This is a genomic window from Ferrimonas marina, assembly GCF_900129905.1.
GTDB classification, from domain to species: Bacteria; Pseudomonadota; Gammaproteobacteria; order Enterobacterales; family Shewanellaceae; genus Ferrimonas; species Ferrimonas marina.
Map to the genome: position 1 here is coordinate 111976 of NZ_FQXG01000009.1, position 55536 is coordinate 167511.

The window sequence follows — 55536 nt, forward strand, 5'->3', positions numbered from 1 at the left end:
CCAGCCGTTCGCCATTAGGAGATGATCACAACGTTATAACATAACGTTTGCGGATTGCCATTCACGCCCAGCAGCTCTTGACCGTGGAATTGCCGGCGCAATGACTGGGCCGGGAAGCGCAAGGTCAGGATATATCTATAGGGGAGGGAGGGTTTGCGAGCCGCCCAAGGGCGGGCTCGCATTGTGTCTTGTTAGCTTGAGACGGTTGTTAGCAGCGCTCTGGCTGCCTATTTCGCCGGGCTTCGGTAAAGATCGACGTAGGTAGGACAGTGATCCGCCAGCATCTCCTCGGCGGTCATGGTCTGTGGGGTCTTGCCGTAGTAATCAACGAAGCCGCTGCCAGGTACCACCATCTTGGCGCTGATGGGGTCGGCCAGCAGGTGGTCGATAGCACCCTCGTAGTAGGGGCTGCAGTAGCTGTTGTTCTCCACCGCCAGGGTCAGGCCATTGGGTTGGCCCTGGGTGTGGGATAGCGCCTGCCAGAGTTGGTTGCCCGGCTTATCCAGGTGATGGTTGAAGTCGCCAAGCAGCATGAAGGCGGCGTTGTCCTCCAAGCGTTGATCAATCCACTGTTGCAGCACCTCGGCTTGGCCGGCGAGTACCGGACAGGCCTTGTTGTCCTCAATCCGGAAATCTTCGACAAAGCAGCCACTTTTCAGGTGCAGGTTGAGCAAGGTGAGGTTGGGCTGGGCGTCGGTCAAGGTGATGACCAGGCCAAGGCGCGCGCCCGGGCTGTATTGCAGTTGAGGCAGGTTCTGGGCTGGGTCGTAGTCAAAAGCGATGCCCTTGCGGATGGCAAAGGCCACTTTCTGCTGGGTGCTTTCGCGCTCGCTGCCGCGGCAGGTATAGGTGTCGCTGTCCGCACGCGGTGAGATCACCACCTGCCAGTCGCTGCTGGGAAAGATCGCCTGCACCGCTTCCTCGCTGGCCACTTCCTGCAGAGCAACCACATCCAACGCCAGGGTGCTGGCGTATTGGCGTAAGGTGGCCAGCTCGGTTTCATCGCGGGGTTTGCAGCCGGCGCCGATCACCTCACTGAGGTGCTCTGCATTCCAGGTGCCGATGCGCAGCGCAGTGCCCGCTTTGAGCGGCGGTGTGGGGTCTTGCTTAGGGGATTGAGAGCTGCAACCGGCCAGTCCCAGGGTCATGGCCAGTGGCAGCAGCAGGCCAACTAACGTCTTGTGGCGCGTTTTCATCCGTGTCTCCGCAGAGGGCTGTTTCAGGGCAGACCATTCTACGCCAACTTATCCGACTCTGGGTGCTAACAAGTTAAATGGCTTAGCGTTTTTCTCTTTTTGGTGCTGCTAATCCTTTACACGCGCTCGGGTTACCTTGGCCATTGTGCTGCCTTAGAGGTGAGCGCCCGCTTACCCGGCTCGAACCCCCAAGCGGATATTCGCGGTCATGCCCTCGATGGAGCCTTCCGGTTCCAGTAGCAATCCTGTGCCGTTTCGATAGCGGCTGAGCAGCATGTCGGTACTGAGCGAGTGAGGGGAGGCGCCTCGGGCGGTATAGGCGGGGTGGGCCTGATAGATGTCGTTGACCAGGGGATCAGGGAAGTAGAGCTGGGTGGTGAGGTAGCTCTGGCCCTGGGCATGGACCTTGGCGTGAATGTGGGTGACGCGTGAGGTGTACCACCCCGGAAAGACGGTGACAAACTTAACCATGCCCTGTGTGTCGCTGATTTGGCCGCCACGCAGAAACGCGGCGCGCTCAGGCCCTTGTCTGTCGGCCTCGGTGTAGCCGCTGTACTGACCGTCGGCATCGCAATGCCAGATCTCCACCACCGCATCGGCCACCGGGGTGCATTGGTCAACGTCCACCACCTGGATGGTGAGGTTCAGTGGCAGGCCGGCTTTGCCCTCGCGGATGTCTTGTCGGTCTGGCGAACGGAAGTAGAAGGGGCCGGCGGACTGCTCGGGGGTGAGTACACACTCGGCAGTAGTCTGAATGGGGGCGGGGGTGATGGCCAGCCCCTGGTTTAGCACCCAGCTGGCGAGGCTGCTTTTTTGCCACCAAAGCCCACCAGCCCCTGCTGCGATGGCGCCCAAGGCCATGACGCTGCGTCGTTTCATCGCTTGCCCTCCTACCGTCCTCTTTAGTTCAGCCTACATCATTCAACGCAATCGCAAGCAGGGAAGATCCGCTTTGGTCAGGGGCAAGCTGGCAGGCCTGATGTGCACCGCCATTTTAGGCTTGCCCGTTCGTCTCGATTGGATAGCACTGGCTTTCAGAGGCTCGCTTTCATCGCACTGACATAACAAGCGCAGTCATGAGAGTGAGTCAGAAGTGACAATGTTTCTTCATTTACCAGTAACATTTGGTCAACAAAATCCCACTCGAAATCAATCACTTTCAATGGGAATAATCCATGGTTTTTAAGAAGAGCATGACCTCTCTGGCAGTGCTGCTGAGCTTGGCGCTGGTTGGCTGTGACGGCGATGACGGTCAGGATGGTGTGAACGGCGTTGATGGCGCCAATGGTGTCAACGGTCAAGACGGTGCCCCCGGCCCGGCGGCTGTCTCCGGCATCGCCCTGACCCCGGTCGGGCGCATTGTCCTCAACGCCGAGGGTGCGGCGGAGATCGTCCAGTACCACGCCGCAAGCCAGATGATCTATGCCATCAACAGCTCTGACGATACCGTGGAGATGATTGACGCCTCCGGCCTCACCTCTGAGGCGCTGGCTGCACCCATCAGCGAAACCAACCTGGTTTCCACTGCGCTGGCTCTGCCCACCGAGGTGGATGGCGTAGCTCTGGGCGGCGCCAACAGCATTGCCGTTAGTGGCGATCTGATGGCCGTGGCCATTGAGGCGGATAGCCAGGCCGACAAAGGCTTCATCGTGTTCTACAACGGCCTGAATGATGGCGCGCCGATGATGCTCAGCGCTGTTGAGGTGGGCAACCTGCCGGACATGGTGACCTTCACCCCGGATGGCAGCAAGGTGCTGGTGGCCAACGAGGGTGAGCCCAGCGGCGATTACAGCAACGATCCGGAAGGCTCCATCGCGGTGATCGCAGTGGCCGACGGCGTCCCGGCGGACACTGCCACCCTGATTGGCTTTACCGCCTACAACGGCATGCAGGCTGAGTTGGAAGCGATGGGCATGCATTTCCCCAACCCGGCGGGTCGCACCATCAACGGCAACCTGATTGAGACCACGGTAGCGCAGGATCTGGAGCCGGAGTACATCACTGCCACCAACGCCATGGCCTACGTTACCCTGCAGGAGAACAACGGCCTGGCCATCGTCGACTTGAGCGATAACAGCGTGCAGGTGATTGGTCTGGGCTTTAAGGACTGGGCCGGTTTGAACCTGGATGGCAACGAAGATGGCACCGTCAGCTTCGGTCAGTACGACGGCCTGTATGGCGTTTACATGCCGGATACCATCGCTTCCTTCAGCTGGAACGGCGCGCCGTTCCTGGTCACCGCCAACGAAGGGGATGCCCGTGAGTACTTCTTCGACGTGGCGGATGAGGCGGCCTGTGTGGCGGCCGGTGGTCAGGACTACGATGAAGACGACGGCTGCCTGGCCTTCACCGAAGAGGTGAAGCTGGAGGAGCTGCCGGCGGTAGCGGGCTCCAAGCTGGAAGCACTGCAGCTGGGCGGCGAGATTAGCGGTCTGCGTGTTTCCAATGCCCTGGGTGAGGTGGATGGCGAGTACGAGCATGCTTACGCCTACGGTGCCCGCTCCTTCACCATCTGGGATCAGAACGGCATGGTGGTGTTCGATTCCGGCGACGAAATCGAGCGTATCACCGCGGCGGTGCATGGCAACGCGTTCAACAACGGCGATGACGAGAACGAAGGCGACTCCCGCTCCGAGAACAAAGGGGCCGAGCCGGAAGCACTGACCGTGGGCGTGATGGATGATAAGACCTACGCCTTTGTTGGCCTGGAGCGGATGGGCGGCATCATGGTGTATGACGTCACCAACCCCTACAACAGCCGCTTTGAGACTTACGTGATCAACCGCGACCTGACCGAAGGGCTGACCGCTGAAGACGGCATCGGCGACCTGGCACCGGAAAGCCTGGTGTATGTGGCGGACACTGACAGCCCCACCGGTAACCCGCTGCTGCTGGTGGGTAACGAGGTGAGCGGTTCGCTGACCGTGTGGGAGATCACCGCTCAGTAAGCGGTGCACCCTAAGCAAAAAGGCAGCCTTAGGGCTGCCTTTTGCGTTTTCGCCTCAGGGGGTTGCTTACAATCTGGCCATCTGTATCCGTACAGCCGCATCGCCGCTTGCTCCGAAACAGGGCTGTTAGCTACACTGTATAAACGTACAGTTTGTTGTGGTGCTCTATGTCTGGCTATCCCGTCTTTGGCTTTCCGTCGCCCGCCAACGACTATGAAAACCCCGTGGCCCTGAGCCTGGATGCGCTGCTGATCAGCAAGCCTGCTGCCACCCAGTACCTGCGCGCCGCTAACGACAAACTCAAAAGCTTTGGGATCCGCCGGGGCGATCTGCTGGTGCTGGAGCGGGGACGCCAGCCCAAACACCGCGATCTGATAGCCGCGGTGATTGACGGTGAGTTCACCCTGGGTTTTCTTGACAGCGAGTCCGCCACACAGCCGGTGTTATGGACGCCAGAAGGCCGCCAATCCCTGCCGGAGATCGAGGGGGTGATCACCTCCAGTGTGCGGTTGTGGCAGCGCCCGGCGGAGCTTCCGGCACTGTGAAGGGGCTGACCTTTGCGCTGATCGACGTTAACAGCGCCTACGCCCAGTATTACGCCCTTACCGAGACCCAGATCCGCCACCGGCCCATCGTGGTGCTCAGCGCCCAGGATGGCATCATCATCGCCGCCAATGATCAGGCCCGCGCGCTGGGGCTGCGTAAGTTTGAGCCCTGGTTTCAACAGCGCAAGACCCTGCCCAAAGCCCAGCTTGACCAGGTGGCGGTGCGTTCCAGCACCTTTGAGCACATCTCCGAGGCCAGCCGCCGCTTCCACCACACCCTGGGCCAACTGGCGCCGGAGGTGTGGCCCTACTCGGTGGACGAATGCTTTGCGCTTTATGGCCGGGCCCAGTGTGACTGGCTAGCGGAGGGGCAGGGCATCAAGCAGCGTCTGTGGTCTGAGCTGCGCTATCCGGTGGGGGTGGGCTTTGGCTCCACCATGACCCTGAGCAAGGTGGCCAGCCACGTGGCCAAGCGCTTCCCGGAGTTCTCTAAGCAGCAGATCGCCGAGGTGCGTGAGCAGGACCGCCACATCCTTGACCGGGTGGGTGTCGAGGAGCTGTGGGGTGTGGGCAAACGCACCGCGCCCAAGCTGTTGGAGCGGGGTATCGAGACGGCGCTGGACTTAGCCCAGGCCCCCCGTGGCGAGCTACGCCGGGTGTTTGGGGTCAACATGGAGCGGACCCATATGGAGCTCAACGGCATCGCCTGCCTGGAGCCGGGTTATTCGGATCACAGCCAGACCATCTGCTCGATGCGCTCGCTGTCTCCGTCCCAGCAGTTTTGCTGCGAGGAGCAGCTGGCACGGGGACTGGCCGACCGTCTCGCCTGCGCTCACGAGAAGCTGCTGGCTCAGCAGGTGACGGTCTCCAAGCTCAGCGTCTACGCCGCGACCCCGGCCTTTAACCAGCGGGTGACCCCGTTCAACCATAGCGTGACAGTACCCCTGGGCCTGCACACCCAGGATTTGTTGACCCTGTCCCGGGCGGTGCGGGAGGGGGCGGCGAAGCTGCATAAAAACGGGGTGCTGTACGGCAAGATAGGGGTGACGTTGCTCGACCCCACGCCGCTCAGTCATCGCCAGGGCGATCTGTTCAGCCGCAGCGACAGCGAAAAATCCGACGCGCTGTCTGAGGTGTTGGGGCAGCTGCACGGTCGGTTTGGCCGGGATGCCGTCACCCTGGGGCGCTGCAGCTTGGGGGCAGGGCAGGAGGTGTACGGCTCCTGCCACACGCCGCGGGCACTGACCCGCTGGGATGAACTGGCGCTGGCCTACTAGCTGCCCTCGCCGCCGTACTCGATGGGGTAGCTCAGGGTGCGCTGCTCGGCCCAGCGCAGGAAGGTATCGGCCACCGGGGTCAGTGGCTTGCCCTTGTGGTGAGCCATGGACCAGCGCGAGGAGATCGGCAGCCCCTCCACCGGCAGGATAGCCAGGCCGGCGTCACCACCAAAGGCCAGGGTGTGCTGTGACAGGATAGAGACCCCCAACCCAGACATCACCGAGTGGCGGATCGCCTCGTTACTCTCCACCGTCATACGCACATTGAGCTTGAGCCGTTGCTTCTTGAGAAAGCGCTCCAGCGCGTAGCGGGTGCCGGAACCCTTCTCCCGGATCAGAAACGGCTCGGTGGCGAACTCCGCCAGCGAGATGCTCTTGCGTTTGGCCCAGGGGTGGGTGTCGGCGGCAATGGCCACCAGTGGATTGTCGAGGAAGGGGTGCAGGGTCAGGGGCGCGTCCTCCGGCGGGTGACTGAACACGTAGAGATCGTCCCGACCCTCGGATAGACGGTCGATCACCTGCTGGCGGTTACCCACCTTGAAGTCGATCTCGATCTGCGGATAACGTTCGCAAAAATCCCCCAGCAGGTGCGGGATAAAGTACTTGGCGGTGGTCACTACCCCGAGGCGCAGGGTGCCCTGCTTCAGCCCCTGCAGATCCGCCAGATCCATCTGCAACCGATCCAGATTCTCCAGCACCTCCCGCGCGGTGGCCACGGTCCGCTTGCCCGCATCGCTGAACTGCAGACGACGGCCGATCTGGTGATACAGCGGCATGCCCACCATGTCAGTGAGCTTCTTCAACTGCATCGACACCGTGGGCTGGGTCAGGTGTAGACGCTCGGCGGCGGCGCTGACCGAGCCACTCTCCTTCAGCGCCAGCAGCACCTCCAGCTGACGTAGTGTGGGTTTGATCCGCATGCTGCTCTGCTTAGCCTCCCGGTCTGGTTGGAGTATTGATTGTTTTGGCTTAGTCCCGCTGGCAAAGGGTCTGGCATAGCGCCTGGTTTGGCCTCATGGCGGTTTGATCCAACCCTGGCAACGCCTTAGCTCTGAGTCTGCGGCAGGGCCTGATGGCTCAATGTATAGATTTTTATCTATACAAAATTATCAAAGAATCAATTTAACTCTATCTCAACCTCAGGGCAAACTGCCGTCAATATTTTACGAGGGCGGAAGTATGAACACTCCCAGAGGGATTTTTGAGTTGGTTGTGGCACTGACGGTGCTGATCTTGGGCTCGGCCCTAGCACTGGCCGGGCTGGCCAGCTGGGGTCTGGCCACCACCGGTGGCTTGCTATTAACGGCGACGCTGGTGTTGCGGCCCCAGTGGGGCACCCAGGCGCTGGAGAAGAGGTAAGGCATGGGACTGGATATCGTCGTTGCCTTCTTCATTCTGGGGGCCGCTGCGCAACTGCTGCGTTCACCCCTGTCCATCCCGGAAGGCCTGTACCAGAGCCTGGTGATCCTGCTGCTGTTGGCCATTGGCCTGAAGGGCGGCATCGCCCTGTCAGAGCACCTGACCACCACCTTGCTGCTGCAATGCTTAGGCATCCTGGCCATGGGTGTGGTGCTGCCGCTGCTGGCGTTCCCCATCCTGGCGCAGATCGGCCAGATGCCCCGGATCTCCGCTGCCACCATCGCCGCCCACTATGGCTCGGTGAGCGTGGCGACCTACGCTGTTGGCGTGGCCTTCCTGGAGAGCCGTAACATCCCCTACGAACCCTACTTTCCGCTGTTTGTCGCAGTGCTGGAAGCCCCGGCCATCGCGGTGGGGTTGTGGTTGGCGCGGGAGAACCGCAAGGCCAAGCAATCCGGTCGCGGTGAACTGGTGCGTGAGGTGATGCTCAACCAGGGCATGGTGCTGCTGCTCGGCGGTCTGCTGATCGGTTGGCTGGCCAGCGACCAGACCGAGCGGATCATGCCGCTGTTTGGTGGCTTGTTCCATGGTGTATTGGCGTTGTTCCTGCTGGCCATGGGTCAGAAAGCCGCCCAGCGCTGGCGCGAGATGGGTCGGGATGCCTCCTTCCTGGCCAGTTTTGGTGTCGCCATGCCGCTGATGGGCGCGTTGCTGGCCACCGCGGTGGCCTTGCCCATGGGCCTGTCTGCCGGTGGCGCCATCCTGCTGGCAGTTCTGGGCGCCAGTGCCTCCTACATTGCCGTGCCCGCTGCCTTCTCGGTGGCGATGCCCAAGGCGGACCTAGGCCCCGCCATCACCGCCTCACTGGGGGTGACCTTTCCCTTTAACGTGCTGGTGGGGATCCCCCTCTACAGCGCGCTCATTCTGAATTTTTTTCCGGTTGCTTAAGGAGTAGTTATGTCTCAGGTTCACGTCAGCATCATCATGGGTTCGCAATCGGACTGGCCCACCATGGAAGGGGCCCTCACGCCGCTGGACGCCTTGGGGGTGAACTACGAAACCAAGGTGGTGTCCGCACACCGCACCCCGGACCGCCTCTACCAATACTGCCAGCAGGCACATGAGCGTGGCATCAAGGTGATCATCGCTGGAGCCGGAGGCTCCGCCCACCTGGCCGGTATGGTCGCCGCCATGACTCACCTGCCGGTGATCGCCGTTCCGGTGAGCAGCCGAGATCTCAAGGGGATGGACAGCCTGATGTCCATGGTGCAGATGCCCAAAGGCGTGGCGGTGGCCTGCCAGGGGATCGGCAATGCCTTTAACGCCGGCTTGATGGCCAGCCAGATTTTGGCTTTGGGCGATCCGGCTTTGACTCAACGATTGATTGACTGGCGCCAGTCGCAAACCGACTCGGTGGCCGAGGAGGTGGTGCGATGAAGGTTGGCATAATCGGTTGCGGCCAGCTGGCCCGAATGCTGGCCCTGGCGGGCTTGCCCTGGGGGCTGCGCTTTAGCTTCCTGGCACTGCCGGGAGAGGACGCCTCGCCGGTAGAAGGTTTGGGTACCCTGGTTACCATGAGCGAGGGCGATAGCGCTGATGCCCTCTACCTGGCCATGGGCAAGCCGGATGTCCTGACCCCGGAGCGGGAGCAGCTGCCGCTGTCTTTGCTGCGGGCGCTGCATCGGTTGGAGCCGATGCACCCCTCCCCGGATGCGGTGGCCATCTGCCAGCATCGCAAGCGCGAGAAGGCGTTCCTCAATGGTTTGGGGCTGGCCACGGCGCCCTGGCAGTCGGTGGACGCCAAGATGGATTGGCAGCAATTGGGTAACCAGCTGGGCTGGCCGCTGTTCATCAAAAGCTGTGAAGAGGGCTACGACGGTAAGAACCAGTGGCGCTTGAAGCTGGGGGACACCGAATCGCCGCAACTGCAGTCGGGGCAGGAGTACCTGGCCGAAGGCGGTGTGGCGTTTGAGCGTGAGTTGTCGCTGATTGCCGTGCGCTCCAGCTTCGGCCGAATGGCGTTCTACCCGCTGACTGAAAACCACCATCACCAGGGGATCCTGCGTTGCTCCCTGGCCCCGGCGGCCAATCTGCCTCGTGGCATGCAGCAGCAGGCCCAACAGATGGCGGCCAAGGTGATGGAGGCGATGGGCTACGTGGGCGTGCTGACCCTGGAGCTGTTCCAGCTTGAGGGCAAGCTGGTGATCAACGAACTGGCCCCGCGGGTGCACAACAGCGGCCACTGGACCCAGAGTGGCAGCGCCACCTGCCAGTTTGAAAATCACCTGCGGGCGATCACCGACCGGCCGCTGGCATCGACCCAGGCCCATAGCCACAGCGCCATGGTGAACCTGTTGGGGGTACAGCCGCCGAGGCCGGAGTTGTGTCCGGATGCCAAGGTGCACTGGTACAACAAGGCACTGCGGGCCGGGCGCAAGCAGGGGCATCTCAACCTCAGCGGTAACGACAGCAGTGCCGTGCACGGCCAAGCCCAGAAACTGGTGGAAACTCTGTACTCCTAAGTCTCGTTTTCCCAGGCAGCCCGTGGTGATTCGTTGCTGCGGGCTTTTTTTTGTCTTAGGGCCGCTCCAGTGACGTCAGTGCCGTCACTCGCGGCACAAAGCAAAGATGTCCTGACTTGGCGAGTAAGCTTCTGTGGCCACGTCCATCAGCCCCAGCAGCGAATCGAACAGGTTATCGTGGGAGAAGGCGTCCTCACTGCCCCGTTGGCGTAAACAGTCCAGGTCCAGCCCTTTCTGCCCGGCAAAGCCTGGTGAGGCCCAAAACAGCATGGGCACCTGGGTTTGCTCCTTCGGTGCCAGGGCGTAGGGCATGCCATGCAGATAGACACCGTTCTCTCCCAAGGATTCGCCGTGATCGGAGATGTACAGCAGCGCGACGTGATATTGGTCTTGAAGTGCTTTGAGCTGCCGGATGGCTTCAGCAAGAAAAAAGTCAGTAAATAGGATGGTGTTATCGTAGCTGTTGACCAACTCCTCGTGGGTACAGTTTTCGATGTCTGAGCGGGGGCAGTCCGGTGTAAAGGCCCGATGGGCCTTGGGATAGCGCTTGTAGTAGGTGGGGCCATGAGAGCCAGAGATGTGGTAGAACAGCACGCTGTCCTGGGTCAGGTTTGTCGTGTCGTCGGCAAAATCCTCCAGCATGGCCGTGTCGTAACATTTCTGTTGGTTACACAGGTGGTCGGCATCGTGGGGTACCAGCGTTTTCTCCCGGATGGTATGAGCGACCCCCTTATCGCCACCATCGTGTTCACGCCATAGAGCCTGGATCCCGGCCCGAGCCATGATGTCGACCACATTGTCCTGGTTGTAGGCTCGGCTTTTGCTGTATTCGGGTCGGTTCATGTTGGAGAACATGCAGGGAACCGACACCGCCGTCGCGGTTCCGCAGGATTGAACGTCAGCAAAGAAAATCGGGTCATAGGGCCGAGTGTGGACGTTGGTATCACGTTCGTAGCCATAGTAGGCGTAGTTGAACACCCGCGCGGTTTCGCCCAGCACAAACACCAGAAGGGTGGGCTTGCTGGCGTCCTTCGCCTCCGGCTTCAGCCTGGCATCCAAGCCGATCTGTTGGTACGGCACAGGGCTTTTCAGGTAGGTGTTGTTCAGGTATTTGGTTGTCGAGATCAGGTACTCAGTGGGGATGATCATCTTCTTCAGGTGGGGCGAATTTCTTACCACCGAGACGTAGTCCTGGTAGTAGAGCACGGCGATGACGGCAGCCAGCAGTACCGAGCCTAATATACCGGCCAGCTTAGCAAGCAGAAATTTACGCCAGGTAGTTTTGGTGAGCCGGGTTAGGAACAGCAGCAACGCAGGAATGAAGCCCATCATCCCCACCCAGATGATGGAGCGCAGGCTGAGATAGCTGGCGGCTTCCTCCTGGTTGGTTTCGAACAGGTTCTCAATCATGCCGTAGTCGACATAGACGCCGTAGCTGAGCATGGCGTAGCTGACCATGCTGGAGCTGATCAGCAGAAATGCAATGATTGGCTTGGCTACCTTCGGCCAGTTGAGCAGCTGAAAAATCAACTGAAAGGCGGCGAACAGGAACAGCGGAATCGAGATAACAAAGCCGATCTTTACTGCTTCCAGTCCGGTCAGGATACGGAAGAGTTCCTGGGCGATGGGAAGGTTGATGACCACAAGGAAATACAGCGCAATTATCGGCGGCAGCAGATTAGGAGAGATCTGAAGGCTATTGGGCTTCACAGCGGCTCCGCGCGACGAGATGTGGCTTTGTAACAATAGCTGCTAGCGGTGTCGGCGCAGAGATGGTTCCTTGGCGCTCATCGCGGCGAATCGGTCTTTTCGGTTGAAAGGTTGGCCAGAGAAGATGGTTCTTTTGAGGAGCTTAGGCGTTCGGGTTTCGACTACGGCATCCAGGTTGAAGACCTGCTTGGGGAGGAAGCACAAAAAAACCGGCTCACTTTCGTGAACCGGTTTTTTCTTAAAATGGTCGGCCAGAGAGGATTTGAACCTCCGACCCCCGACACCCCATGACGGTGCGCTACCAAGCTGCGCTACTGGCCGACAACGGAGGTCATCATACTTTGCTTCGGGCCAATTGCAAGGCTGCAGCGGCTTAACCGCTGCATCTTTGCGCAGCTTAGGTCTTAGTGGCTAAGAAAGCGCCGTCCCTCTTCCATCATATTGATCAGCGTCGGAACATCGAGGCTGGCGCCGCGTTGGCGACGGTACTCGTTGTTGTAGACCCGGTACTCACCGTGGTGGTTGATCACCGTGGTGCCCTTGCTGCTTTTGATGGCAAAGTTGCGGTCGTTGCCCATCACCAGATAGGGCAGGGCCTGGGGCTGGTAAAGACTCTCGCCGACACTGTAATCCCGGATCGGGTTGTCACACTGCAGCAGGTTGGTCATCAGCGCCGGCACCAGCCCATAGTGGCTGCTGGCGTGGGTGATGGTTCGAGGCTTCTGGCCGGGCATGCGCACCAGCATGGGCACCTGTACCGCCGGATCGGAGAAGTTGCCGCGCATGTTGGCGTTGCCGTCGGTAGTGAACAGGTTGCCGTGGCTGCCTGTGAGGATCACCAGGGTGTTATCGTCCACCGCGTCCAGTAAGCGGCCCAGTTCGCCATCGATAAAGGAGAGCGACTGACGGTACTGGTTGAACAGTACCCGCTGGGCGTGGTTCATCTTCTGCTCTGGCCGCACCGTGGGGATGCCGACAAACCCCACCGGGGTGCTGTAGTAGGCCGGGGCGTTCAGGGTGGCCAAAGCAAACTCCGGCCCCTGGGCGCTGCCGAGGTGTTCAATCAACTGGCTGACGGTGGCCTGGTCCTGTTCCGCCGGCTCCCAAACGCTGGGCTGGGGCACCTGCTTAAAATCGCTAAGCAGCGCCACCATGGAGCGCGACTCCGACAGCTCCTCGGAGCCGAAGATCGCCAGCTTGTAACCGGCGGCCTTGAGCTGCTCGGTTACTACCGGCGGCTTTTTATCGGCGATCAGTGAGGCCTCGTAGGCGGGCAGCATGCTGTAGAGCAGGCTGTAGATACCGTTGCCGTATTCGTTGCTGCCGGAGCGGTGCTGGGTAAACCAGTGCGATTGCTCGGCAAAGGCCATCAGGTTGGGCATGGTTTGCTGATCGACCAAGTCCGCACGCCAGGCCTCCACTATCACCATCAGCACATTGGGCTGCTCGTCGATGCTGCACTGCATCGGCGCCAGCGGGTAGTTGAGCTGGTGGGTGGGGGTGGCTTCCCGAACCCGCTCGGTCAGGGTTTGATCGTCCATCAGGCCCTGACGCGCCATAAACCCTTTGGCGGTGAAGGGGTAGTGCAGCGGGAACATGTCGTCCTGGTAGGTGATGGGGCGATACACCGCGGCATCGGCCCAGATGTGCACCAGGTGGGAGGCAACAAAGCAGGAGACCAGCACTGTGGTCACCCGGCTGCCGATACGGCGACGACGGATGCGATGGATCCGCTTCCATATCGCGTTGGCGATCACCAGCTGCAGCGCCATCAGGCCCACCGGCAGCAACAGCAGCACCGGCGATTTGAGCAGGGCGTTGAGATCCGAGCTGGCCAGGTCCAGTACGAAGGGGCTGAGGTGGAGGCGGTAGTAGGTGAAGATCTGGGTGTCGAACACCAGCGCCGACAGCGCCACCGTGGCCACCACCGCGGCGTAGCCCCTCAATATCCTCGAGTTGGGTAGCAGCAGGGTGACCGGGAACAGGGCGATGAGGTAGACCACAAAGCCGAGGAAGGAGAAGTGACCAATCAGGTTGGCCACCAAGTACACCTGGCCCAGCAGGGTGCTGGGCCAGCCCTCGGCGAGCACATAGCGGCTGGCGATCAGGATCGCCAGCAGGATGTTGGCAAAGGTGAACCAGTGTCCCCACAGAACCAGGGGGGACACCTTATCGCGATTTGGATCAGCGGTTTGCATTGGTTGGCTTCAACGCCCCATGGGTTGCTCTATCGTACGGCGATTAATGCGACGATACCAGCGCGATAATTCAATTGGTTAGGCGTCAGCGCGATCGTCAACAGAGGCCACCAGGGCCTGGGCAAACTGCTGAGCGATGGCTTCACGGCTGGCGGGGGCAATCTTGTCGTTGATGATCACGGTGGCGGCATTGCCCAAGGTCATCAGTGCCAGATCGGTGGGGGCGCGGTGCTTTTCCAGTACGGCCAGCAGCTCACCCAGTAACGCTTCAACCTGTTGATTGCTGTATTTGGAAACGATTGCCATCTGCAAATCCTGTGTTGTTAGAAAAAAGGCGAGATATAATACCGGCTTTTCCAGCCGACCACTATTCCCAACGCATGAGTATTAAAATAGATCAAGCCATCCTCCACGCGGTAAACCAGGGCGCTGACGGCCAACTGGAATGCCGACTGCGTCCCCAGCCGCTGGCCCAATCCCTGGCACTGGACGACCTGGTGGGGGAGCTGCACCGGCTCTATACCGCCAAGGCGGGCAAGGGCTACGGTCACTTCGGCGTGCCGCTGAACGACGACGGTGAGCCGGATGGCGAGGCCAACGAGGCGTTCCTCGAGGCGATGACCGCCTGGCATAGCGGACAGCAGGGCTTTGTTGAGTTCTCCGCCAAGGCCGGTCAGCTGCTGGGCCAGGAGCTGGCCAAGTACGATTTCGCCACCGGCGGCTACCTGCTGCTGGCGGCCTACAGCCACATCGCTTCCAACTACCTGTTTGTAGCACTGCTGTCGCCTAAGGCCTCGGTCAGTGTGTCTGACGAGATGGACGTGCAGGGCAGCGAGTACCTTGACCTGTCCAACATGCAGCTGGCGGCGCGCATCGACCTGACCGAATGGCAGGCGGATCCCACCTCCAAGAAGTACCTCTCCTTTGTGAAGGGCCGCGCCGGTCGCAAGGTGGCGGATTTCTTCCTCGACTTTATGGGCTGCGTCGAAGGCGTCGACGCCAAGGTGCAGAACAAGCAGCTGATGAAAGCGGTGGAAGACTTCGTTGGCCAGGAGGAGCTGGACAAGGACGAGGCCCAGAGTGCCCGGGATGCGGTGTTCGACTACTGCAAGACCCAGATCACCACCGGCGACACCATCGCCATGAAGGATGTCTCCGATGAGTTGGCGGACAAGGGCCTGGAGGCCTTCTACCAGTTCACCAGCGACGGCGATTACGGCCTGGAGGAGGAGTTCCCGGCGGACCAATCCACCCTGCGCCAGCTGAAGAAGTTCAGCGGCACCGGCGGTGGTGTGTCAGTCAGCTTCGATGCTGGCCACCTGGGCGAGCGGGTGAAGTGGGATCCGATCCGCGACACCCTCACCATCCAGGGCGTGCCGCCCAACCTGTTGGACCAACTGCAGCGTCGCAGCGGCAAGGGTGAATAAGGCCGCACCCATGCAGGGGCGACTGGACTGAATAACTAGTCAATTTGCCTGATTGGGTATGTGTGACCAGGGTCGCGCACTTGTACAGGACAGGATCTGGCCATTTGCCTGAGGGATCGGTAGACTCTGCGTCAGCCTAAAAACTGGCGTGAATATTCATTCACACTGAGCGAAAGACGCCCCCATTTTCACCACTAAAAACAAGAGGGTGATGCTGTGAGCAGCGAGAAAACCGTGGATATGCTAGAGAAACCATCCCTCAGGGACAGCCTGATGTTCCTGATCCCTTCCCTGATCGGGATCTTCCTGTTTATGACTCCCGTCTCTTATGGCGGCGACGTCACCATTCCGATCGCCATCCTGGCCAAGGGCAGCCTGGCGCAGCTGGACTCCCTGGCCGTGCCGCTGGTGACCTTCCTGGTGGTGGCTTCTGCGGTGCTGACCCTGGCGACCAAGCTGTTCAAGCCCAAAGCGGTACTGAGCAGCCCCTTCCTGCATGGCCTGCTCAACCCCTCTACCTTGTGGTCGGTAACCCGGGTGCTGGGTGCGGTGTTCATCCTGATGGCGTTCTTCCAGGTAGGTCCGGGTCTGGTGCACTCCGAGGACACCGGTGGTTTGGTACTGAATGACCTGCTGCCGACCCTGCTGTGCGTGTTCTTCTTTGCCGGTTTGCTGCTGCCGCTGCTGATCAACTTCGGCCTGCTGGAGCTGATCGGCTGCCTGATGACCAAGCTGATGCGTCCGCTGTTCAACCTGCCGGGTCGCTCCGCGGTAACCAGCTTTGCCTCCTGGCTGGGCGATGGCTCCGTCGGCGTACTGATGACCTCCAAGCAGTACGAGCAGGGGATCTTCACCGAGCGGGAAGCGGCGGTGATCGGCACCACCTTTACCGCAGTGTCCATCACCTTCTCGCTGGTGGTGATCAGTACCGTGGGTCTGGAAGCCTACTTCCTGCCGTTCTACGGCACCGTCTGTCTGGCTGGTCTGGTGGCCGCGGTGATTGTCCCGCGCCTGCCGCCGCTGTCGCGCAAGCGTGACGTGTTCATTGACGGTACCCCCCGTGAGAAAGACGACGAGCTGGTACCGGCGGGCGAAAGCTCCCTCTCCTTTGGTTACAAGCAGGCGATCGGCCGTGCCAAGCAGGTGAAGAGCCTGGGCAGTGTCGCCCGTGAAGGGGTGCACAACGCCGCGGACATGATCCTGGGCGTGCTACCGGTGGTGATGGCGGTGGGTACCGTGGCCCTGGTGATTGCCGAGACCACGCCGCTGTTTAACTGGCTGGGTGCGCCGTTCGTGCCGCTGCTTGAGCTGCTGCAGATCCCTGAAGCGGTGCAGGCCAGCACCACGGTAATGGTGGGCTTTGCCGACATGTTCCTGCCGGCCATCATGGCCGCGAGCATCGAGAGCGACCTGACCCGCTTCGTGATTGCCGCGCTGTCCGTCAGCCAGCTGATCTTCCTGTCCGAGACCGGCTCGTTGATGCTGGGCTCCAAGGTCCCGGTGAAGCTGTGGGAGCTGTTCGTGATCTTCGTGCTACGGACCCTGGTGGTGCTGCCGGTGATCGCGCTGATGGCGCACCTGATCTTCTAAGCGGCTCGACCGCTGCCAATAAAAAAGCCGGGCTTGATGCCCGGCTTTTTGCGTTTGCTGCTTCAGTGATTGGCTTAGAAGCTGTAGGCCAGGTTCACGTAGTAGAAGCGACCGATGTTGTCATAGCTGGCGCTGTCCTGACCGGTACCAGTGGTGAGACCCGGCAGGTCACGGTCAAACAGGTTGTCGATACCCAGGCCCACGTCCAGACCGAAGTCGAACTTGTACTCCACGAAGGCATCAGATACGGCGTAGCTGCCGTAGCTCATGAAGTTGGAGTAGGGCTTGTCGAAGTTGTCTTCAAACTGCGGGGTGTACAGGTTGACGTCGCTCAGGTAGCGGGTCTTCCAGCTCACACGCCAGTGCTCCAGGGTGTAATCCAGACGGAAGATCCCCTGCCACTCGGCTTCACCTGTGGTGCCGGCGAACTCTTCGAAGTTAGAGAGGTCGTCCTGGAACGGGTACTCGTTACGCTCAATGAGGTAGGTACCCAGCAGGTTGGCGTTCAGATCGCCGCCCAACAGCGGGAAGGCGTAGTTGAACTCGAAGTCGACACCGGAGGCTTCCTGCTTGGCCACGTTCTGGATGGTGTTGGTGATCTTGGTGATCTCGTAATTATCCGGATCACGCTCGATCAGCGCACAGTACTGGTTGTCGACGCCGGTGGGGGAGTCGATACAGCGGTCGATGATGTTCTGGCCACCAATGCCGGAGATGGCATCGGTGATCTCGATGTCCCAGTAATCCACGGTGGCGGAGAAGCCTTCGAGGAAGCCCGGGGTGAACACCAGACCGACGGTGAAGGAGTCGGACTCTTCCGGCTCCAGCTCCTGGTTACCACCGTTTACTCCCGGCAGGGTGGCGCTGTCGTAATCAGAGTCGAAGTCCGCCGGGATACCCAGGGCAGCACAGTTGGCTTCACGGATAGCACGTTGTTCACCGCTCAGCTCAGCCAGGCGGCTGGCACGACAGTTATCGTCGACGTTGAAGAAGTTCTGTGACTCAGCACCGTAGTACTCACCGATGTTCGGCGCCCGCAGCGCGGTGGCCACGGAGGAGCGCAGACGCAGGTCAGAGTAGAACTGCCAGTCCAGACGAACGGTCCAGCTGGTGGCGTTGCCCACGGTGGAGTAGTCGGCGAAACGCACCGCACCGTCCAGCTTCAGCTCGTCAATCAGCGGCAGATCGGTCAGCAGCGGCAGCGAGGCCTCTGCAAACACTTCGCTCACGTCAAAGTCACCGGTTTCGTTTTGGAAGGCGTTGAAGAAGGTGTTGCCTTCAGAGGCAAAGGGATCCTCCTCGGTGGCGCTCTTCTCTTTGCGGTACTCCACACCGAAGGCGGTACCCAGATCACCAGCCCATAGCTCAACCAGGGAGGGGTTGGCGATGGAGGCGCCGGCCACATATTGCTCAATCTTGGCAGTGCCCACACTGGTGGTGCTGAAGTAGTCCGCAGCCTCGGCGTTTACTGCACCGTCGCCGAACAGGGAGGTGGGCACACAGCCGTTGGCCTGGGCTTCGGCATCGCGACAGACGATGTTGCCGTTGCCGTCGTCCACAGCGTCGATGGAGTAGAAGAAGTTGTCGTAGATCAGGTTGTTCAGGTTGGAACGGGTCAGCTTGGTCTGGCCATACAGGGCGTAGGCGTCCAGATCCCAGTCTTCAAACACCACGCCTTCCAAGCCCAGAACGTAACGCTGGGTATCCCGCTCATCTTCCTCGATCCGCGGACCGAGATCGGACATAAAGCGGGACATCACCATATAGGGCGCACCGGCGTCGTCCATCAACTGGCCCAGATCATCGCCGATGTACGCGTTGTCGCGACCCAGCACGATGCTGCCGAAGAAGAATGCCGGCTGGCCTTCTGTGGTGGCATTGGTCTCAGACCACTTGGCCTGGAAGTAGCTGTTGAGGTCGTCGGTCAGACGGTAGTTGACCTTGAAGTTGGCGGTGGTGCGATCAAACTCCGGCTGCAGCTCTTCCCACTGACGCAGGTTGATGTAGTCACAGGGGCCTTCACACTTCAGACCGTTGGGGTTGGCACCCAGGTCCACTGGACGGACGCTGCCGTCGGCGTTAAAGGTTTGCGGGCCAAAGGCACCAACCGGGTCCCATACGCCGATCACACCGGCGTTGGTGATGCCCCAGTAGCCGGCGTTTGGCACCATGCTGATGATGGTGTCGTCGTCCGGACCGTTGTTGAAGGAGGTCCAGGATACGGCGGTTTGCTCACGCTCAAGCATCTTCAGGTCAGACTGACGGGCGTGTTCGACAGAGATCGCCGCGTTACCGCGATCGCCAGCGAAGTCGGCACCGTAAGAAAGGCTGAAGCGCTGGTTGTTGTAGCCACCTTCTTCGGACCAGCCGGCGGTGGCGTTGGCATTAAAGCCGGTGATGCGCTTCTTCAGACGGAAGTTGACCACACCGGTTACCGCGTCGGCACCATAGACTGCGGAGGCACCGCCGGTGATGATCTCAACGCTCTCAACCCACTCGGTGGGAATGGTGTTGATGTCGACCGAGGCGGAGCCTGGGCTGGATGAAACGTGGCGTTTGCCATCTACCAGCACCAGGGTCCGGGAGGTCCCCATGTTACGCAGGTCCAAGATGTTCAGACCGGCGGTACCGATGAAGTTGCCGGAGTTGGCCAGTGAGAAGGTGTTGGCCAGGGCGGGCAGCTCATTAAGTGCTTCACCGATGTTGATGGCACCGGTGCTCAGCAGCGCTTCGGCGCTGATCACGGTGACCGGCGTTGAAGCCATTGCCCCTTCGCTGGCGATACGGCTTCCGGTGACGGTAACGCGCTCAATCGGCTCGTCGCCCTCTTCTTCTGCCCAAGTGGGGGTCGCCAGAGTGGTGGCCCCCGCTACCAGTGCGAACTGCATCGCAAGGTAGAGTTTGTTTTTATTGAACATGATTCCTCCATGACCTCAAGCCCTTCAGCCTCGAGCTGGACCCTTAACCACAAGAGCTTGAGATAGTTTTTAGTTTTTAGTTTTTAGGCACTTCCGATGCCTGGTACTCAAACTACCACCGGGTTTTATATTTGTTAAGTGAATGTGTCAGCTTGTTTCAATGTGTTAATGCTATGGGTGGGGTTGACAACATTTCAGTAGTGTGACAGGAGCAACAGCCTGTTTTTACTCGGGCTTTTTGATAGGCTGACGTAAACGCTTTAAGAGGAAAGACACCATGAAAGCAGACGTGCTGCTCACTAATATCGAGACCATTCCCGGCAAGACCATTACCCAGCACCTGGGGCTGGTGCAGGGCAACACGGTGCGGGCCAAGCACGTGGGTCGTGACTTGATGGCCGGGCTGAAGAACATCGTTGGGGGTGAGCTTAAGGGTTACACCGAATTGCTGCAGGAGGCTCGGGAGGAGTCGGTGGCACGGATGGTGGAGCAGGCCCAGGCGATCGGCGCCAATGCGGTGATCAATGTGCGCTTCTCCACCTCTTCGGTGACGTCCGGGGCGGCGGAGCTGTTCGCCTATGGCACCGCGGTGGTAGTGGAGTAGGGCGATGGTAGCACTACTTATAACCCTGGCCCTGCTGGTGATCGGCTACCTGTTTGGCCAGCACGCCGAGCAGAGCCACTTCCGCCGCCTGCGGGCCGCGGAGGCGGAGCTGCAGTCCTTGCTGCTGTTCTCGGAGAAACGGATCCCGGAGCAGTTTCAGCCCTGTGAGGTACGACTGGTGGGCGGCAATACGGTGATCGCGGTGGACTACTTTAAGGTGATGGCTGCCTTTTTGAAGAACCTGTTCGGTGGTCGCCTGGTGGCGTACGAATCGCTGGTGGAGCGGGCCCGTCGTGAGTCCATTATCCGGATGAAGCGTGAAGCCAAGGCCCTGGGAGCCCAGGCCGTGTTCAATGTGCGTCTGGAGACTTCCTCTATCAGCAAAGGTGCCAACGATCAGAAGGTGTCGGTGGAGGTCTACGCCTACGGCACTGCGGTGATCCCAAGCCATGAGCGAGTATGAGAACCGCCCGGTTCCTGAGAATAACGTTAGCCATCAACGGCCGCTGAGCGAGTTTGCTGCGCTGCTGGTGGCCGCGGCTGCGGGGTTGGCGGTATTGGTGCTGGCCCTGGGGCTGGGGGCGCAGCGCCTCGGCAGCCAGGTGCCGGTGGCCTGGGAAGAGGGGCTCTCGCCGAAGTGGTCCACCAGCTTACGACAGGAGAGCCCGGCTCAGTTGGCCCTGGATGAATTGCTTGATGATCTACTGGCGGCAGATCCCCTGCCAGACGGGCTGAAGGCCCGAGCTACCCTGACTGACTCCAACGAGGTGAATGCCTACGCCAGCTTTGATGGCGAGATTTTGGTGACCACCGCCCTGGTTCAAGCCATGCCCTCGGAGAACGCCCTGGCGCTGGTGCTGGCCCACGAGCTGGCCCATGTTCGTCAGCGTCATGTTATCCAGCAGGCGGGGCAAACCCTGGCGACCCAGATGGCCCTGGCCTGGCTGTTGGGGGATCAAAACGGCTTGATGGCGGTGACCGAGCAGGCGGTGGCCGCCGGCTTCAGCCAGGAGGCGGAGGCGGAAGCGGACGAGCTGGCGCTGACCACATTGGTGCGACTCTACGGCCACCTGGGCGGTGCCGAGGCGCTGTTCCCCATCCTCAGTGACCAGTCCAACGATAGCTGGCTGAGCACCCACCCCGGTAGCGAGAAACGCAATCGCAAGGTGCTGGAGGCCCAGCGTCAATGGGGCATGGGCGAGGTAACACCGCTGTCCCAGCAGTGGCAGCAATACGATGTCGAGTAGACTGGCGGCGACCTCCTCTTAGCGTTCTCCTACTCCTTTCATCTTGTTAGCTATCCCCAGCCCGTTTTTACTCACTTTGTGCTCCTTCCCGTGACATAGGCTCCCTCTCAGGCAAGAAAGCCGCCACAGAACTACGCTTGATTCCAATCTGTCTCTTTCCCCGAGAAGCGTTCGAGGTGCACCATGAAAAGCGTTGCCTGGCTGGCCACACTCCCCCTAGCCCTGTCTCCCGTGTTAGCTGACTCGTCGTCCGAAGCGGTGCCCCAGTCGGTGATCGAGGAGCAGCGACGCAACCTGGCCAGTAACACCGAAGGGCAGGGTGTTGGCCCACAGTCACCCCGGGATATCGACTCGGCGGTGGGCAATAACTCCCGCGCGTTCGGTACCGCCCCCCCTTACCAGCAGATGAACCTGTGCAATATCCACTTTCACAAGGGCGCGGAGCACAAGGGGGGCGAATACACCGAGTTTGCCGGCCCGGGTGATGGCGCCGGTTATCAAAGCGGCTACCGCTTCAGCGGTGATTTGACCGAGCAGGAGCGTAGCCCGTTGGCGGAGCCTCAATGCCCCAGTGATCACGGCAGCCTGATGGTGGGGGACACCATCGAGGTGCACTACGTGTTCTCCAGCGCCCAGGTGACGCCAGGCCCGACCCTGGGTTCCTGCCTTAACGATGCCATCGGCAATCCGCAACTGCGGGTGGAGGCGGTGGTGATGGTGCTGGTGAACGATCCCACCGCTGATGACTTTATGGCGCTGACCGCGCTGGATAAGGTGAATGGCTACCATCAGGCACCCAAGCTGCCCGAGAACGCCGGCAAAGCGGTGAATTACGCCGGCTCCACCACCGGGCCCGATTACAACGAGAAGGCCTCGCCGCTGCAGGTGTCCTGGGCGGTTCGGCCCAAGGCACTGCGGGTGCATGCCCCCACAGTGGGCCAGTGGTGCCAGGGTAACGTGTTTGAGGAAGACCACGCCCACGGCGTGCGCAACCTGGTGGTGAATCCCAACCTGCTGTCCCCCATCCAGTAGGGATAGCCGTAAGGGGTATGGGCCCTTCGGCTTAGCCGCTGCAGACAAAGGAAAAGCCCCCAACCGTTCATCACGGTTGGGGGCTTTGTTGTGCTAGCGGCGCTTAGGCGGCTTGTTCCGTGGTGCCGGGTTGCAACGGACGGTTGGCCTTGAGCTCTTCCGGGTCAAAGTCGTTGACGTTGATGGTGTCGAGACGACCTTGCTCAGCCAGACGCAGCAGCTCCGCTTCCTCTTCGCTGATGGCACCCAGCTCCAGACCCTTGGCAGCAACGCGGTCAAGGAACATGAAGGACATCTTCTCACCGGCGGCCTTGCAGACCTTATCGAACACCGGCTCCGCCTGCAGGATCAACTGCAGGGTGTGCTCCAGCTTACCCAGGGCGTTGTTGTCGTGGTAGGTCAGCCACTGGCCGTCGATCAGGCGGCTGCGGGCATCACAGGGAGTCTGCAGGATGCGGGCAACCTTGTGATCCAGCTCATCGGAGGGGCGCTTCATCGGCAGTCCGGTGGGGAACAGCACGAACTTGAGCAGGCCACCGAAGGCGGGGAAGTTGTCCAGCAGCTCAACCAGTGAGGTTTGCAGCTTGTGCAGGGAGTCTTCCACACCCCATTGCAGCAGCGGCAGATCTTCGGTCTGGCGACCCTCATCCTCGTAGCGCTTCAGCGCGGCGGAGGTGAGGTAGAGCTGGCTGAGCAGATCGCCTAGGCGGGCAGAGACGCGCTCTTTACGCTTGAGGCTGCCACCGAGCAGGCCCATGGCCAGGTCAGACAGCAGGGCCAGGTTGGCGCTGAAGCGGTTCATCTGCTGGTAGTAGCGCTTGGTTTCGTCACCGAACGGCGAGCTGGTAAAGCGTGCGCCGGTCAGGCCCATCCAGAAGCTGCCCACCAGGTTGGTCATCACAAAGCCAACGTGGCGCCACAGGTTGCTGTCGAACTGCTCCAGGCCGCGCTGATGGTTCTTATCGAACGCCGCTTCCATCTCTTTGAGCACGTACGGATGGCAGCGGATGGCGCCCTGGCCATAGATGATCATGGAGCGGGTCAGGATGTTGGCCCCTTCCACGGTGACCGCGATGGGGGCACCCTGGTAGCCACGGCCCAGGTAGTTGTCTTTACCCAGACACACGCCCTTACCGCCGTGGATGTCCATGGCGTCGATCACGCCCTTCTGCATCCGGTCAGTGAGGTGCATCTTCACAATGGCGGAGATCACCGAGGGTTTTTCACCCAGGTTCAGGCCCGTGGTGGTCAGCGCGGTAACGCCGTCCATCAGGTAGGCGTTGCCGCCGATGCGGGCTAACGGCTCCTCAATGCCTTCCATCTTACCGATGGGCAGCTTGAACTGGCGACGGATGCGGGCGTAGGCACCGGTGGCACCGGCCACGGTCTTCATCGCACCGGCGGAGTTGGAGGGCAGGGTGATGCCACGGCCAACGGAGAGACACTCCACCAGCATGCGCCAGCCCTGGCCGGCCATCTTCGGCCCACCGATGATGAAGTCCAGCGGTACGAACACCTCGTTGCCCTGGGTCGGGCCGTTCTGGAACATGTTGTTGAGCGGGAAGTGACGACGACCGATCTTAACCCCGTCCATGTCGGTGGGGATCAGGGCACAGGTGATGCCCAGCTCTTTCTCGTCGCCCAGCAGGCCGTCCGGATCACGCAGCTTGAAAGCCAGGCCCAGTACGGTGGCCACCGGGGCCAGGGTGATGTAGCGCTTGTTCCAAGTCAGCTTCATGCCCAGAACCTCTTCGCCTTCCCATTCGCCCTTACAGACAATGCCAAAGTCCGGGATGGCACCGGCGTCGGAGCCCGCTTCTGGTGAGGTCAGGGCGAAACAGGGGATCTCTTTACCCACGGCGAGGCGCGGCAGGTAGTGGTTCTTCTGCTCTTCAGTGCCGTAGTGCTGCAGCAGCTCACCGGGGCCCAGTGAGTTGGGCACACCCACGGTGGAGGCCAGTACCGTGGAGTGGCCAGCCAGCTTCTGCAGGATGCGGGACTGGGCGTAAGGCGTGAACTCCAGGCCGCCGTACTGCTTTTTGATGATCATGGCGAAGAACTTGTTGTCCTTCAGGTATTGCCATACAGGTTGGGGCAAGTCGGCCAGCTCGTGGGTGACCTCAAACTCGTCCACCATGCCCATCACCTCTTCCACCGGGCCATCGAGGAAGGCCTGCTCTTCGGCGGTCAGGGTGGGCTTCTCGTAGCTGTGCAGCTCCTGCCAGTCGGGACGGCCGGAGAACAGCTGGGCGTCCCACCAGGTGGTGCCCGCCTCGATGGCGTCCTTCTCGGTCTCGGACATCTCCGGCATGATCTTGCGGAAGGTGCCGAGGATGGGCTTGCTGAGCAGCGATTTACGCAGCGGTGCGATGTTCAGCGGCGCAAAGACCAGCACGAACAGGGTCCAGCTGATGGGACCGGTGATCTCCATCAGGAAACCGACGGTCATCAGTCCAGCGGCGACCGCGGTAAAAGACAGCAGTGACGCGCGCTGATAGATCAGGGCGCCAAGCACGATGATGGTCGTTAGGCTCCAGGCAAGAGTAATCACGAGCATTCTCCTTGTGTTGTTCTGCACCACGACGCAGAGTCTGTCTGTGGCATTGGTCACATTCTAGGTCGGAGGTCGGACCTCTGTCACGCAAAAAATAAACACTTGTTTGATTTTTTTTACTGCGCTGGTGTGACTCGGGTTCATCTCGATAACAAATGATTGAGCTAAAAGGGATTGTGCAGTCGCTAGCGGTTGCTTGCAGGCAGCAAAGAAGGCGCCATTGGGCTTGGGCCTGAGCGGGATTCCGGCTATGCTGGCGCTCAGATAGGAAGCGAAGAAAGAACAATAACAATCATGTGTGAATTGCTTGCGATGAGCGCCAACGTGCCCACCGACATCGTGTTCAGCTTTACCGGTTTGGTGGAGCGCGGTGGCAAGACCGGCCCGCATAAGGATGGCTGGGGCATCACCTTTTACGATGGCCCGGGCAACCGCACCTTTAAAGACCCCGATCCCAGCTGCCACTCCGAGGTGGCCAGCCTGCTTAAGTCCTACCCGATCAAATCCAAGACGGTGGTTAGCCACATCCGCCAGGCCAACCGTGGCAAGGTGTCGCTGGAGAATACCCACCCCTTCAACCGCGAATTGTGGGGCCGTAACTGGTGCTTTGCCCACAACGGCCAGCTCTCGGGCTACAAGGACAAGCTCAAGCCGCGCCGCTTTTTGCCGGTGGGCGCCACCGACAGCGAGCTGGCGTTTTGTCACCTGATGGACAAGCTGGCCCAGCGTTACCCGGAAAAGCCCGCCAAGCGTGAGCAGGCCTTTCGTTTCCTGGCCAAAGAGGGGCAGAAGCTGCAGCAGCTGGGGGTGTTTAACATGCTGATCTCCGACGGCCCCTACCTGCTGGCGCTGTGTGGCAACAACCTGCACTGGATCACCCGCCGTGCGCCCTTTGGCGAGGCGCGACTGATCGACACCGAGATGGTGATCGATTTCCAGAAGGAAACCACCCCCAACGACGTGGTGACGGTGATCGCCACCCGGCCGCTAACCTGCAACGAGCAGTGGCACAAGATGGACCCCGGTAGCTGGTGCCTGTTCAAGGACGGCGAGGTGGTGGCCCAGGGTAAGTAGCGCGTTGCCTCTATCGGAATAGAAAAGAACAGAGCAGCAAAAAGCCCGTCGATAACGACGGGCTTTGTTTTGTCTGGCGCTAGTGAGTCGCGCTTATCAATTGTGTATGCGAGCTGCGCCGCAGGGTTAGATTGAGGCCCTGTTAGTGAGGCTAGGGCTAGGGCGCCTCGTTCTCTGCGCTGCCGCTGTCTTCCGGATTGGCTGCCATCGACTCACCGGCGGGCTCCTCAAAGGTGACCTTCTGCAGGCGCATGTCGGCCTTGAGCTCGCCATCCTCGAAGTGGGCCAAGCGGGCGACGATGTAGCTCAGCTCCGGAACCAGCCAGATGATGGTCTCCTTGGGGCTGTCCGGCCCACGCACCCGCTCCACCTTGATGGTATCAAGCTCGCCGTAGGGCAGGGTGATGGTCTCCTCTTCGGTGACCTTGAAGCGGTAGTCACGCTGATCCGTCTTCTGCACCAGCGGGTAATACAGCTCGGTTTTCTCGCCCGCGGCCACGTCCAGCCGCATCTGCTGCTGATAGAGCAGGGAGTCGAAGATGGGGGAGGTCAGCTCAAACTCCGCCTGGCGCTTCTTGTAGCGCGCATCGATGCTGCCCTTGTCGTGGTCAAACACGATGGTGGCGCCGAAGTCCGGGCCGGTTCCACTGCGCTTCATCTCGTAACGCTGGGGCACCAGTTGGCCATCCTGCACGGTAAACTCGGTCAGCTCGCTGCGCTTGTCGGACAGCAGCATCCATTTAACCGAGCTGTGATAGCCCATCTGGTAACGGTTGTCGTCGAGCTGCTCCAGCTCGTAGTAGCCGCCACCCAGGCTGCTGTTGCCGTGGAACACCTCGTAATCGGCGCGAAACGGCAGGTAGGGATCCGCCAGGGTGACGCAGCTGCACAGGGCGAGTAGGGATGTGAGTAATCTCATGGGGTACCTATTGCTAGAATTCCAGCTGCCACATCAGGGCGGCTAGATCCGGTTGCCATTGATATTCCGACAGTTTGATTCGGCCATTGTTCACTTCCACGCCGTCATTGCGCAAAAGCTCCATCTGCCGTTGGTAGCCGGGGCTGGTCTTGGGGATGCTGATGCGGCCGCCGGCGCCGATCACCCGAAACCAGGGCAGGGCGCGCTCCGCCGGGGCCAGGCGCAGTGCCCGGGCCGCCAGACGAGCCCGGCCAGGCAGACCGGCCAGATCGGCCAACTGGCCATAGGTGACCACTTGACCTTTGGGCACCTGTTCCAGGGTGCGCCAGATCCGCTCCAGGTTGGCCGCTTGTGTCATACACCACCTTGTGTTCTGTTAAGTAAAGGCGCACCGATGCGCCACACTCGATGATCTGGATTATCGGTGAGATCAATGGAAATGAGAACTCTGCTGCTACTGATTGCCTGTGCCTTAGCCGGTTGCCAGAGCGGCCACCTGGGCAGTTTTGCCGATCACAGCTACACCTCACGAGAGACTGCAGGCAGCACAGCGCTGGGCCCCGCCTCCGGTATCGCCTGCCAGCGCTACTGGCTCTACCTCATTCCTGCCGGCGAGGCGCCCTCCACCCAAACCGCCCTGGCCGAGGCCCTGGCGCAGCACCCCAACACCGACTTTCTCGCCAACGTGACGGTGGAGAGCCGCGCCAGTGTGCATTTTGGCTACCTGGATGACTGCATCCTGGTGGAAGGCGAGGCTCGCAGCTTTGCCAAGAATGAGGCCAAGTTGGACCGCGAGTCAGAGGCTCACTGATTGACACCCGGGCGCTGCTGTTCGGCGGCCCGGGATACGCGAAGCACAGGCGCAGCACCTATACTGCGCCCACCACCATGACGGGGAGAGTGCAATGAAAACGCAAGCTGCGGTGGCCTTTGCCGCCGGCAAACCCTTGGAGATCCACAGCGTGGATCTGGAAGGCCCCAAAGCGGGCGAGGTGCTGGTGGAGATTAAGGCCACCGGGGTGTGTCACACCGATGCCTTTACCCTGTCCGGCGACGATCCGGAAGGGGCCTTTCCCGCTATCCTGGGCCACGAAGGCGCAGGGCTGGTGGTGGAGGTAGGCCCCGGCGTAACTTCCCTCAAGCCAGGGGATCATGTCATTCCGCTCTATACCCCGGAGTGCCGTGAGTGCAACTTCTGCTTGCACCCCAAAACCAACCTGTGTCAGTCCATCCGCTCGACCCAGGGTCAGGGCCTGATGCCCGATGGCACCAGCCGCTTCTCTCTCGATGGCACCCCCATCCTCCATTACATGGGCTGCTCCACTTTTTCCAACTACACCGTGCTGCCGGAGATCGCTCTGGCCAAGATCCGCGAGGACGCGCCGTTCGAGAAGGTGTGTTACATCGGCTGCGGCGTGACCACCGGGGTCGGGGCGGTTGTGTTCGACGCCAAGGTGGAGCCGGGCAGCACCGTGGCGGTGTTTGGCTTAGGCGGCATTGGTCTTAACGTGATCCAGGGCGCCCGCATGGTCGGGGCGGATAAGATCATCGGCATCGATCTGAACGAAGACAAACAGGCCCTGGCCACAGAGTTTGGCATGACCGACTTTATTAACCCCAGCAAGGTAGACGACGTGGTCAGCGCCATCTGTGATTTAACCGACGGCGGGGTGGATTACAGCTTCGAGTGCATCGGTAACGTCAAGGTGATGCGTCAGGCGCTGGAGTGCTGCCACAAGGGCTGGGGCGAGTCTTACGTGATTGGCGTGGCGGGTGCTGGGCAGGAGATCAGCACCCGGCCGTTCCAATTGGTTACCGGCCGCAGCTGGAAGGGCAGTGCCTTTGGTGGGGCCCGGGGACGCACCGATGTGCCCAAGATTGTGGATTGGTATATGCAGGGTAAAATCGATATCGATCAATTGATTACCCACACCATGCCGCTGCAGGATATCAACAAGGCGTTTGATTTGATGCACCAGGGCAAGAGCATCCGCTCGGTGATCCTGTACTGAAGGGACCTCCCATGGAACTGATCTCGCAACAAGAGGTGTTTGATGGCTGGCTGCGCCGCTACCAGCACCACAGTGACGCCACCGCTACCGATATGGTGTTTGCGGTGTTCCTGCCGCCCCAGGTGGCCGCGGCCCGGGTGCCGGTGCTCTACTGGCTCTCTGGCCTGACCTGCACTGACGAGAACTTCTGCCAAAAAGCGGGGGCGTTTCGCCTGGCGGCTAAGCTGGGGCTGGCCATCGTCTGCCCAGACACCAGCCCACGGGGGCTGGATCTGCCCGATGAGCATGAAAGCTACGATCTGGGCAGCGGGGCTGGCTTCTACGTTAACGCCACCGAGCAGCCTTGGGCCGATCACTACCGTATGTACGAGTACGTGGTGGAGGAGCTGCCGGCTCTGTTGGAAGCGGCCCTGCCGGTCACCGCCGATAAGGGTATCGCCGGCCACTCCATGGGCGGCCACGGTGCGCTGGTGGCGGCCCTGCGTAATCCCGGGCTGTACAACTCAGTATCGGCCTTTGCCCCTATCTGTCATCCAACCCAGTGCCCCTGGGGGCGCAAGGCCTTTACCGCCTACCTGGGGCCGGATGAGAGCCAGTGGGAGCAGTACGATGCCACCTTGCTGGTGGCCAAGGCGGAAGAGCCGCTGCCCATCTTGATTGACCAGGGCAGTAAGGATGACTTCCTGGCCGAGCAGCTCAAGCCTGAGCTGTTTAAACAGGCCTGCGAGCAGGCCGGCCACCCGCTGACCCTGCGCATGCACCCAGGCTACGACCACAGCTACTACTTCATCGCCACCTTCATCGATGACCACCTGAGGCACCATGCAGAGGCCCTTGGTTTGAAGGTGTGAGGCTTGAAGGTCTGAGCCTTAGAGTTGAAGGGCAGGGGATAAGGCAAGGGCACCAAGCACTGCGGGTGTAAACCGAAAGCGATAGCCACTCAGCGAAATCAAAAAGCCCCGCGTTTCTCATAGAGACTCGGGGCTTTCGTATTTGGTATTTCTGGAATTAAGGTCTCAGTGGGTCTGAGGCCAAGCCTCGGGCTTGAGCGATTCGCGGATCAGTGCCTGGCTATGGCGATGCACCAGATCAGCGCAAGCCTGAGCACCACCTCGGTTGAGCCCCTGGCGCAGTCTCGTCAGGTGCATCAGGTAAAGCGCGGCAAGCGAAGCGGCCAGCTCCTGTGGCGGCAGATCCCACTCCTCATCGCCAAAGCTGGCCTTAAGCTGGCGCTCCAACTGCTGGATCAGCGCCAGCTCAATCCGCTTGTTAGCACTCTCGCTGTCACTGCCGATAGCATCGCCGATAGAGCGATGCAGCGGGCGCTCACCATCGAAGCGGGTGAACAGCTTAACCAGGGCGGTAGGTGGCGTGGGTTGCAGCCAGGCCTCGGGTGAGTTCAGGCCGTTGAGCAGATTGAGAAACAGACGGTCATGCAGGGCGACCAGGATATCCAGCTTGGAGTGAAAGTAGCGATAGAAGGTGCTGCGCCCGATCTCAGCCTGACGGATCACCTGATTGATGGTGATCTGCCGATAGCTTTGCTGCTTGAGCAGCGACTGCATCGCCTGGGTAATGCGCCCGGAGGTACACGCCTGAGATGAGGACGGGCTCTTTGTCTCGGATGGCGTGGGGATGGCCGACTGGGTCACTGGGGTTACTCCTTTCGCCAGGCCAGCAGATTGAGATGACTGGCCAGGGCGCGACGAAATCCATGGGGAACAGCAAGTTGAACCCATCCGCACAAGTAAGTTCCTCGCCTTTGGCAAAATTGATTAAGGGATCACAATTTCCGATTTTGTCGCGCGAAATGGGACATTGGCGCCCAACTGTCTCTGCCAGATTTGGCATCGCTGCCCTTAGCCTGAAGGCAGGATTTAACGGCCGTTTTGGCCAAGGCCGCTCTAGGCAAAGAGCAAAGAGCAAAAAGCAAAGAGGCAAGCATGAGCGTGACAGAGCAGCTGGCTATTGGTGTCGCCCTGGTAATGGGGATCTGGACACTTTGGCGTTGGGTACGCCCCGTGGGGATGGTAAGCACAATGGCCTGGGCCATGGTGGCGATGGCATTGAACCTGCCGGTAGCCCTTGGCGCCAGCGTACTCTGTGGCGGATTGTTGCTGCGATTTGCTCCAGATGCGCTGAAACAGCCCCTCAGTCCTGACGCCAAGGTTCGTCACTGGAATGGCTTGCGAGGCTGGACTCAAGCCTTTTTTGCGGCCGCACTGGCCGCGGCTGGAGTCCAATACGGCCTGCACGTTTGGCAACTGGGCAGCGGTGCAGCGGAGCTGGCCCGCCCCAACGTGGTGGACGCCTTCCTGCCTATTGCTGCGATGATCCAACTCAAGGCCTGGCTGCAGCTGGGCTTGTGGGACAGTCACCACCCGGCCGGTTTGGTGATGCTGTTGGCGGCGCTGGGGCTGAGCCTGACGGTCAAGCGTGCCTTCTGTGGCTGGGTGTGCCCCATGGGTGGCTTTGGGGAGCAGCTCTACCAGTGGCGCAAACAGGCTGCCAAGCGTCTGGGTCTTAACTGGGATGCTCGAGCCAGGCTGGTTCAAAAGCCACAGTGGCTGCAACGCACCCTAGGTTGGACCGCCAAGGGCCTGGACTGGGCCTTAAGACTGGTGAAGTACGGCCTGTTGTTGTCGCTGGTAAACCTGGTGATGAACGGCATGCCAGCGATGATGGTCGCCCGTTACCTGCAAGGGATGTATCACCAGGCCGCAGATCTGAAGATGTGGGCGATGTTCACCCAACCCTCATTGCTGATCGTGGTGAGCCTGGCCGCCATCCTGATTCTGGCGGCGCTGCGCCGTAACGCCTTCTGCCGCTACCTGTGCCCCTACGGTGCCATGATGGCGCTGGTCGGCTTCATCAGCCCACTGAAGGTGCGCCGCGATACCGCACACTGCCTGCGAGAAGGCAAAGGGATGCAGTGCGATAAGTGCCATCAGGCCTGCCCCTCTCGCATTGCGGTGCATCAGGTGATCACCGTGCAAAGTGACGAGTGCAACAGCTGCCAGCGCTGCGTCGCCGCTTGCCCGGCCAAAGGCGCACTTGGCTCCCGCCTCCCCGTGGTGCCCGGCACCCTGAAGCCCAAGCAGATGGTGCTCCTGCTGGTGCTGTTCCTCTTCCTGCTACCACTGGCCTTTCACGCCGCAGACCTCTGGGCCAGCAACACCGACCCCATGATGCGCCAGATGCTACTGCGCAGCCTCGACAACCTGCCGATGTTTTGAGGTAGCTAACGGACATAAGAAAGCCGCCTTAGGGCGGCTTTCTTATTTCGGGTTGAATGGTTGTTATGGGCCGATAGTCGCCATTGCTAGAGCTATCACGGTTTACTCAATTTCGGCCACGTTCACCTTCTGTCAGACTAACTATGTGTTGATGGCAACAGTGAGGAAGTGGATTAACTTTGTCGTAACTTGGGTAAGGCATTTTTAATCCCTACAGAGCTAAGCTCCATCCGATACGGCTTTGCCAAGGTTACTTGCTGATATCTATATTTCACAACCTAAAAATATCAGGGGTGTACTAATTAGTTGTTAAGTTAAGCGCTTGTTAAACTATCGTGTGGAGGCACTCGATGAAAGAAAATGAAAGCCAAGAAAGAAAACAAAGTGAAACTGCTTTAGAACGCGTAAAAGAAAAGCAGAAGGGCTATAAAGTTAGAGCATATATATTTCAGACAATACACTTCATATTGGGTGGTCTCTCTGTATCTTTAGCAGCAGTTTTAGCCAACAAAGCTATTCCTGAATGGGCAACAACTGAAGGTTTTGCGGCGATTGTCGCGGTGACAGCCGCCCTCTCGACATTTTTGCGCCCTGACTCTAAAGCAAAGAAATATAATACCGCCCGCAGTATTCTTAGGCGCGCTCGAAACCAATACGTACACGATAATGATCCTTTAGTTAGAGCCTTAAATGAAGCTGATGAGATCACTGCAGATGGTTAGCATATATCTGCCATGACTTTTGATGCTGGGCCAAATTATGTCTGCTTGGTTTTAATCCAGTTTGCATTTATACACGGTATTACTTGCAATTTATTATGGATAGGTGAAGTCCATGCCTCACACCGACCAAGAAAAGTCTAAACCAATATCTCACGATGCTCTAAAGAAACTTAGCGAAGAGCAGCTGTTGGATATGTTATTTGAAGGGGCTACCGAACAGGAAAAGAGGAATCGACAGGCAGCCCATGAGCTTGGTCGAAGGAATCGAAATCGGGCCTCAAGAGTTCAACTTATTTTTATGGTCCTCGCCACATTTGCAGCAATTGCTAGTGCAGTAGCAGCACTTATTACCGCAAACTGCCGTTAATTATGCACCTCACAAGCGTATCATCTTCGCTAGCGTGGCGATCAAAGGATTCTGAGTGGAATGCCCGGTTTGGCACGTTTACTGCCAGACAGCAAGTTAGAGGCGTGCATCCTCGCTTACCCCCCTGGATGCTCACTTTGGCGCAGAAATAGTTGTCCAGGGTTTTAGTTGCTCTGGCATCTTGGACACTGAGTGAATTAAAAGTCACGAGTGGCCGGTTTGGTGCGAAAGCAGACGTACACATTCAGCGATACATCTGCTCATATTCCGGAATATGCTGCTCCCAGAATGGTGGTGTGCCGATGTGTTGTTGCACCGCTTGGATAAACTCGACAACCAGTGGGGTTTGTTGCCGGTGGGGGTAGATGGCGTAGATGCCGGTATCCATGGTGGAGAGGCGGTAGTCGGTGAGTAGCGGTACCAGATTCATTTCACTGATGGGCCGTTCCAGATTGAACAGGTCAATCAGGCTGTAGCCCAGTCCAGCTTGTACTGCATCCATCAGGGTGCGCACGTCACTGACCTTGTAGTTACCTCGCATACGGTGGTTTTGCAGTTGTTCACTGTGGGGAAGTTCGCTGATGCGGAACTGGTCCAGGGTGACGTTGCCGTTATGGTAGATCACTGCTGGCAGGGCCAGTAACTCCTCTGGGGTAGTGGGTTTGCCATGCGCCTCAATAAACTGCTCAGAAGCTACAATGGCAAAGCGGGTATCCGCGATCTTGCGGGCAATCAGGTTCGATTCACTCAATTTCCCCACCCGAAAGGCCAGGTCGAAGTGCTCGCCAATGATGTCGCTTCGCTTGTCGTCCAGCAGTAGGGTGATCTGCACCTCCGGGTACCGCTTCATAAACTGCGCGATCACCGGTTGCAGGTACTGCTGGCCGAAGAAGATGGAGGCGGTAATGCGAAGCAGCCCCTTCGGAGTGGCCTGGTAGGCGTTGGCGGTGCTTTGGATCTGGTTGAGTGTTTCCACCAGGCGCTCAGCCTGGGGCAGGATCGCCTCGCCGGCAGAGGTGAGGGCGATGGAGCGGGTAGAGCGGTTCAGTAGTTGTACCCCCAGGGTGCTTTCCAGTTTCTTGATCTGCTTCGACAGCGCCGAGTTGTCCATGCCGTGCAGCGTCGCGGCCTTGGTGAAGGAACCCTGGGTGACCACGTCGTGAAACAGGGCCAGTTGGTGGGCGATGGACATGACTCGCTCCTTGCTGCGTACGCTTGCTGGGTTCACTGATGGGCACCGGATCTTCAATGGTTCCGTCCCGTCACATTCCCTCCAGTTTACCGCCTTTTAGACCCTTTCGTTGCTTCTTGGACGCCGGAGTCTCGTTGTCATCAGTGTGCGTTGATGCATGGAAAGATCGTTTTGATCCTTGCCATTGGGGGGCCAGATCTCGCTATACTGTATATATGTACAGTTATCGTGAGTTTCTCCCATGGCAGCACCCGTCTCTCAACTGCTGGCTCGTACCGACATCTGGTTGGGGCGTCAGTGGCAGCAGGACAACCCCGGCACTGGCAGTGGCTATGCGCCGCTGGATGACCTGTTGGCCGGCAAAGGTTGGCCCCAGGTGGGGGTGGTTGAGCTGATCGGCGATTGCACCGGGTTAGGGGATTTGTTGCTGCCGGTGCTGAAGGCGCAGCAATCTTCCGATCGCTGGCAGTTGTGTCTGGCGCCACCGGGCCAGCCCTATGCGCCGGCCTGGGCGGATGCCGGCATCGCATTGGAGCGCCTGGTTTGGGTGGATGCCGAGTGCCGCAAGGAGCAACTGTGGACCTTGGAGCAAGCGCTGAATTCTGGCCGCTGTAGCCTGATCCTGGCCTGGCTGGAGAAGCTCTCCGGTTCTGAAGCGCGGCGATTGCAGCTGGCAGCGCAAAAGGGCGGTTGCCTGCTGTTTCTGCACTTGCCGGAGTCGGTGTTGGCGGAGCACCATGCGGTGGCGCTGCGCTTGGGAGTTGTGGCCAGCCAGAGCGGCTGTACCCTGCGCTTGATCAAGCAACGTGGCGGCTGGCCTGCGCCAGATCTGCCGCTGCCTTTGCCTCACAGGCCCGTGCCACATGCCCCCGCGACGCATCGATTCCAGCAGGGGGGGCCTGCAGCTGAGGTGACCATGCCGGAAGCCGGTGTGGTGCAGGGGCCCTGGTGATGCTGCTGGGTCTGCACTTTATCGATCTCTGCCTGCATCACCAGGCCAGGGGCCAGGCCGAACCGGGCCAGCCTTTGGCACTGATTGGTGGCCACCCCCTTAAGGTGTTGCAGTGCAACCCGGTGGCACAAGCGGCGGGGGTGGCAGTAGGGCAGCGCCTGGCCACCGCCACGGCGCTGTGCGCAGAGCTTACCCTGCTGCAGGGTGAGCCAGACAGCGATGAGGCACTCAAGCAACTGGCCCAGTGGGCCTATGGCTTTAGCGGCCAGATCCACCTGGTGGCGCCGGATACCCTGCTGCTGGAGGCCAGCTCCATGCTGCGCCTGTTCGGTGGCTTAGAGGGTTGGTTGGCCCAGCTCAAGGATGATCTTGACGCCCTAGCACTGCCCTGGCGTGCGGCCTTGGCCCATACCCCCCTGGCAGCCACACTGTTGGCCCGCAATGGCGAGCCCTACCAACTCACCCATGATGCGCCAGAACCCAACGCCGTGGCTGAGGCGCTGGCACCCTTGTCCCTGGTCCAGCTTGAACGGCCGGAAGCCCCGCGTTTAGCCAGCATGGGGGTGCATACCTTGGCGCAGCTACGCGCCTTGCCCCGGGCCGAGGTGGGTCAGCGATTTGGTGCAGAGCTTTTGCTGTGGCTCGAGCGGCTTGTCGGTGAACGGCCCGATCCTCGCCCTCATTACCAGCCACCTCGGCGCTATAAGCGCAAGCTGGTGCTGATGGAGGAGATCAGCGATCAGGCGGTGCTGCGCTTTCCGCTTAAGCGATTGTTGTCGGAGCTGGGCGAGATGCTTCGGCGGCGCCAGCTGGCGCTGCCAGAGCTGGTGATCCTGCTGCATCACCGTCATCGACCTGCCACCCGACTGGCTCTGCGGGGTGCGGGCGATGAGCATCGGGCCGAGGCTTGGATGGCGCTGTGTCAGCTTAAGCTGGAGCGGCTGACTTTGTATGAACCGGTCATCGAAATCACTGTGCTGGGGGATCAACTGCAACCTCTTCAGGCCCAGAGTGGCCGATTGATCGCCGGTGGCAGCCCGGACGGTGCCGCGCAGGATCTGCTGGCCCAGCTCTCGGCCCGCTTGGGCTCAGAGCGGGTGCGTGCGGTGCAGGCGGTGGCAGAGCACCAGCCGGAGTACGCCAGCAAGCCGGTATCGGCAGGGCAGGGCCAAGACACACGTAAGCATACCCGTAATCATACTGGTGGCCAGGGGCGAGCGGTTGGGCCAAAGCTGCAGCGCCCCTGCTGGCTGTTGCCACAACCGCAGCCGATTGAGCGCCAGGCCTACCAGTTACTGCGCGGGCCGGAGCGGGTGGAGTCCGGCTGGTGGAGTGGTGAGCCGGTGGCACGGGACTACTTTGTTGCCCAGGCGCCCTCCGGTGGGTTGGGTTGGATCTTCAAAAGCGCCGAGGGCTGGTTCCTGCATGGCTGGTTCTGACGCAGTGGGCACTAACCCCAGTGGTTGTATAAGTCGCAATGCCAGTGTCAGTGACGTTGTCAGAGAGCCCAAAGAAGCGGTTAAACAAGTCGGTAATGAGGCCGAGAATGTCAGCGTGAACGAGCCTGCTGGTCAGGCGCTGGCCTCTGGTGAACGTGAACACTCTCTTAATGGAGGCCCGGCCTACGCCGAGCTGCACTGCCTGACCAACTACAGCTTTCTTCGCAGTGCCTCCCATCCGGATGAGCTGGTGGCCCAGGCGGCGGCACTGGGCTACCGGGCCCTGGCCATTACCGATGAATGCTCTATGGCCGGGGTGGTGAAGGCCCATCAGGCGGCAAAAGAGCATGGCCTGCAGCTGTTGATCGGCAGCGAGTTCACTCCCCATGACAGCCAGGACACCCTGGTGCTGCTGGCCCAGACCCGCAAAGGCTATGGCCAGATCTGCCAGGCGATCACCCGTGCCCGTCGTCGCTGTGACAAGGGCCGATACCGCTTTGAGTGGCAGGATATCGAGTCGGACTTCAGCGATTGCCTGCTGCTGTGGGCCCCGGCGCAACCTGAGCAGGATGAGGCGCGGGCCAGGCAGTTGCAGGCCCAGTTTGGTGACCGGCTCTGGCTGCTATTGGAGCGGGTGCTGGCGCCGGGGGAGGGCACGCGACTCAGTGCAATGCAGGCGCTGGCACAGCAGCTGGGCATTGCCATCGTGGCAGCGGGGCAGGTGCGGATGCACCAGCGTGAACGCAAGCCGCTGCTGGACGTGCTCGATGGCATTCGCCAGGGCTGTACCCTGGCCCAGGCAGGGGATCGGCTGGCCGCCAATGGTGATGCCTACCTCAAGCCGCGTTCGCGCTTGTTGCAGCGCTACCAGCCCCAGTGGCTAGCGCAGACGCTGGAGGTGGCCAAGCGCTGTCGTTTCAGCCTGGATGAGCTGCGCTACGAGTACCCGGCGGAGCTGGTACCGGATGGGATGAGCGCGTCGGATTACCTGCGCCAGGAGGTGGCCAGCGGGGCTCATCGCCGCTTTGGCGATCGAGTGCCGGATCGCATCCAGCAGCAGATCGACACCGAGCTGACCCTGGTGGATGAGCTGGGCTACCACTACTTCTTTCTGACCATCTACGACATCGTCCGCTTCGCCAAGGAACAGAAGATCCTGCACCAGGGGCGGGGCTCGGCGGCCAACTCGGTGATCTGCTTTTGCCTGGGGATCACCGAGGTGGACCCAACCAAGGTCAACCTGCTGTTTGAGCGCTTTATCTCCCGCGAGCGCAATGAGCCACCGGACATCGACGTGGACTTCGAGCACCAGCGCAGGGAAGAGGTGATCCAGTACATCTACCAGAAGTACGGCCGGGAGCGGGCGGCGCTGGCGGCCACCGTGATCAGCTACCGCTACAAGAGCGCGATGCGGGACGTGGGCAAGGTGCTGGGGCTGGATGAGGCCTACGTCGAGCATCTTATCCGTGGCACCGACCGGCGCGATAAGGCCCATAAGTGGCAGGATCAGCTCAGCCGCCTCGGTGTTGATGAACCGGAAGGGCCGGGCCGCTTTCTCATTCCCTTGGTGGAGCAACTGCTGGGCTTTCCCCGCCACCTGTCGCAGCATGTGGGCGGCTTTGTGATCTCCGCCGGGCCGCTGCATCAGCTGGTGCCGGTGGAGAACGCTGCTATGGCGGATCGCACCGTGATCCAGTGGGACAAAGACGACCTGGAAGACTTGGGCCTGCTTAAGGTGGATATCCTGGCGCTGGGGATGCTCAGCGCCATCCGCCGCTGCTTTGATTTGATCGGCCGCTGGCGGGGCAGCCCCATGGGGATGGAGCAGGTGCAGTGGGAACAGCCAGAGGTGTACAACATGCTGTGCCAGGCCGACAGCATCGGCGTGTTCCAGATCGAGTCCCGTGCCCAGAGCAACATGCTGCCGCGGCTGCGGCCCCGCTGTTATTACGATCTGGTGGTGCAGATCGCCATCGTCCGCCCCGGCCCTATCCAGGGGGACATGGTGCACCCCTACCTGAAGCGGCGAAACGGCCAGGAGCAGGTGAGCTACCCCAGCGAGGCGGTGAAGGGGGTGCTGGATCGCACCCTGGGGGTGCCGATCTTCCAGGAGCAGGTGATCAAGCTGGCGATGGTGGCGGCGGGCTTCTCCGGCGGCCAGGCCGATCAGCTGCGCCGGGCCATGGCCAGCTGGAAGCGACAGGGCCAGTTGGATCGGTTCGAGCGAGAGCTCAAGGAGGGGATGGCACTGCGTGGCTATAAGCCGGAGTTTGCCGATCAGCTGTTTCGCCAGATTTGCGGCTTCGGCGGCTATGGCTTCCCCGAGTCCCACTCCGCCAGTTTTGCCCTGCTGGCCTATGTCTCGGCCTACCTCAAGTACCACTACCCGGTGGCCTTTACCTGCGCCCTGCTCAACAGCCAGCCGATGGGGTTCTACACCCCCTCTCAGCTGGTGCAGGATCTGCAGCGCCACGGGGGGAAGGTACTGCCGGTCGATCTACAAACCAGCCTGTGGGATCACCAGGTGGAGCGGGTGGGTGATGAGATGGCGCTGCGGCTGGGCTTTCGACTGGTGAAGGGGCTGTCACAAGCGGCGGTGGAGAAGCTGCTGTCGGTTCGGCCCGAGTCCGGCTTTGCCGATGTGCACCAACTAGTGAAGCTGACCGGGCTGGATCGCGGCGCCTTGGAGGCACTGGCGGCGGCAGATGCGCTGCGTAACGTGGCGGGCCATCGTCACCAGGCTCGCTGGTTGCTGGCGGGGGAGGCGGAGCAGTTGCCGCTGTTTGCTGAACTGTCTCAGGCCAGCGAGGTATCCCTGGCCGGACCCAGTGAAGGGGAGGCGATCATCCACGACTACCGCCAAACCGGGGTGAGCCTGGGGCGCCATCCCCTGTGTTTGCTGCGGGAGCAGGGTGAGCTGCCGGGCTGTCTGACTGCGGAGCAGCTGCAGCAGTGCCGTCATGGTCAGGGAGTCAAGCTGGCGGGGCTGGTGGTGGGGCGGCAGCGGCCGGGCACCGCCTCCGGTGTCACCTTCATGACCTTGGAGGATGAAACCGGCAACAGCAACGTGGTGGTGTGGGCCGACACCGCCCGGGCTCAGCGCCAGCCCTACCTCACTGCGCGACTGTTGAAGGTGCATGGGGTACTGGAACGGGAAGGGGAGGTGATCCACGTGGTGGCGGGCCGATTGGAAGACTTGTCCGACAAAGTGGCGCAATTAAGCGTCAACTCGCGGGATTTCCACTGAAATTGCTGCAGAGAGGCTTGCAGGCGGTCGCCTCATTGGGAAAGATTGAGACTTTCCTGCTTACGAGGGCGACGCGCTTGAAACGCCACACCGAACGACTGATCTGCCCCGATGGGCAGCCGCTGGCCGCCACCTGGCACCACCCGGAAACCGCTCCGAAAGGGGGCTTCTTGCTGGCCTCTGCCCTGGGTGTACCGCGCACCTACTACCAGGTGTTCGCCGACTACCTGGCGGAGAAGGGGTACCTGGTGCTGACCTTCGATTACCGGGGGATCTCGGAGTCGCGCTACAGCAGCCAGCACCCGCAACTGGCGCAGATGCGCAGTTGGGGCCAGTTGGACATGCCCACCGCCTTTCGAGCACTTAATCAGAAGCTGGCGGACAAGCCGCTGCACTTTGTTGGCCACAGCTGCGGCGGCCAGTTACTGGGGCTGATGCCGGAGGCGGGCCAGTTCAAGACCGCCACCTTGGTGGCTTCGGGCGTGCCTTACTGGCGCTCCTATGGTTGGCGAGGCCTACGCATGTGGCTGAACTGGCACGTATTTTTACCGCTGCTGAGCTTGGGTAAGCTGTTCCCGGCCCGCAAGGTGGGGCTGTCCAACAACGACATCCCCTCTGGTATCGTCCGTGAGTGGGCCCGTTGGGGTCGCGATCCGAACTACCTGTTTGGTGATCAGCACGATTTGCCGCTGGAGGGCTACCAGGCGCTGACCCTACCGATGCTCTGCTACGGCTTTGCCGACGACAACCTGGCCCCGCCGGCCACGGTGCTGGATCTGAGCGATCGCTACACCAACACCTTCCAGGAGTCACGTATCGTCAGCGGCGACAAGCTGGCTCAAACCGGTGGCCTGGGTCACAACGGCTTTTTTCGGCCTGATCGTGGCCGGCCTTTGTGGCCGGAGATGCTGGGTTGGGTCGAGCAGTACAGCCCAGCGTAAGCCAGTGTCTACGGCACTTTTTTTGGAGTGTCCGGATAGACCTTGGTGCAGTCGACGCCGCTCACCAGCAGGCTAAACTCATGGAGACCTGAAAAAAGGAGCGTTTTCATGGGATACGTGGATGGCTTTATGCTGGCGGTGCCCACCGCCAACAAGGCGGCTTACCTGGCGGTGAGTCAGCGTGCCGCCGAGGTGTTTGCCGATTGTGGTGCCACCGGCTACTGCGAGTGCTGGGGCGACGAGGTGCCCAAGGGCAAGGTGACCGACATGCATCGGGCGGTGCAGTGCGGCGAGGATGAAACCGTGGTGTTCTCCTGGATCACCTGGCCCTCCAAGGCAGCCCGCGATGCGGGGATGGCCCAGGCGATGAAAGACCCGCGCCTGAGCGAATCCGACATGCCCTTTGATGGCAAGCGGGTGATCTTTGGCGGCTTCGAACCGCTGTTCACGCTGTGATGCTGATATCGTGTCACTGCGGCCGGGTTAGGGTTCGCTTTCCCCATTGGCCCAAGCGCCTGACCCACTGCAACTGCTCCATCTGCCGGCGCTACGCCAGCCTGTGGGGCTACTTCACCTATTCCAGCCTCGAAATCGACGGGCAGGAACACCTCCAAACCTACGTCTGGGGCGATCGTCAGATCGCCTTCTGTCACTGTCGCCACTGTGGCTGCGTCACCCACTATCGCCCAGAGCCGGACTGTCCCGATGGCAGAGCGGCAGTGAACTTCCAGATGGCAGAGTCGGCACAGGTAGCCGATATCCCCGTTCGTCGCTTCGACGGTGCCGACAGTTGGCGCTACCTGGATTGAGGTCGTCATTAATCTCAAGACAGGTTATGTTGGTGCCTGATTTTTAACCTTTTATGTTCCATTCAGCCCCATCTTAAGGAGCGAGCTGAGGATGAAAGCGTTGTTGATCGTGGTGCTGCTGGTGGGAGTCGGGCTGGCCTGGTTGCCCAAGCTGCGCAGCCTTGAGAAGGGGCCGCTAACCGATGCTGACCGTGCCCGGGCACCGGGGGAGTTTGTCACTCTGTCGCAAGGGCGGGTGCATTACCAGCTGACAGGCCCCGAAGCTGCACCCTTGGTGGTGATGGTGCACGGCTTTTCCATCCCCAGTTACACCTGGGAGCGTAACGTCGAGGGGCTTTCTAAGGCGGGCTACCGGGTACTGACCTTTGATCTCTACGGCCGCGGCTTTTCTGACCGCCCCAAGCTGGCCTATGGCCGGGCCACCTACGTGACCCTGCTGTCTGAACTGCTCGATGCCCTGGCACCGGAGCAGACGGTGCACCTGGTGGGGCTGTCCATGGGCGGTGCCGTAGTGGCAGCTTTCAGTGCCGATCACCCCGAGCGGGTGCTCAGTGCCAGCTTCCTCGCTCCCTTCAGTCGTCCCATCGACATCGGCCCCTTGGCCTGGCCGGTTGTGGGCAGTTACCTGGCCAAGGTGTTTTACCTGCCGGGTCTGGCGCACCGACAACTTAAGGATCTGGTGGAGCCGGAACGCTTCCCCTACTGGGTGGCGCGCTATCAGCAACAGATGCGTTTCGAGGGCTTTGACCAGGCTTTGATCGCCTCAGCGCAAAACTACTTACAGACTGATCCCATGGAGGATTTTCGCCGTATCGGCCAGCTCGGGATCCCCAGCTTGCTGCTGTTTGGCGACCAGGATCGGCTGTTTCCCCAGGAGCAGTTCGCGCCAGAGCTGCGCAAGGCCTTAAGCCCCAACGGCCAGTTCGAGCTGATAGACAACGCCGGCCATGCGCTGCACTACGAGCGATCCGAGCAGGTCAACGCCGCGCTGCTGCGATTTTTTCAGCAGGTGTCGGTACCTGAAGTACTTCAGCAGCAGGGATAGAGTGCACGATCGAGCTCAGTCGGATAGCACTGGCTTAGGGCTGAGAGACAAGGATATTATCGAGGCATGGGCCTGAGGTACCGTGGTAGGAGAGGGATGAACAGCAGTTACCGCGTTTTAGGTTTGGGGATTGGCGTCAGCGTGTTGCTGGCGGCCTGCATCGCCTGGTTGCGCCCCTTTGGCATGACCATCGAGTTTCTGCCGGATACCGGAGCCAGCTGGTATTACTGGCAGCTGCCGGAGTCAAACCGTTGGGCTCAGTTGACCGCCTGGCTGGGATATCTGGGTCACCAGGTGTTTATGTGGGGTGTCATCGCCTACGGTCAGAGCCAGCGGCTTAAGCCTCAGGCCGGATTGCACCGGCTCAACCTCATCGCCCTGGGCGGCAACCTGCTGTTTATAGTTCTGCACTGGGCTCAGACCCACTGGTACTACGATGCCCTGGCGCAAGATGTCTCGGTATTTTCGTCGCAAGGCTCGGTGATATTGCTGCTGGTGATGGTGCTGGTGATGGAAGCGCCGCGCCGTGGCCTGCTGGCGGGCCAGAAGATCGCCTGGATGGCGCAGTGCCGGGATCTGCTCAAGCGATACCACGGCTACCTGTTTTGTTGGGCCACCATCTACACCTTTTGGTATCACCCGATGGAGTCCACCCCCGGCCACCTGGTGGGCTTTTTCTACACCTTCCTGTTGCTGCTGCAGGGCAGTCTTATCTTCACCCGCGCTCACAGCAACCGCTACTGGACCGCACTGCTGGAGAGCTTCGTGCTGATCCACGGCAGCCTGGTGGCCTGGGTCAACGGCGGCCAGATGTGGCCGATGTTCCTGTTTGGCTTTGCCGGGATGTTCGTGATCACCACCATGCACGGACTGGGCTGGCGGCCATGGCTGCGTTGGAGTGTGTTGGCGGCTTACCTAGGCGGCATGGCATTGGTATACAGCGAGCGGGGCTGGAGCCAACTGCACGAGGTGCTGCGGATCCCGCTGATCCTCTACCTGCTGGCGTTCTTGCTGGCGGGGCTGATCTGGCTGGGGCTCTATGCTCGGCGGCGTTGGGTTGGCACACCAGCCCAGCGCTGAACTGGCGGGCGTGCCGAGAATTCGTGTGAGTGCTGCGAGCTCGCCAAGCAGGCTAGGTCAGATCGGTAAAGATCTCCGACTCTGCCAGTCGGGACTTGGGCAGCGAGGCGTTGAAGTCGGTGTCCTTGCGGTAGCCTAAGGCGATCATCGCCACGGCGCAGTAGCCCTGGGCCAGCAGATCAAACTCTTCATTCAGGGCCTTCGGATCCATTCCTTCGATAGGCACCGCATCGATCCCCAACGCGCCGGCGCCCAGTAGCAGGGTGCCCATATTGAGGTAGACCTGCTTCTCCATCCAATGCTGGGCGTCCTTTAAGTCAAAACGGTGCATATTGACGAACAGCGAGCGGCCCCCATGCACCATCTCCTTGAACTGCGGCTCGGCAAAGCGACCGTCCTGATCCTCTTTATCCAGCAGATGCTGCATGTAGGCGTCGTCTATCTGGGTCTTGGCGCAGAACAGCACCACGTGGGAGGCATCGCGCACCTTAGCCTCGTTAAAGCCGTAGAGCCCCTGGGTGCCCTTATTAAGCCGGGCCCGACCTGACGGGGTGCTGGCGATGACAAAGTGCCAAGGCTGGCTGTTGACGCTGGAGGGGCTGAGGCGCAGCAGTGCTCGAAGCTGCTGAAAATCTTCGTCAGAGATGGTGCGGTTAGGGTCAAACTCCTTGGTGGAGTAGCGGTAGTTGGCGACGTCGATGAGGTTCATGCTGGATTCCTGCACTGGCGGCGAAGGCTATGCGCAAGCCTAGAACAGCGCAGGGGGAACACAAGTGGCAGTGATGATGAATCCAATATCGGAGCTAACGGTCTTGGTCGGCCTTGGGATCTTTGGCAAGGGCAAAGCGCAACTGCTGGGCCAGGCTTTCCTGCATAAGAGCGCCGACCAAGACGAGCGTGGCGCTACTGACCAACCCGAGTGTCAAAACAATATGAAGCCCAGAAGAGCTGTATGAGGTGGTTGAAACAAAGGCTTGGAACAGCACCATCGTCATCAGATAGATGGCGCCTGGCAACTGCGTCTTGTAGTCGAAGCTGTCGAGTTCCTCGTTGTATGTGACGCGAAGCTTGCCCAGCATAAACCCTAAAGAGATCTCCAAGCGCTGCTTGCGCAGGCGATAGGGGTAGCGGGTTTTATCTAGCAGTCGCATTACTGGCGCCAAGCTCGCCCGCACACTCTCATCCACCCTGGTACTTTTGCCGTATTCCATTGTCTGTTTCTTGTTGATTGCTCCCATTGCCACTTAACCCTAGTTATTGGACTGCAGTGCCAGCGCGATCTTGAGTTTTTGCGCCAGGCTCTCCTTGAGAATGCATAGCACCAGGTTGTACAACGACAGCCAAAGCACCAGCCCGGTTACCCCTTGTTCTATCCAGCTAGCCTGCGGGCTCGCCAGGGTTGGGATCCCCAGCAGCAGTGTCCAGAGCAATAGGAACAGGGCGAAGTTCAGGCCGGTGTGAAATTCGAACTGCCCGGTCTGGCGATTGTGGCTGACGGACAGGTTGCCACCCAGTGTTCCAGACATGGGGATCTCCAGGCGTTGGAATGCCTTTTGATAGGGCATGCCCCATTGCTCGAGCACGGCACAAAGCGGCTGCAGGCGCAGCCACCAGCTTTCGCTGCTAGCCTCGTTCGATGTGTTAGTTGAGCTGTTTACCATGGTTCGCTTCCTTGCGATTCCTTTCAATGACCGGCTATTCCTCGGTGGCCTTGGTTCTGGCGCTGTTGAGTCGTTGGGCCAACCCCAGATGCAGGATGTTGGCCAGATTCTCCGAGCGCAAACTGCCCAGCAGGCTGGTTAGCGTCCCTGCAATCATTACTGCTGCTCCCGAGAGATAGAGTCCCCCACCAATGTAGAGAAATGCCGCTGCCAGCAGGAACGAGAGGTGCGCGCCAATCACTGAGTGGGTCCAGCCGGTATGAAAATCGATGCACTTGTTGACGATGTTGTAGCTGACCGAGAGGCGACCGAACCAACCACCGTGTTCGATGATCAGGAAACGATCCTTTCTCCGGTACTGCAGGCCCATATCATCAAGCAGCTGGCACAAGGGGTGATAGGGTTGCCACCAGTCGTCCTGACTCCGCGATGAGGCTTCAGCGCGTTCTGACTGGGATTGCGAATCGTCAGTGTTGACGGTCATTGGCACGGCTTTCCTTGCTGCTGATTGCCAATGTCGGTTCGACTGGCGCTGTTACCCTGTGTGACCAGTCCCAGGCGCAGGGTGTTGGCCAGATTCTCACGGTAAAGTGCATCTGCCAGCATCACCAGGCTGAACATCAGGTACAGGCCTCCGCAAAGGGCGCTGAGGCCGTTGACCTGCTGAGCAAAAAGAATCCAGATAGCGTAGGGCACCACCAGGCCGGTTATGCCGATGGCGCGAAGCCAGCCGGTGTGAAAGTCAAAGCCTTGATTAGCGGGGTTGTAGCGAACCTTGAGGGGAGTGCGAAAAGGACCAAGCGGGATCAGCAGGTTTTGGCCATCGCGGCGATGGGGCAGCCCCATCTGCTTCAGTACGCTGCGCAGTGGCTGTAGCCGATGCCACCACTCCATGCTTGGATCGCCGGTGAAGCTGGGTGTGTCCATGGTTCCTCCTTGAACCTGTGGTCGATCGCTCATTCGCATCCATGCGCAAGCGATTACTTTGTCTTTAGATACTAAAAGGCCACGCCGGCATGAGCAAGGCGTGGCCTTTTTGTGGCTATCCCTGTTGTGGGTTAGCGGTTACCGGAACGCTGACCGCCGGAGCGTTGACCCTGGCCACCGCCGCTGCGATTACCGGAGCGTTGGCCTTGGCCGCCGCTGCGGTTGCCAGAGCGTTGGCCGTCACCACCGCCACTGCGCTGACCTTGGCCCTGCCCTTGATCTTGTCGGCGGCGCTGGCCCTGGCGCTGTTCGCCATTGCCACCGTTACCGCCCTGGCCGCCACCGGAGCGGCGACGACGCTGTTGTGGCTTAGCCTGTTCGCCGTGGTCGCTGCGCACGCCACGCTGACCGTCGTGGTGCTCCGCCTTGGGCTTCTTCGGCTTCTTGGGCTTTTTCGGCGGACGGATCGGCTTGGATTCCGGCAGCGGGTGGGCCATCTCGTAGCCAGGCATCGGGGTACGCTCCAGGTGACGCTGGATCAGCTGCTCGATCTTCACCAGCAGCTCGTGCTCATCGGCACAGACCAGGGAGATCGCCTTGCCGCTGGCCCCCGCACGGCCGGTTCGGCCGATGCGGTGGACGTAGTCTTCGGCGACCTGGGGCAGTTCGTAGTTCACTACCTGGGGCAGCTGGTCGATGTCCAGGCCTCGGGCGGCGATATCGGTGGCCACCAGCACCCGGATGGCGCCGTCTTTGAAGTTGGCCAGCGCCTTGGTGCGGGCGCCCTGGCTCTTGTTGCCGTGGATGGCCGCCGCGCTGACGCCACCCTCATCCAGGTAGCGGGTCAGACGGTTAGCCCCGTGCTTGGTCTTGGTGAACACCAGCACCTGCTGCCAGTCGTTGTCGACGATGAGGTCCATCAACAGCTTGGGCTTTTTCTTCTTGTCCACCGGGTGCAGCCACTGCTCCACGCGCTTGGCGGTGCTGTTCTTCGGGGTCACGGAGATCTCTTCCGGATCCCGCACCAGGCCCTTGGCCAAGTCCCGGATCTCATCGGAGAAGGTAGCGGAGAACAGCAGGTTCTGACGCTTGCTCGGCAGCAGCGCCAGGATCTTCTTGATGTCGCGGATAAAGCCCATATCGAGCATGCGGTCCGCTTCGTCCAGTACCAGCACTTCCAGCTGGTCGAACTTGACCGCGTTCTGCTGGTGCAGATCCAGCAGACGACCCGGGGTCGCCACCAGCACGTCGACACCGCCGCGCAGGGCCTGCATCTGCGGATTGATCTTCACCCCACCGAACACCACAGTGCTCTTCAATGGCAGCTTCTTGCCGTAGGCCTTAACGCTCTCGCCCACTTGGGCCGCCAGTTCGCGGGTCGGGGTCAGCACCAGGGCGCGGCACTGGTTACCACGGGCACGCTGGCCCAGGAACAGGTTGTGCAGCAGCGGCAAGGTAAAGCCGGCGGTCTTGCCGGTGCCGGTTTGGGCGGCGGCCATAACATCCCGGCCAGCCAGGACGGCTGGGATCGCCTGGGCCTGGATGGGGGAGGGGGTATCGTAGCCCTTCTCTAGAACGGCTTCGAGAATGGGGGCGGCCAAGCCCAGATCGGCAAATTTCATAGGACAGTCTCGTCAGGGGCGTTAGCCCGGCAGGGGGGGCGGCAAGGGTAACCGAAGCCACCCTGTAAGGCAATCGACCGGTCATAAGATTCATCTGGTGGATCGCACCGCTGTCATCTGATTATGGTTAGGCTTGTCACAGTATTCAGCTTTGGGAGTTAATCATGTCCGCATCCATCCCCGTTTTGCCGCTGCAACCTGATGGCACCATCCCGCAACTGGGCCTGGGCACCTGGAAGTCCGATCCCGGTGTGGTGTACGAGGCGGTAAGGGAGGCGATCCGCATCGGCTATCGTCACTTGGATTGTGCCTACGCCTACGACAACGAAGCGGAGATTGGTCAGGCTCTGGCGGATGCCATCGCTGCTGGCGAGGTGACCCGCAGTGAGCTGTTTATTACCTCCAAGCTGTGGAACGCCTATCACCACCCGGAGTCGGTGGGCCCCATTCTGGCGGAGAGTTTGAAGCGGCTGCAGCTGGACTACCTTGACCTCTACCTGATGCACTGGCCCATCGCCTTTGAAAAAGGGGTGGGCTTTCCCAAAGCGGGCGAGGAGTTTGTCAGCCTAGAGGCGCTGCCGCTGATCGACACCTGGCGGGCGATGGAGGCCTGTGTCGATGCCGGGCAGGCCTGGCACATCGGCGTGTCCAACTTCAGCGTGAAGAAGATCAAGTCCCTGCTGGCCGAAGCACGCATTACGCCCTGCAACAACCAGGTGGAGATGCACCCATACCTGCAGCAAGAAGCCTTGGTGGCCTTCTGTCATCAAGCCGGTATTCAAGTGACCGCCTACTCACCGCTGGGCTCGGCAGACCGCCCCGAGTTTCTCAAAAGCCAGAACGAACCGGCGCTGCTCAGCCATCCTGAAATCCTCGCCATCGCCGAGGCCCATAGCGCTTCGCCTGCGCAGGTGGTGCTGGCCTGGAACCTGGCCCGGGGTGTGGTGGTGATCCCCAAATCCGCCAATCCCCAACGGCTGGCGGAGAACTTCGCCGCAGCCAAGCTGACCCTCTCAGGCGAAGAGATGGCGACTCTGGCCAAGCTGGATAAGCATTTTCGCTTTATCGATGGCCATTTCTGGGAGATGGCGGGCAGCCCCTACACCCGGGAAAATCTCTGGGATGAATGAGCGAGCACAGCGGGACAGCCCTGTTACCACACAGCGCCTGAGCCTGACTCGCTGGTCGTCGGCCGATGCGCCGGCGCAGCCGGAGCTGTTTGAGCAGGTAGTGACGGTGCTGCAGCCCGAGGTGGTGGCCGAACTGCCACCGACGTTTCACGGCGTGACAAGCCCTGAGCAGGCCAGGCAGTGGCTTGCGCAGCAGAGTCAGCAGAGCGATCTCTACCTGGTGCGGCAGGAGGGGCGGCTGATCGGCTTTGTCTTGCTGCACCGGCAGGGCGACGGGGGACACCTAGGTTATCTGCTGGCCAAGTCTGCCTGGGGGCAGGGCTTGGCCTTCGAGATGCTGCAGGGCCTACTCCCTCACTACCAGGGACAACTGCGTTGGATCGAGGCGGGCGTGGCAGAGGATAACCTGGCCTCCATTCGCCTGCTTCAGCGCCTCGGCTTTGACCGGCTCAGTGACGGTGCGATGCAGCGCTACCGACTGAACCTGGCCGAGGACGGGCGCTAGAAGGTCCAGATAAAGGTGTCGCTCGGCAAACCGTTGCGCAGGGCCAGATCCCGCACCTGTGTCGCTTCGCTTTTGCTGACGTAGGCGGCAATCACCACCGAGAAGTGCTTGGAGTCGCCATAGGGCTTGAATACCGTGGCCTCAAACCCCTTTTCCTTCAACGCGGCCACCTGGTTTTCGGCACTCTGGCGAGCTTGGTGCGAGCCGGCAATGACGAAAAACTTGTCGTCTCCCGAGGTCTCGATCTTCTTGCCAAAGGCACCCCGGAGGAAGCGGGAATAGGCCGAGACCTGCGGCTCCCTGATCATCCCCTCATTCAGGTACTGCTGGCGTCGTTCTGAAGCGTCGGCATGGGCCTGGGGCAACAGGCTGATCGAAACGGTAGTGCCATTATCGGCGGAGCTGGGCAGCATCTGGCTGTTGCCGGGGCTGCCGTTGATGTAGGTGGCCAACAGCGCCGGGGCCGCCAGACCGAGCTGGAACAGTTTGAAATTCTCGGTCTCGTTCTTGTGCATGAAGGTGACCAGGGCACCAAGAAAGATGAGGATGATGCAGCGTACGGCCAGCCCAACCCAGTCCAGCGCTTTGTAGCCGCCGAACACCGAATGAAAATCGATGGAGAGGAGCGTGATCAGAAACGGCGTGATCCCGCCGATGGCGCCCAGGGTGATTCGTTGCAGATTGTTCATGGCGGCCTCCGAAGGGTGGCGTTGCAGCACGGGAATGTGTACGACAAGCCGGACGGCTCCGTGGACCCAGATCACCTCGGTTCACTGGAGTTGTGCCTTTTCTTTGTTCATAAGGTATGGCGCGGAGGGGCTTTGAGTTTTGAGTGAGTTGTTGTGGTGTGGCTGTCTCTTTACGGCTTCTGTATCTGGTATGTCCCGGTGACATCTGAGCCATTTTGGCAATAGCGCTGGCTAAAGTTGGGGGATTCTCCGTAAACCAGGGCCTGGTCTTGCAGGAAGAAGATCACCAACAGCGGCTCACCTTGCTCGTCCAGCCAGTGGATGCCGCCGGGGGCAAAGGTCATGGCGCGACTGCCGTCGTGGTCTACGTTGCAGTTGTTACTTTTAAGCTTGATCGTCACGTAGCCCTCGCCCAAGGTTTGAAGCGTCAACTTCCCTTGGCTACTTTGGTATTGCCCGTCCGGCTTGTGCTGGGCCCAACCGTTGGCACTGACGATGGCCAGCACCGCAGTCAACAGTGTTCCGAAGGTTAACGGTTTTCGCTGCATCCCTTCCTCCTTAGCCACGCCTTGTGGGCAGAGCTTAGCCCGCTGGCGACTGACCGCGCAGCGGACTTGAGCCGAGCGTTTCTACCAGCGGGCGCGCGCTCCGCGAGTATCGACGTGGGTGAAGCTGTTGTATTTGCCCACGCCTCCCAGTGAACCGACCCGCTGGTCAAGAAAGACATAGACGTCGTGGGGATCGACCCCTTTAACTTTCACATCGGCAGCATCTCCCTCCAGGTGACGGCTGTGTTTGACGCCGCCGACATTGCGGTTGTGGATGGGGCAGCGGTAGCCGGAGGTGATGATCACCGGGCTGTCGAACTCGGCGCGCAGGTCCTCCAGGATCTCCAGCAGCTGCCGGGGGGGATCGTAAGGCAGTTCGCCACAATGGTTGCAGGCAAACTCCTCGCGCAGAAAATGCTCACTGATACGGGTTGCCATGGTCTCTCCTCAAACCGGTACGGCGTTCCCTGACTGTGGCTTGGGCCGCCGTGGGCTGAGAGGCCTTGGAGTGAGTGAGGCACAAAACGCGACATCCAGTGGGGCCAGGGCCAGGCTAGCAGCCCGGACCAAGTTGAGCTGGCATGGGCTCTGTCCCGGTGAAGGTTTTGGTGTACGCTTGCAGGGCTTGAGTCAGAAAGCCAATGCATAACAAGAGGGTAGGTGTGAGCCAACAGCAAGGAAGTTCCCCGCATCAAGCGGGTAGGTGCTGGAGCCGTTTTGGCATCGTCGTGGTGGCCGTTTTGATGGGCCTGTTTGTTGCCTTTCCCAGTGTTGGCGTTGGGGCGGTGGCCCAGTTTACCCAGGTGGTGATCGAGCGCTTCGGTATCGCCCTTATCTTGTTCTCCACCTTGCTGGTGCTGTTGGCGTTGGGTCTGAGCGCCAGCCCGGTGGGCCGTTTGAGATTAGGGGGGGCTGAGGCCCAACAGGAGTTCTCCACCTGGAGCTGGTTGGCAATGCTGTTCACCGCCGGCATGGGCTCCGGCCTGATATTCTGGGGCATCGCGGAGCCTGTGTTTCACTTTGCTAATCCGCCGGCCTTCGTGCCGGAAGCGGCCCGGGGCATCGATCATGCCCTAGCGCTGACCTACTTCCACTGGGGTGTCCATGCCTGGGCGATCTACGCCCTGGCGGGGCTGGCCATTGCCTGGTTTGGTTTCGGCCGGGGCCGCTCGCTGCATATCTCCTCTAGCTTTACCGGTCAGGCCAACAAAGGCGGCTGGCGCTTGCTGGATTGGCTGGCGATCATCGCGATTCTATTCGGGGTGGCCGGCACCTTCGCCAATACCATCGCGCTGGTGCAGACCGGCCTGCAGCAGACCCTGTCACCGCAGATCGGCTCGGTGGGCTTTCGCTATGGCCTGATTTTGCTGATTGCGGTGCTGTTTACCACTTCCTCCATCCTGGGGTTGCAGCGGGGGATCCGGCGATTGAGCCAGTTCAACGCGTTGCTGATGCTGGTGATGGTGGCGGTGGTCTTGTTGTGGATCGATCCCTGGCAAACCCTGACCCGGTTGGCCTCCTCAGTGGGGCATTACCTGGCGATCCTGCCGGAGGTCTCGACCCGAATTGACCCTCAATCCCGTCAATGGAGCCTGGACTGGAGCGTCATCTACCTAGTGTGGTGGGTGGCCTGGGCGCCCTTTGTTGGCCCCTTTATCGCCCGTATCAGTCGGGGCCGCACGGTACGCCAGTTTCTGCTCTGTGTGGTGTTGGTGCCTACCGCCGCTTCACTGCTCTGGTTCAGCGCCTTTGGCGGCGCGGCATTGGCCCAGCCCTATGCGCCAGCGGTGATTGAAGCGGTGAACCAGGACTACACCCAGGGGCTGTTCCGCTTCTTCCAGCAGTTCCCGCTGGGGGCGGTGTTGTCGCTTTGCGCCATCCTGCTGCTGATCACCTTCATCATCACCAGCGCGGATTCGGCGCTGCTGGTGTGTGGCTGGCTGTCCGATGATGACAGCCACTGGGGGCGCCTGCTCTGGGCTGCCTTGCTGGTGACCCTCTCCATGGCGCTGCTGTACATCAACGACGTAGATCTAAACAAGCAGGTGGCCATCGCCGGCGCCTTGCCCTTTACCCTGGTGCTGCTGGCGCAGGTGGGGATGCTGTTGCGGGATCTGTGGCGCACTCGGGCAGCGCGATAATACCCAGCTTCGGTACTACTAAAACACTCAGGCCACCGCTCGGTGGCCTGAGTGTTTTAGTGGCGCCTATTGGGGGGCTTGCAGCAGGTAAACCGCAAACCGCTCCTGCTCTGCCAGCCAGTGGGTGACCGGCTGCCAGCCGGCGGATTTGGCCAGCTGACCGAACTCATCCGGGGTGTACTTGTAGGAGTTCTCGGTGTGGATACTCTCGCCGGCGGCCAGGTCGATGCGGTGAGGGCCGATGTTGAGCTCGGTGTCCTGCTCACTGATCAGGTGCATCTCGATGCGGCCTTGGCCCGGGTGGTAGAAGGCGTAGTGGCGAAACTGCTCGGTGGCAAAGCCCAGCTGCCAGCGCCGGTTGAGGTGGGCCAGGATATTGAGATTGAACTGGGCGGTGACGCCGGCCTGGTCGTTGTAGGCCCGGTGCAGTTGGTGCGGGCACTTCTTGGTGTCCACCCCAATCAACAGGTGCGAGCCCCGACCCAGGCTGCGGCGCAGGCGCTGCAGAAAGCTGCGGGCCTGGTCGGGCTGGAAGTTGCCGATGGTGGAGCCGGGAAAGAATCCCAGTCGCTGGCTACCACGCTCCGGCAGCACCACGTCCTGGGTGAAGTCCGCCTCGATGGGACAGATAGCAACCTTGGGGAAGCGCTGCTGCAGGCCTTCGGCGGCACGGCGCAGGTGGTCGCCGGCGATGTCGATGGGGTAGAAGCGTTGGAACCTGGGATTGGCGGCCAACAGCTCGGCCACCTTGACCAGCGAGCCGGCGCCGAACTCCACCAGCTCCATCGGCCCGTCGAAGTGCGCCTGCAGCTGCCTGGCAATGGCCGGCAGCATCGCCATCTCGGAACGATAGAGATAGTACTCCGGCAGCTCACAGATCCGGTCAAACAGGGCAGCGCCGCGGGCGTCATAGAAGAACTTGGCAGACAGGGTTTTCTGAGGCTGTTGTAACCCATCCAGTACCTCTTGCAGGGCACTGTCCCGCTGCCACGCGGGCGCGGGTTGAGGGTGGGATCCAGGCATGGTGTCAGTCCTTAGCCAGTCGCATTCCGGAGAATTGCCAGCGTTGGTGGGGGTAGAAAAAGTTGCGGTAGCTCAATCGCATCTGGGCCTTGGGGGTGGCGCAACTGCCGCCGCGCAGTACGTACTGACCCGACATGAACTTGCCGTTGTACTCGCCGGCGATGCCGGCGGTGGGGCGAAAGCCCGGGTAGGCGACGTAGGGGCTCTGGGTCCACTCCCACACATCACCAAAGAGTTGCTGCATCCCCTTTCCCGGGCTGGCCTGGGGTAGACCATTGCCGCTCTCGACAAAGTTGCCCTTGATAGGCTGATCCTGGGCGGCGTGCTCCCACTCCTGCTCGGTAGGCAGACGACCGCCAGCCCAGCGGGCATAAGCATCTGCTTCGAAGTAGCTGATGTGGCTGACCGGGGCTTCGAGATCCAGCGGTTGCAGTCCGGCCAAAGTAAACTGCTGCCACTGACCATCCGCGTCCTGCTCCCAGTAGAGTGGGGCCTGCCAGTGTTGCTGCTGGGCCAGGGCCCAGCCATCGGAGAGCCACAGGGTGGCCTGCTGATAGCCACCGTCCTGGATAAAGGTCAGCCACTCACCGTTGTTGATGGGCCGGTTGGCCAGGCGATAGGGCTGCAGGTGATATGGGTGGCGTGGCCGCTCGCAATCGAAGCCAAAGCCCTCATTCTCTGGTTGGCCAATGTCGACCAGTCCGCCCTCAAAGCGGTGATAGCTCAGTGGCGTTGCCTTGGCTTTGGCCTGATGACGCGGGGCGCGCCAGGCGGGGCGCAGCGGGTTGTGCCACAACAGGTGCAAGCTATCGGTGAGCATCAGCTCCTGGTGCTGCATCTCGTGGTGCAGGCCAAGGGTTTGCCAGAAATCGATGGGGACGCTGAAGCGGTCAGCGGTCTGGGTCATCGCCTGGTCCACATGGGCTCGGTAGTCCAGCACCTGCTGCAGGCTGGGGCGGGTCAATAGGCCCCGGTGGGCACGGAGAAAGGGCCGGCCGTGGCCCTGGTAGTAGGAGTTGAACAGGGCATTGAACTGGGGGTGGAACTGGCGGTAGCCGGGTAACAGGGGTTTGAGGATGAACTGTTCGAAAAACCAGGTGGTGTGGGCTAGGTGCCACTTGATGGGGC

General features: G+C 60.6%; 54 protein-coding genes and 1 tRNA gene (1 of these 55 only partly in view). 31 read left to right on the forward strand and 24 right to left on the reverse strand.

Going from position 1 to position 55536, the window contains the following annotated elements:
- Nucleotides 1-227: 227 nt before the first annotated feature.
- Complete coding sequence (locus BUC04_RS20065; RefSeq protein ID WP_067661950.1) at nt 228-1196, reverse strand: endonuclease/exonuclease/phosphatase family protein; 969 nt, start codon at nt 1194-1196, stop codon at nt 228-230.
- A gap of 171 nt (nt 1197-1367) precedes the next feature.
- Nucleotides 1368-2075, reverse strand: coding sequence for a dioxygenase family protein (locus BUC04_RS20070; protein ID WP_067661952.1), 708 nt, complete (start codon nt 2073-2075; stop codon nt 1368-1370).
- A 296-nt stretch (nt 2076-2371) separates the two neighbouring features.
- Here BUC04_RS20070 and BUC04_RS20075 point away from each other — a divergent pair, with 296 nt between their 5' ends.
- The 3 genes from BUC04_RS20075 to BUC04_RS20085 all read left to right on the forward strand — a co-directional run bounded on the left by BUC04_RS20075 (nt 2372) and on the right by BUC04_RS20085 (nt 5966).
- Nucleotides 2372-4144, forward strand: coding sequence for a choice-of-anchor I family protein (locus tag BUC04_RS20075; protein WP_067661953.1), 1773 nt, complete (start codon nt 2372-2374; stop codon nt 4142-4144).
- 167 nt (nt 4145-4311) lie between these two features.
- Entirely contained in the window at nt 4312-4689 is a 378-nt protein-coding gene (locus BUC04_RS23770; RefSeq protein ID WP_067661954.1) for a S24 family peptidase, read from the forward strand.
- Entirely contained in the window at nt 4686-5966 is a 1281-nt protein-coding gene (locus tag BUC04_RS20085; RefSeq protein WP_067661956.1) for a Y-family DNA polymerase, read from the forward strand. The genes BUC04_RS23770 and BUC04_RS20085 overlap by 4 nt, the downstream gene beginning before the upstream one ends.
- On the opposite strand, the gene BUC04_RS20090 is transcribed toward BUC04_RS20085, so the two are convergent.
- Entirely contained in the window at nt 5963-6886 is a 924-nt protein-coding gene (locus BUC04_RS20090; protein WP_067661958.1) for a LysR family transcriptional regulator, read from the reverse strand. The genes BUC04_RS20085 and BUC04_RS20090 overlap by 4 nt on opposite strands.
- Before the next feature lie 259 nt (nt 6887-7145).
- On the opposite strand from BUC04_RS20090, the gene BUC04_RS23775 reads away from it, so the two are divergent.
- The 4 genes from BUC04_RS23775 to BUC04_RS20105 are packed head-to-tail and all read left to right on the forward strand — an operon-like array spanning nt 7146 to nt 9847.
- Nucleotides 7146-7325, forward strand: a complete 180-nt coding sequence (locus tag BUC04_RS23775) for a hypothetical protein (protein ID WP_143165814.1) — start codon at nt 7146-7148, stop codon at nt 7323-7325.
- A gap of 3 nt (nt 7326-7328) precedes the next feature.
- Nucleotides 7329-8273, forward strand: a complete 945-nt coding sequence (locus BUC04_RS20095; RefSeq protein WP_067661960.1) for a sodium-dependent bicarbonate transport family permease — start codon at nt 7329-7331, stop codon at nt 8271-8273.
- A 9-nt stretch (nt 8274-8282) separates the two neighbouring features.
- Nucleotides 8283-8762: a 5-(carboxyamino)imidazole ribonucleotide mutase gene (purE, locus tag BUC04_RS20100; RefSeq protein WP_067661962.1), complete on the forward strand. Its 480-nt coding sequence runs from the start codon at nt 8283-8285 to the stop codon at nt 8760-8762.
- Nucleotides 8759-9847, forward strand: coding sequence for a 5-(carboxyamino)imidazole ribonucleotide synthase (locus BUC04_RS20105; RefSeq protein ID WP_067661964.1), 1089 nt, complete (start codon nt 8759-8761; stop codon nt 9845-9847). The genes purE and BUC04_RS20105 overlap by 4 nt, the downstream gene beginning before the upstream one ends.
- Before the next feature lie 84 nt (nt 9848-9931).
- On the opposite strand, the gene BUC04_RS20110 is transcribed toward BUC04_RS20105, so the two are convergent.
- From BUC04_RS20110 to BUC04_RS20125, 4 genes are all read right to left on the reverse strand, one after another.
- Complete coding sequence (locus BUC04_RS20110) at nt 9932-11557, reverse strand: phosphoethanolamine transferase (RefSeq protein ID WP_067661966.1); 1626 nt, start codon at nt 11555-11557, stop codon at nt 9932-9934.
- A gap of 244 nt (nt 11558-11801) precedes the next feature.
- A tRNA-Pro gene (locus tag BUC04_RS20115) sits at nt 11802-11878 on the reverse strand.
- 83 nt (nt 11879-11961) lie between these two features.
- Nucleotides 11962-13725: a DUF3413 domain-containing protein gene (locus tag BUC04_RS20120; RefSeq protein ID WP_159437711.1), complete on the reverse strand. Its 1764-nt coding sequence runs from the start codon at nt 13723-13725 to the stop codon at nt 11962-11964.
- A 108-nt stretch (nt 13726-13833) separates the two neighbouring features.
- Nucleotides 13834-14061 (reverse strand): YejL family protein, encoded by a 228-nt coding sequence (locus BUC04_RS20125; RefSeq protein ID WP_067661970.1) that lies wholly within the window; start codon nt 14059-14061, stop codon nt 13834-13836.
- Between the two features lie 74 nt (nt 14062-14135).
- On the opposite strand from BUC04_RS20125, the gene yejK reads away from it, so the two are divergent.
- Both yejK and BUC04_RS20135 read left to right on the forward strand, forming a co-directional pair.
- A complete protein-coding gene (yejK, locus tag BUC04_RS20130; RefSeq protein WP_067661972.1) occupies nt 14136-15182 on the forward strand; it encodes a nucleoid-associated protein YejK in 1047 nt (348 codons plus the stop codon).
- Between the two features lie 240 nt (nt 15183-15422).
- Nucleotides 15423-16772: a YjiH family protein gene (locus BUC04_RS20135; RefSeq protein WP_067662131.1), complete on the forward strand. Its 1350-nt coding sequence runs from the start codon at nt 15423-15425 to the stop codon at nt 16770-16772.
- Between the two features lie 74 nt (nt 16773-16846).
- Here BUC04_RS20135 and BUC04_RS20140 read toward each other — a convergent pair whose 3' ends face one another.
- On the reverse strand, nt 16847-19690 hold the full coding sequence (locus tag BUC04_RS20140) for a TonB-dependent receptor domain-containing protein (protein WP_067661974.1): 2844 nt from the start codon (nt 19688-19690) through the stop codon (nt 16847-16849).
- A 277-nt stretch (nt 19691-19967) separates the two neighbouring features.
- Here BUC04_RS20140 and BUC04_RS20145 point away from each other — a divergent pair, with 277 nt between their 5' ends.
- The 4 genes from BUC04_RS20145 to BUC04_RS20160 all read left to right on the forward strand — a co-directional run bounded on the left by BUC04_RS20145 (nt 19968) and on the right by BUC04_RS20160 (nt 22573).
- Entirely contained in the window at nt 19968-20294 is a 327-nt protein-coding gene (locus BUC04_RS20145) for a YbjQ family protein (RefSeq protein ID WP_067661978.1), read from the forward strand.
- Between the two features lie 4 nt (nt 20295-20298).
- A complete protein-coding gene (locus tag BUC04_RS20150) occupies nt 20299-20757 on the forward strand; it encodes a YbjQ family protein (protein WP_067661979.1) in 459 nt (152 codons plus the stop codon).
- On the forward strand, nt 20744-21541 hold the full coding sequence (locus tag BUC04_RS20155) for a M48 family metalloprotease (RefSeq protein ID WP_067661982.1): 798 nt from the start codon (nt 20744-20746) through the stop codon (nt 21539-21541). The genes BUC04_RS20150 and BUC04_RS20155 overlap by 14 nt, the downstream gene beginning before the upstream one ends.
- A gap of 183 nt (nt 21542-21724) precedes the next feature.
- A complete protein-coding gene (locus BUC04_RS20160; protein WP_067661984.1) occupies nt 21725-22573 on the forward strand; it encodes a delta-class carbonic anhydrase in 849 nt (282 codons plus the stop codon).
- Between the two features lie 103 nt (nt 22574-22676).
- On the opposite strand, the gene fadE is transcribed toward BUC04_RS20160, so the two are convergent.
- Nucleotides 22677-25124, reverse strand: a complete 2448-nt coding sequence (gene fadE / locus BUC04_RS20165) for an acyl-CoA dehydrogenase FadE (protein ID WP_067662134.1) — start codon at nt 25122-25124, stop codon at nt 22677-22679.
- Nucleotides 25125-25421: 297 nt separating this feature from the next.
- Between fadE and BUC04_RS20170 the strand changes: the two genes are divergently transcribed.
- Nucleotides 25422-26201, forward strand: coding sequence for a class II glutamine amidotransferase (locus BUC04_RS20170; protein ID WP_067661986.1), 780 nt, complete (start codon nt 25422-25424; stop codon nt 26199-26201).
- Between the two features lie 157 nt (nt 26202-26358).
- Here BUC04_RS20170 and BUC04_RS20175 read toward each other — a convergent pair whose 3' ends face one another.
- Entirely contained in the window at nt 26359-27120 is a 762-nt protein-coding gene (locus BUC04_RS20175; protein WP_067661988.1) for a DUF3108 domain-containing protein, read from the reverse strand.
- A gap of 13 nt (nt 27121-27133) precedes the next feature.
- Nucleotides 27134-27478: an MGMT family protein gene (locus BUC04_RS20180; protein WP_067661989.1), complete on the reverse strand. Its 345-nt coding sequence runs from the start codon at nt 27476-27478 to the stop codon at nt 27134-27136.
- 75 nt (nt 27479-27553) lie between these two features.
- Between BUC04_RS20180 and BUC04_RS20185 the strand changes: the two genes are divergently transcribed.
- The 3 genes from BUC04_RS20185 to fghA all read left to right on the forward strand — a co-directional run bounded on the left by BUC04_RS20185 (nt 27554) and on the right by fghA (nt 29983).
- Complete coding sequence (locus BUC04_RS20185) at nt 27554-27931, forward strand: hypothetical protein (RefSeq protein ID WP_143165815.1); 378 nt, start codon at nt 27554-27556, stop codon at nt 27929-27931.
- Nucleotides 27932-28025: 94 nt separating this feature from the next.
- Nucleotides 28026-29132, forward strand: a complete 1107-nt coding sequence (locus tag BUC04_RS20190; protein ID WP_067661993.1) for an S-(hydroxymethyl)glutathione dehydrogenase/class III alcohol dehydrogenase — start codon at nt 28026-28028, stop codon at nt 29130-29132.
- An 11-nt stretch (nt 29133-29143) separates the two neighbouring features.
- Entirely contained in the window at nt 29144-29983 is an 840-nt protein-coding gene (fghA, locus tag BUC04_RS20195) for an S-formylglutathione hydrolase (protein WP_067661996.1), read from the forward strand.
- A gap of 165 nt (nt 29984-30148) precedes the next feature.
- On the opposite strand, the gene BUC04_RS20200 is transcribed toward fghA, so the two are convergent.
- Nucleotides 30149-30784 (reverse strand): TetR/AcrR family transcriptional regulator, encoded by a 636-nt coding sequence (locus BUC04_RS20200; RefSeq protein WP_159437712.1) that lies wholly within the window; start codon nt 30782-30784, stop codon nt 30149-30151.
- A 291-nt stretch (nt 30785-31075) separates the two neighbouring features.
- On the opposite strand from BUC04_RS20200, the gene BUC04_RS20205 reads away from it, so the two are divergent.
- The 3 genes from BUC04_RS20205 to BUC04_RS23785 all read left to right on the forward strand — a co-directional run bounded on the left by BUC04_RS20205 (nt 31076) and on the right by BUC04_RS23785 (nt 33457).
- Entirely contained in the window at nt 31076-32368 is a 1293-nt protein-coding gene (locus BUC04_RS20205; RefSeq protein ID WP_073326119.1) for a 4Fe-4S binding protein, read from the forward strand.
- A gap of 350 nt (nt 32369-32718) precedes the next feature.
- Nucleotides 32719-33090 carry an SLATT domain-containing protein gene (locus tag BUC04_RS23780; protein WP_073326121.1) on the forward strand — a complete coding sequence of 124 codons (372 nt, stop codon included), beginning with the start codon at nt 32719-32721 and terminating at the stop codon, nt 33088-33090.
- A gap of 112 nt (nt 33091-33202) precedes the next feature.
- Nucleotides 33203-33457, forward strand: a complete 255-nt coding sequence (locus tag BUC04_RS23785; protein WP_143165816.1) for a hypothetical protein — start codon at nt 33203-33205, stop codon at nt 33455-33457.
- Nucleotides 33458-33701: 244 nt separating this feature from the next.
- Here the strand turns inward: BUC04_RS23785 and BUC04_RS20215 are convergent, their stop codons facing one another.
- Nucleotides 33702-34649, reverse strand: coding sequence for a LysR family transcriptional regulator (locus tag BUC04_RS20215; protein ID WP_067662003.1), 948 nt, complete (start codon nt 34647-34649; stop codon nt 33702-33704).
- A gap of 241 nt (nt 34650-34890) precedes the next feature.
- Between BUC04_RS20215 and imuA the strand changes: the two genes are divergently transcribed.
- The 8 genes from imuA (at nt 34891) to BUC04_RS20255 (ending at nt 44162) form a co-directional block, all read left to right on the forward strand.
- Entirely contained in the window at nt 34891-35601 is a 711-nt protein-coding gene (imuA, locus tag BUC04_RS20220) for a translesion DNA synthesis-associated protein ImuA (RefSeq protein ID WP_067662006.1), read from the forward strand.
- A complete protein-coding gene (locus BUC04_RS20225) occupies nt 35601-37040 on the forward strand; it encodes a Y-family DNA polymerase (RefSeq protein ID WP_067662009.1) in 1440 nt (479 codons plus the stop codon). Before imuA ends, BUC04_RS20225 begins: the two co-directional genes overlap by 1 nt.
- A 139-nt stretch (nt 37041-37179) precedes the next feature.
- Complete coding sequence (locus BUC04_RS20230) at nt 37180-40287, forward strand: error-prone DNA polymerase (protein ID WP_067662137.1); 3108 nt, start codon at nt 37180-37182, stop codon at nt 40285-40287.
- Nucleotides 40288-40364: 77 nt separating this feature from the next.
- Nucleotides 40365-41228, forward strand: a complete 864-nt coding sequence (locus BUC04_RS20235) for an alpha/beta hydrolase family protein (protein ID WP_067662011.1) — start codon at nt 40365-40367, stop codon at nt 41226-41228.
- Between the two features lie 108 nt (nt 41229-41336).
- Nucleotides 41337-41684, forward strand: a complete 348-nt coding sequence (locus BUC04_RS20240) for a DUF1428 domain-containing protein (protein WP_067662013.1) — start codon at nt 41337-41339, stop codon at nt 41682-41684.
- Complete coding sequence (locus BUC04_RS20245; protein WP_067662016.1) at nt 41684-42037, forward strand: GFA family protein; 354 nt, start codon at nt 41684-41686, stop codon at nt 42035-42037. Before BUC04_RS20240 ends, BUC04_RS20245 begins: the two co-directional genes overlap by 1 nt.
- Before the next feature lie 91 nt (nt 42038-42128).
- A complete protein-coding gene (locus tag BUC04_RS20250) occupies nt 42129-43082 on the forward strand; it encodes an alpha/beta fold hydrolase (RefSeq protein WP_067662018.1) in 954 nt (317 codons plus the stop codon).
- A 96-nt stretch (nt 43083-43178) separates the two neighbouring features.
- Nucleotides 43179-44162: a hypothetical protein gene (locus BUC04_RS20255; RefSeq protein WP_067662020.1), complete on the forward strand. Its 984-nt coding sequence runs from the start codon at nt 43179-43181 to the stop codon at nt 44160-44162.
- 52 nt (nt 44163-44214) lie between these two features.
- Here BUC04_RS20255 and nfsB read toward each other — a convergent pair whose 3' ends face one another.
- The 6 genes from nfsB to BUC04_RS20285 all read right to left on the reverse strand — a co-directional run bounded on the left by nfsB (nt 44215) and on the right by BUC04_RS20285 (nt 48372).
- Nucleotides 44215-44871: an oxygen-insensitive NAD(P)H nitroreductase gene (gene nfsB, locus BUC04_RS20260; RefSeq protein ID WP_067662023.1), complete on the reverse strand. Its 657-nt coding sequence runs from the start codon at nt 44869-44871 to the stop codon at nt 44215-44217.
- Nucleotides 44872-44965: 94 nt separating this feature from the next.
- Entirely contained in the window at nt 44966-45400 is a 435-nt protein-coding gene (locus BUC04_RS20265) for a hypothetical protein (protein WP_143165820.1), read from the reverse strand.
- Nucleotides 45401-45412: 12 nt separating this feature from the next.
- Nucleotides 45413-45823: a hypothetical protein gene (locus BUC04_RS20270; protein WP_067662030.1), complete on the reverse strand. Its 411-nt coding sequence runs from the start codon at nt 45821-45823 to the stop codon at nt 45413-45415.
- Between the two features lie 34 nt (nt 45824-45857).
- Complete coding sequence (locus tag BUC04_RS20275) at nt 45858-46307, reverse strand: hypothetical protein (RefSeq protein ID WP_067662033.1); 450 nt, start codon at nt 46305-46307, stop codon at nt 45858-45860.
- Complete coding sequence (locus BUC04_RS20280; RefSeq protein WP_067662035.1) at nt 46304-46750, reverse strand: hypothetical protein; 447 nt, start codon at nt 46748-46750, stop codon at nt 46304-46306. Before BUC04_RS20280 ends, BUC04_RS20275 begins: the two co-directional genes overlap by 4 nt.
- A 131-nt stretch (nt 46751-46881) precedes the next feature.
- Nucleotides 46882-48372: a DEAD/DEAH box helicase gene (locus BUC04_RS20285; RefSeq protein WP_067662041.1), complete on the reverse strand. Its 1491-nt coding sequence runs from the start codon at nt 48370-48372 to the stop codon at nt 46882-46884.
- Between the two features lie 164 nt (nt 48373-48536).
- On the opposite strand from BUC04_RS20285, the gene BUC04_RS20290 reads away from it, so the two are divergent.
- Nucleotides 48537-49502: an aldo/keto reductase gene (locus tag BUC04_RS20290; protein ID WP_067662043.1), complete on the forward strand. Its 966-nt coding sequence runs from the start codon at nt 48537-48539 to the stop codon at nt 49500-49502.
- Entirely contained in the window at nt 49495-50007 is a 513-nt protein-coding gene (locus BUC04_RS20295) for a GNAT family N-acetyltransferase (protein ID WP_067662045.1), read from the forward strand. The genes BUC04_RS20290 and BUC04_RS20295 overlap by 8 nt, the downstream gene beginning before the upstream one ends.
- On the opposite strand, the gene BUC04_RS20300 is transcribed toward BUC04_RS20295, so the two are convergent.
- The 3 genes from BUC04_RS20300 to BUC04_RS20310 all read right to left on the reverse strand — a co-directional run bounded on the left by BUC04_RS20300 (nt 50004) and on the right by BUC04_RS20310 (nt 51682).
- Nucleotides 50004-50696 (reverse strand): SPOR domain-containing protein, encoded by a 693-nt coding sequence (locus tag BUC04_RS20300; protein WP_067662048.1) that lies wholly within the window; start codon nt 50694-50696, stop codon nt 50004-50006. The genes BUC04_RS20295 and BUC04_RS20300 overlap by 4 nt on opposite strands.
- A 170-nt stretch (nt 50697-50866) precedes the next feature.
- Nucleotides 50867-51244 carry a hypothetical protein gene (locus tag BUC04_RS20305; RefSeq protein ID WP_067662052.1) on the reverse strand — a complete coding sequence of 126 codons (378 nt, stop codon included), beginning with the start codon at nt 51242-51244 and terminating at the stop codon, nt 50867-50869.
- Nucleotides 51245-51325: 81 nt separating this feature from the next.
- Entirely contained in the window at nt 51326-51682 is a 357-nt protein-coding gene (locus BUC04_RS20310; RefSeq protein ID WP_067662054.1) for a D-Ala-D-Ala carboxypeptidase family metallohydrolase, read from the reverse strand.
- Between the two features lie 203 nt (nt 51683-51885).
- Between BUC04_RS20310 and BUC04_RS20315 the strand changes: the two genes are divergently transcribed.
- A complete protein-coding gene (locus tag BUC04_RS20315) occupies nt 51886-53385 on the forward strand; it encodes a BCCT family transporter (RefSeq protein ID WP_067662060.1) in 1500 nt (499 codons plus the stop codon).
- A gap of 66 nt (nt 53386-53451) precedes the next feature.
- Here BUC04_RS20315 and egtD read toward each other — a convergent pair whose 3' ends face one another.
- A complete protein-coding gene (gene egtD, locus BUC04_RS20320; RefSeq protein ID WP_073326123.1) occupies nt 53452-54408 on the reverse strand; it encodes an L-histidine N(alpha)-methyltransferase in 957 nt (318 codons plus the stop codon).
- Nucleotides 54409-54412: 4 nt separating this feature from the next.
- Nucleotides 54413-55536, reverse strand: partial view of an ergothioneine biosynthesis protein EgtB gene (gene egtB / locus BUC04_RS20325; RefSeq protein WP_067662062.1) — the 3' portion only. The gene runs 115 nt beyond the window's last position; only the last 1124 of its 1239 coding nucleotides appear in the window; its start codon lies off the right edge, out of view; it ends in the stop codon at nt 54413-54415.

Coding starts and splice junctions, on each gene's coding strand:
- BUC04_RS20065 (WP_067661950.1), bottom strand. CDS start 1,196: ATGAAAACGCGCCACAAGACGTTAGTTGGCCTGCTGCTGCCACTGGCC.
- BUC04_RS20070 (WP_067661952.1), bottom strand. CDS start 2,075: ATGAAACGACGCAGCGTCATGGCCTTGGGCGCCATCGCAGCAGGGGCT.
- BUC04_RS20075 (WP_067661953.1), top strand. CDS start 2,372: ATGGTTTTTAAGAAGAGCATGACCTCTCTGGCAGTGCTGCTGAGCTTG.
- BUC04_RS23770 (WP_067661954.1), top strand. CDS start 4,312: ATGTCTGGCTATCCCGTCTTTGGCTTTCCGTCGCCCGCCAACGACTAT.
- BUC04_RS20090 (WP_067661958.1), bottom strand. CDS start 6,886: ATGCGGATCAAACCCACACTACGTCAGCTGGAGGTGCTGCTGGCGCTG.
- BUC04_RS23775 (WP_143165814.1), top strand. CDS start 7,146: ATGAACACTCCCAGAGGGATTTTTGAGTTGGTTGTGGCACTGACGGTG.
- BUC04_RS20095 (WP_067661960.1), top strand. CDS start 7,329: ATGGGACTGGATATCGTCGTTGCCTTCTTCATTCTGGGGGCCGCTGCG.
- purE (WP_067661962.1), top strand. CDS start 8,283: ATGTCTCAGGTTCACGTCAGCATCATCATGGGTTCGCAATCGGACTGG.
- BUC04_RS20105 (WP_067661964.1), top strand. CDS start 8,759: ATGAAGGTTGGCATAATCGGTTGCGGCCAGCTGGCCCGAATGCTGGCC.
- BUC04_RS20125 (WP_067661970.1), bottom strand. CDS start 14,061: ATGGCAATCGTTTCCAAATACAGCAATCAACAGGTTGAAGCGTTACTG.
- yejK (WP_067661972.1), top strand. CDS start 14,136: ATGAGTATTAAAATAGATCAAGCCATCCTCCACGCGGTAAACCAGGGC.
- BUC04_RS20135 (WP_067662131.1), top strand. CDS start 15,423: ATGCTAGAGAAACCATCCCTCAGGGACAGCCTGATGTTCCTGATCCCT.
- BUC04_RS20140 (WP_067661974.1), bottom strand. CDS start 19,690: ATGTTCAATAAAAACAAACTCTACCTTGCGATGCAGTTCGCACTGGTA.
- BUC04_RS20145 (WP_067661978.1), top strand. CDS start 19,968: ATGAAAGCAGACGTGCTGCTCACTAATATCGAGACCATTCCCGGCAAG.
- BUC04_RS20150 (WP_067661979.1), top strand. CDS start 20,299: ATGGTAGCACTACTTATAACCCTGGCCCTGCTGGTGATCGGCTACCTG.
- BUC04_RS20155 (WP_067661982.1), top strand. CDS start 20,744: ATGAGCGAGTATGAGAACCGCCCGGTTCCTGAGAATAACGTTAGCCAT.
- BUC04_RS20160 (WP_067661984.1), top strand. CDS start 21,725: ATGAAAAGCGTTGCCTGGCTGGCCACACTCCCCCTAGCCCTGTCTCCC.
- BUC04_RS20170 (WP_067661986.1), top strand. CDS start 25,422: ATGTGTGAATTGCTTGCGATGAGCGCCAACGTGCCCACCGACATCGTG.
- BUC04_RS20175 (WP_067661988.1), bottom strand. CDS start 27,120: ATGAGATTACTCACATCCCTACTCGCCCTGTGCAGCTGCGTCACCCTG.
- BUC04_RS20180 (WP_067661989.1), bottom strand. CDS start 27,478: ATGACACAAGCGGCCAACCTGGAGCGGATCTGGCGCACCCTGGAACAG.
- BUC04_RS20185 (WP_143165815.1), top strand. CDS start 27,554: ATGGAAATGAGAACTCTGCTGCTACTGATTGCCTGTGCCTTAGCCGGT.
- BUC04_RS20190 (WP_067661993.1), top strand. CDS start 28,026: ATGAAAACGCAAGCTGCGGTGGCCTTTGCCGCCGGCAAACCCTTGGAG.
- fghA (WP_067661996.1), top strand. CDS start 29,144: ATGGAACTGATCTCGCAACAAGAGGTGTTTGATGGCTGGCTGCGCCGC.
- BUC04_RS20205 (WP_073326119.1), top strand. CDS start 31,076: ATGAGCGTGACAGAGCAGCTGGCTATTGGTGTCGCCCTGGTAATGGGG.
- BUC04_RS23780 (WP_073326121.1), top strand. CDS start 32,719: ATGAAAGAAAATGAAAGCCAAGAAAGAAAACAAAGTGAAACTGCTTTA.
- BUC04_RS23785 (WP_143165816.1), top strand. CDS start 33,203: ATGCCTCACACCGACCAAGAAAAGTCTAAACCAATATCTCACGATGCT.
- BUC04_RS20215 (WP_067662003.1), bottom strand. CDS start 34,649: ATGTCCATCGCCCACCAACTGGCCCTGTTTCACGACGTGGTCACCCAG.
- imuA (WP_067662006.1), top strand. CDS start 34,891: ATGGCAGCACCCGTCTCTCAACTGCTGGCTCGTACCGACATCTGGTTG.
- BUC04_RS20225 (WP_067662009.1), top strand. CDS start 35,601: ATGCTGCTGGGTCTGCACTTTATCGATCTCTGCCTGCATCACCAGGCC.
- BUC04_RS20240 (WP_067662013.1), top strand. CDS start 41,337: ATGGGATACGTGGATGGCTTTATGCTGGCGGTGCCCACCGCCAACAAG.
- BUC04_RS20245 (WP_067662016.1), top strand. CDS start 41,684: ATGCTGATATCGTGTCACTGCGGCCGGGTTAGGGTTCGCTTTCCCCAT.
- BUC04_RS20250 (WP_067662018.1), top strand. CDS start 42,129: ATGAAAGCGTTGTTGATCGTGGTGCTGCTGGTGGGAGTCGGGCTGGCC.
- BUC04_RS20255 (WP_067662020.1), top strand. CDS start 43,179: ATGAACAGCAGTTACCGCGTTTTAGGTTTGGGGATTGGCGTCAGCGTG.
- nfsB (WP_067662023.1), bottom strand. CDS start 44,871: ATGAACCTCATCGACGTCGCCAACTACCGCTACTCCACCAAGGAGTTT.
- BUC04_RS20265 (WP_143165820.1), bottom strand. CDS start 45,400: ATGGGAGCAATCAACAAGAAACAGACAATGGAATACGGCAAAAGTACC.
- BUC04_RS20270 (WP_067662030.1), bottom strand. CDS start 45,823: ATGGTAAACAGCTCAACTAACACATCGAACGAGGCTAGCAGCGAAAGC.
- BUC04_RS20275 (WP_067662033.1), bottom strand. CDS start 46,307: ATGACCGTCAACACTGACGATTCGCAATCCCAGTCAGAACGCGCTGAA.
- BUC04_RS20280 (WP_067662035.1), bottom strand. CDS start 46,750: ATGGACACACCCAGCTTCACCGGCGATCCAAGCATGGAGTGGTGGCAT.
- BUC04_RS20285 (WP_067662041.1), bottom strand. CDS start 48,372: ATGAAATTTGCCGATCTGGGCTTGGCCGCCCCCATTCTCGAAGCCGTT.
- BUC04_RS20290 (WP_067662043.1), top strand. CDS start 48,537: ATGTCCGCATCCATCCCCGTTTTGCCGCTGCAACCTGATGGCACCATC.
- BUC04_RS20295 (WP_067662045.1), top strand. CDS start 49,495: ATGAATGAGCGAGCACAGCGGGACAGCCCTGTTACCACACAGCGCCTG.
- BUC04_RS20300 (WP_067662048.1), bottom strand. CDS start 50,696: ATGAACAATCTGCAACGAATCACCCTGGGCGCCATCGGCGGGATCACG.
- BUC04_RS20305 (WP_067662052.1), bottom strand. CDS start 51,244: ATGCAGCGAAAACCGTTAACCTTCGGAACACTGTTGACTGCGGTGCTG.
- BUC04_RS20310 (WP_067662054.1), bottom strand. CDS start 51,682: ATGGCAACCCGTATCAGTGAGCATTTTCTGCGCGAGGAGTTTGCCTGC.
- BUC04_RS20315 (WP_067662060.1), top strand. CDS start 51,886: ATGCATAACAAGAGGGTAGGTGTGAGCCAACAGCAAGGAAGTTCCCCG.
- egtD (WP_073326123.1), bottom strand. CDS start 54,408: ATGCCTGGATCCCACCCTCAACCCGCGCCCGCGTGGCAGCGGGACAGT.